General features: G+C 48.3%; 48 protein-coding genes, 1 tRNA gene and 1 pseudogene (2 of these 50 only partly in view). 27 read left to right on the top strand and 23 right to left on the bottom strand.

Annotation, left to right across the window (positions count from 1 at the left end; translation table 11 throughout):
- Positions 1 to 11, top strand: partial view of a sensor histidine kinase gene (locus tag OZ401_RS22525; protein ID WP_341470778.1) — the 3' end only. Its footprint begins 1,684 nt before the window's first position; the window shows 11 of its 1,695 coding nt (coding positions 1,685-1,695); its start codon lies off the left edge, out of view; it ends in the stop codon at positions 9 to 11.
- Positions 12 to 315: 304 nt separating this feature from the next.
- Here OZ401_RS22525 and OZ401_RS22520 read toward each other — a convergent pair.
- Positions 316 to 391 (bottom strand) — tRNA-Ala (locus tag OZ401_RS22520).
- Positions 392 to 627: 236 nt separating this feature from the next.
- On the opposite strand from OZ401_RS22520, the gene OZ401_RS22515 reads away from it, so the two are divergent.
- From OZ401_RS22515 to OZ401_RS22475, 9 genes are all read left to right on the top strand, one after another.
- The gene (locus OZ401_RS22515; RefSeq protein ID WP_341470777.1) at positions 628 to 1,380 is read left to right on the top strand and encodes a c-type cytochrome; all 753 of its coding nucleotides are present in this window, start codon (positions 628 to 630) and stop codon (positions 1,378 to 1,380) included.
- A gap of 347 nt (positions 1,381 to 1,727) precedes the next feature.
- Positions 1,728 to 3,260 (top strand): ribonuclease Y, encoded by a 1,533-nt coding sequence (gene rny, locus OZ401_RS22510; RefSeq protein WP_341470776.1) that lies wholly within the window; start codon positions 1,728 to 1,730, stop codon positions 3,258 to 3,260.
- Positions 3,261 to 3,930: 670 nt separating this feature from the next.
- Positions 3,931 to 4,356, top strand: coding sequence for a stage V sporulation protein S (locus tag OZ401_RS22505; RefSeq protein WP_341470775.1), 426 nt, complete (start codon positions 3,931 to 3,933; stop codon positions 4,354 to 4,356).
- 113 nt (positions 4,357 to 4,469) lie between these two features.
- The gene (locus OZ401_RS22500; protein ID WP_341470774.1) at positions 4,470 to 5,294 is read left to right on the top strand and encodes a PHP domain-containing protein; all 825 of its coding nucleotides are present in this window, start codon (positions 4,470 to 4,472) and stop codon (positions 5,292 to 5,294) included.
- Between the two features lie 14 nt (positions 5,295 to 5,308).
- Positions 5,309 to 7,153 (top strand): DUF2851 family protein, encoded by a 1,845-nt coding sequence (locus OZ401_RS22495; protein ID WP_341470773.1) that lies wholly within the window; start codon positions 5,309 to 5,311, stop codon positions 7,151 to 7,153.
- Between the two features lie 10 nt (positions 7,154 to 7,163).
- On the top strand, positions 7,164 to 7,628 hold the full coding sequence (locus OZ401_RS22490) for a hypothetical protein (protein WP_341470772.1): 465 nt from the start codon (positions 7,164 to 7,166) through the stop codon (positions 7,626 to 7,628).
- Positions 7,629 to 7,644: 16 nt separating this feature from the next.
- On the top strand, positions 7,645 to 8,322 hold the full coding sequence (rpe, locus tag OZ401_RS22485) for a ribulose-phosphate 3-epimerase (RefSeq protein WP_341470771.1): 678 nt from the start codon (positions 7,645 to 7,647) through the stop codon (positions 8,320 to 8,322).
- 94 nt (positions 8,323 to 8,416) lie between these two features.
- On the top strand, positions 8,417 to 8,539 hold the full coding sequence (locus OZ401_RS22480) for a hypothetical protein (protein ID WP_341470770.1): 123 nt from the start codon (positions 8,417 to 8,419) through the stop codon (positions 8,537 to 8,539).
- 13 nt (positions 8,540 to 8,552) lie between these two features.
- A complete protein-coding gene (locus OZ401_RS22475; RefSeq protein ID WP_341470769.1) occupies positions 8,553 to 9,962 on the top strand; it encodes a phosphoglucomutase/phosphomannomutase family protein in 1,410 nt (469 codons plus the stop codon).
- Positions 9,963 to 10,028: 66 nt separating this feature from the next.
- Here OZ401_RS22475 and OZ401_RS22470 read toward each other — a convergent pair whose 3' ends face one another.
- The 14 genes from OZ401_RS22470 to OZ401_RS22405 form a co-directional block, all read right to left on the bottom strand.
- Complete coding sequence (locus tag OZ401_RS22470; RefSeq protein ID WP_341470768.1) at positions 10,029 to 10,682, bottom strand: hypothetical protein; 654 nt, start codon at positions 10,680 to 10,682, stop codon at positions 10,029 to 10,031.
- A gap of 157 nt (positions 10,683 to 10,839) precedes the next feature.
- A complete protein-coding gene (locus tag OZ401_RS22465) occupies positions 10,840 to 11,298 on the bottom strand; it encodes an SRPBCC family protein (protein ID WP_341470767.1) in 459 nt (152 codons plus the stop codon).
- Positions 11,288 to 11,617, bottom strand: coding sequence for an ArsR/SmtB family transcription factor (locus OZ401_RS22460; RefSeq protein ID WP_341470766.1), 330 nt, complete (start codon positions 11,615 to 11,617; stop codon positions 11,288 to 11,290). The genes OZ401_RS22465 and OZ401_RS22460 overlap by 11 nt, the downstream gene beginning before the upstream one ends.
- 129 nt (positions 11,618 to 11,746) lie before the next feature.
- Positions 11,747 to 12,064, bottom strand: a complete 318-nt coding sequence (locus OZ401_RS22455) for a metal-sulfur cluster assembly factor (RefSeq protein WP_341470765.1) — start codon at positions 12,062 to 12,064, stop codon at positions 11,747 to 11,749.
- Between the two features lie 5 nt (positions 12,065 to 12,069).
- Positions 12,070 to 12,624 carry a DUF2378 family protein gene (locus OZ401_RS22450; protein ID WP_341470764.1) on the bottom strand — a complete coding sequence of 185 codons (555 nt, stop codon included), beginning with the start codon at positions 12,622 to 12,624 and terminating at the stop codon, positions 12,070 to 12,072.
- Positions 12,625 to 12,945: a metal-sulfur cluster assembly factor gene (locus OZ401_RS22445; RefSeq protein WP_341470763.1), complete on the bottom strand. Its 321-nt coding sequence runs from the start codon at positions 12,943 to 12,945 to the stop codon at positions 12,625 to 12,627.
- Between the two features lie 139 nt (positions 12,946 to 13,084).
- A complete protein-coding gene (sufB, locus tag OZ401_RS22440; protein WP_341470762.1) occupies positions 13,085 to 14,485 on the bottom strand; it encodes a Fe-S cluster assembly protein SufB in 1,401 nt (466 codons plus the stop codon).
- Between the two features lie 156 nt (positions 14,486 to 14,641).
- A complete protein-coding gene (locus OZ401_RS22435) occupies positions 14,642 to 14,797 on the bottom strand; it encodes a hypothetical protein (protein ID WP_341470761.1) in 156 nt (51 codons plus the stop codon).
- A complete protein-coding gene (locus OZ401_RS22430) occupies positions 14,787 to 15,218 on the bottom strand; it encodes an iron-sulfur cluster assembly scaffold protein (RefSeq protein WP_341470760.1) in 432 nt (143 codons plus the stop codon). Before OZ401_RS22430 ends, OZ401_RS22435 begins: the two co-directional genes overlap by 11 nt.
- 77 nt (positions 15,219 to 15,295) lie before the next feature.
- Complete coding sequence (locus tag OZ401_RS22425; protein WP_341470759.1) at positions 15,296 to 16,567, bottom strand: cysteine desulfurase; 1,272 nt, start codon at positions 16,565 to 16,567, stop codon at positions 15,296 to 15,298.
- Positions 16,568 to 16,798: 231 nt separating this feature from the next.
- Entirely contained in the window at positions 16,799 to 18,154 is a 1,356-nt protein-coding gene (gene sufD, locus OZ401_RS22420) for a Fe-S cluster assembly protein SufD (RefSeq protein WP_341470758.1), read from the bottom strand.
- Positions 18,154 to 19,044: an ABC transporter ATP-binding protein gene (locus tag OZ401_RS22415; protein WP_341470757.1), complete on the bottom strand. Its 891-nt coding sequence runs from the start codon at positions 19,042 to 19,044 to the stop codon at positions 18,154 to 18,156. The genes sufD and OZ401_RS22415 overlap by 1 nt, the downstream gene beginning before the upstream one ends.
- Positions 19,045 to 19,069: 25 nt before the next feature.
- A complete protein-coding gene (locus OZ401_RS22410; protein WP_341470756.1) occupies positions 19,070 to 19,579 on the bottom strand; it encodes an RrF2 family transcriptional regulator in 510 nt (169 codons plus the stop codon).
- Positions 19,580 to 19,750: 171 nt separating this feature from the next.
- The gene (locus OZ401_RS22405) at positions 19,751 to 20,233 is read right to left on the bottom strand and encodes a YbaK/EbsC family protein (RefSeq protein WP_341470755.1); all 483 of its coding nucleotides are present in this window, start codon (positions 20,231 to 20,233) and stop codon (positions 19,751 to 19,753) included.
- A 202-nt stretch (positions 20,234 to 20,435) separates the two neighbouring features.
- Here OZ401_RS22405 and acsF point away from each other — a divergent pair, with 202 nt between their 5' ends.
- From acsF to OZ401_RS22380, 5 genes are all read left to right on the top strand, one after another.
- Entirely contained in the window at positions 20,436 to 21,542 is a 1,107-nt protein-coding gene (gene acsF, locus OZ401_RS22400; protein ID WP_341470754.1) for a magnesium-protoporphyrin IX monomethyl ester (oxidative) cyclase, read from the top strand.
- A gap of 521 nt (positions 21,543 to 22,063) precedes the next feature.
- The gene (locus tag OZ401_RS22395; protein ID WP_341470753.1) at positions 22,064 to 22,414 is read left to right on the top strand and encodes a response regulator; all 351 of its coding nucleotides are present in this window, start codon (positions 22,064 to 22,066) and stop codon (positions 22,412 to 22,414) included.
- A gap of 650 nt (positions 22,415 to 23,064) precedes the next feature.
- Entirely contained in the window at positions 23,065 to 23,415 is a 351-nt protein-coding gene (locus tag OZ401_RS22390; RefSeq protein WP_341470752.1) for a response regulator, read from the top strand.
- Positions 23,416 to 23,658: 243 nt separating this feature from the next.
- Positions 23,659 to 26,502, top strand: coding sequence for an FtsK/SpoIIIE family DNA translocase (locus OZ401_RS22385; RefSeq protein WP_341470751.1), 2,844 nt, complete (start codon positions 23,659 to 23,661; stop codon positions 26,500 to 26,502).
- A 1-nt stretch (position 26,503) separates the two neighbouring features.
- On the top strand, positions 26,504 to 27,370 hold the full coding sequence (locus OZ401_RS22380; protein WP_341470750.1) for a PhzF family phenazine biosynthesis protein: 867 nt from the start codon (positions 26,504 to 26,506) through the stop codon (positions 27,368 to 27,370).
- A 33-nt stretch (positions 27,371 to 27,403) separates the two neighbouring features.
- On the opposite strand, the gene OZ401_RS22375 is transcribed toward OZ401_RS22380, so the two are convergent.
- Positions 27,404 to 28,120, bottom strand: coding sequence for a response regulator transcription factor (locus OZ401_RS22375; RefSeq protein ID WP_341470749.1), 717 nt, complete (start codon positions 28,118 to 28,120; stop codon positions 27,404 to 27,406).
- Positions 28,121 to 28,535: 415 nt separating this feature from the next.
- Between OZ401_RS22375 and OZ401_RS22370 the strand changes: the two genes are divergently transcribed.
- The gene (locus OZ401_RS22370) at positions 28,536 to 29,831 is read left to right on the top strand and encodes an MFS transporter (RefSeq protein WP_341470748.1); all 1,296 of its coding nucleotides are present in this window, start codon (positions 28,536 to 28,538) and stop codon (positions 29,829 to 29,831) included.
- A 42-nt stretch (positions 29,832 to 29,873) separates the two neighbouring features.
- Here the strand turns inward: OZ401_RS22370 and OZ401_RS22365 are convergent, their stop codons facing one another.
- The 5 genes from OZ401_RS22365 to OZ401_RS22345 all read right to left on the bottom strand — a co-directional run bounded on the left by OZ401_RS22365 (position 29,874) and on the right by OZ401_RS22345 (position 31,792).
- Positions 29,874 to 30,056 (bottom strand): hypothetical protein, encoded by a 183-nt coding sequence (locus OZ401_RS22365; protein WP_341470747.1) that lies wholly within the window; start codon positions 30,054 to 30,056, stop codon positions 29,874 to 29,876.
- Positions 30,057 to 30,073: 17 nt separating this feature from the next.
- Positions 30,074 to 30,271, bottom strand: coding sequence for a hypothetical protein (locus tag OZ401_RS22360; RefSeq protein WP_341470746.1), 198 nt, complete (start codon positions 30,269 to 30,271; stop codon positions 30,074 to 30,076).
- A 25-nt stretch (positions 30,272 to 30,296) separates the two neighbouring features.
- Positions 30,297 to 30,485 (bottom strand): hypothetical protein, encoded by a 189-nt coding sequence (locus tag OZ401_RS22355; protein ID WP_341470745.1) that lies wholly within the window; start codon positions 30,483 to 30,485, stop codon positions 30,297 to 30,299.
- Positions 30,486 to 30,643: 158 nt separating this feature from the next.
- Complete coding sequence (locus OZ401_RS22350; protein WP_341470744.1) at positions 30,644 to 30,808, bottom strand: hypothetical protein; 165 nt, start codon at positions 30,806 to 30,808, stop codon at positions 30,644 to 30,646.
- 189 nt (positions 30,809 to 30,997) lie between these two features.
- Entirely contained in the window at positions 30,998 to 31,792 is a 795-nt protein-coding gene (locus OZ401_RS22345; RefSeq protein WP_341469196.1) for an IS5 family transposase, read from the bottom strand.
- A gap of 1,133 nt (positions 31,793 to 32,925) precedes the next feature.
- On the opposite strand from OZ401_RS22345, the gene OZ401_RS22340 reads away from it, so the two are divergent.
- The 8 genes and pseudogenes from OZ401_RS22340 to OZ401_RS22300 all read left to right on the top strand — a co-directional run bounded on the left by OZ401_RS22340 (position 32,926) and on the right by OZ401_RS22300 (position 52,001).
- Complete coding sequence (locus OZ401_RS22340; RefSeq protein WP_341470743.1) at positions 32,926 to 35,121, top strand: Agd3-related carbohydrate deacetylase; 2,196 nt, start codon at positions 32,926 to 32,928, stop codon at positions 35,119 to 35,121.
- 133 nt (positions 35,122 to 35,254) lie between these two features.
- On the top strand, positions 35,255 to 36,736 hold the full coding sequence (locus tag OZ401_RS22335) for a nucleotide sugar dehydrogenase (protein ID WP_341470742.1): 1,482 nt from the start codon (positions 35,255 to 35,257) through the stop codon (positions 36,734 to 36,736).
- A 40-nt stretch (positions 36,737 to 36,776) separates the two neighbouring features.
- A complete protein-coding gene (locus OZ401_RS22330; RefSeq protein ID WP_341470741.1) occupies positions 36,777 to 37,814 on the top strand; it encodes a GDP-mannose 4,6-dehydratase in 1,038 nt (345 codons plus the stop codon).
- Between the two features lie 693 nt (positions 37,815 to 38,507).
- A complete protein-coding gene (gene pelF, locus OZ401_RS22325) occupies positions 38,508 to 42,008 on the top strand; it encodes a GT4 family glycosyltransferase PelF (RefSeq protein WP_341470740.1) in 3,501 nt (1,166 codons plus the stop codon).
- Positions 42,009 to 42,225: 217 nt separating this feature from the next.
- Complete coding sequence (locus OZ401_RS22320; protein WP_341470739.1) at positions 42,226 to 44,403, top strand: Agd3-related carbohydrate deacetylase; 2,178 nt, start codon at positions 42,226 to 42,228, stop codon at positions 44,401 to 44,403.
- Between the two features lie 74 nt (positions 44,404 to 44,477).
- Positions 44,478 to 46,555 (top strand): annotated as a pseudogene (locus tag OZ401_RS25965) (N,N-dimethylformamidase beta subunit family domain-containing protein).
- 380 nt (positions 46,556 to 46,935) lie between these two features.
- A complete protein-coding gene (locus OZ401_RS22305; protein WP_341470736.1) occupies positions 46,936 to 50,268 on the top strand; it encodes an eIF2A-related protein in 3,333 nt (1,110 codons plus the stop codon).
- A 35-nt stretch (positions 50,269 to 50,303) separates the two neighbouring features.
- Positions 50,304 to 52,001 (top strand): endo alpha-1,4 polygalactosaminidase, encoded by a 1,698-nt coding sequence (locus OZ401_RS22300; RefSeq protein ID WP_341470735.1) that lies wholly within the window; start codon positions 50,304 to 50,306, stop codon positions 51,999 to 52,001.
- A 6-nt stretch (positions 52,002 to 52,007) separates the two neighbouring features.
- Here the strand turns inward: OZ401_RS22300 and OZ401_RS22295 are convergent, their stop codons facing one another.
- Positions 52,008 to 52,754, bottom strand: a complete 747-nt coding sequence (locus OZ401_RS22295) for a spherulation-specific family 4 protein (protein ID WP_341470734.1) — start codon at positions 52,752 to 52,754, stop codon at positions 52,008 to 52,010.
- 528 nt (positions 52,755 to 53,282) lie between these two features.
- Here OZ401_RS22295 and OZ401_RS22290 point away from each other — a divergent pair.
- From OZ401_RS22290 to OZ401_RS22280, 3 genes are all read left to right on the top strand, one after another.
- Positions 53,283 to 55,016 carry an endo alpha-1,4 polygalactosaminidase gene (locus OZ401_RS22290; RefSeq protein WP_341470733.1) on the top strand — a complete coding sequence of 578 codons (1,734 nt, stop codon included), beginning with the start codon at positions 53,283 to 53,285 and terminating at the stop codon, positions 55,014 to 55,016.
- 323 nt (positions 55,017 to 55,339) lie between these two features.
- Positions 55,340 to 56,407 (top strand): rhomboid family intramembrane serine protease, encoded by a 1,068-nt coding sequence (locus tag OZ401_RS22285; protein WP_341470732.1) that lies wholly within the window; start codon positions 55,340 to 55,342, stop codon positions 56,405 to 56,407.
- A 79-nt stretch (positions 56,408 to 56,486) separates the two neighbouring features.
- Complete coding sequence (locus OZ401_RS22280; protein ID WP_341470731.1) at positions 56,487 to 57,467, top strand: HEAT repeat domain-containing protein; 981 nt, start codon at positions 56,487 to 56,489, stop codon at positions 57,465 to 57,467.
- Between the two features lie 99 nt (positions 57,468 to 57,566).
- Here OZ401_RS22280 and OZ401_RS22275 read toward each other — a convergent pair whose 3' ends face one another.
- Positions 57,567 to 57,671, bottom strand: partial view of a copper resistance protein CopC gene (locus OZ401_RS22275; protein WP_341470730.1) — the 3' portion only. 1,797 nt of this gene lie beyond the right edge of the window; 105 of the gene's 1,902 nt are visible here — the last part of the coding sequence; its start codon lies beyond the right edge, outside the window — the gene reads right to left on this strand; it ends in the stop codon at positions 57,567 to 57,569.

Here is a 57,671-nt window from a genome sequence, read left to right as displayed (position 1 = left end):
TGCTGAAATAACAAGTAACTCTTTTTGAGAAGCAGAACGCCTGCCGGGGTCGCAAGGGTGTCTCCTTGGATTCCTCTCTCCTATTTTCCCCTTGAGGGGACTAAAGGAATCCGAGCGGGGTTCTCAGGGGTGCAACCCATGTGCGGGGTCGCAAGGGGTGTCCCCTTGGACTCCTCTTTCCTCTTTCCCCCTTGAGAGTTACAACTCTATTTGAGAATCTATGCCGTAGCTGTATTTGCGCATCGAAAAATTAGGCAAGGCGGCGAAAATTAAGAAGGGTTAGTGGAAAAAGACAACAAAGTCGTGATTAGTTGATGGTGGAGGTGAGGGGGCTCGAACCCCTGACCTCTACAGTGCGATTGTAGCGCTCTCCCAACTGAGCTACACCCCCATCAATAGCGAACTGAATTATATCGCTTTGCATTAATACTGTCAACCGTTACAAAATCTACAATTAATGGTAGTCTGAATAATTGAAGTTTCCATACAATAGCGTTATACTGTACAGAAGTAAAACCACTCAAAATTTCACTTGCTCATCTCACTGATAATCGATCGTACGCACCAAACCCCGGCATAGCTGCTTCAGGGGGTAATTACTCGCTAGTTTAGAAGGAGAGAGAAACAATGAGCCAGCTAACCTCATCTAAAGCTGGGAAGTTTTTAGCGGCAACCGGCGGATTGACGGCGCTGCTGATTCTGACCCTGTTATTAGCCGCTTGTCAGACCGACATTGATGCGAACTCGACCATAGCATCCGGCACTCTACGACCCGCTGCTGTCGTTCAAACGGCGCAAGGAAATAATAACCCCCAAGGCGGTGTCCCAATTGATCCTTCCAAGAGCGCAGCGCTTGTAGCCGGCGCCACCAGCACACCTGCTACACGTCCCACTGTTACTATAGCCAACCTCCCTGCTGGACCAACCATAGCAGGCGCGACTACAGCGGCGGCAGCAGCACCAGCAGCGGGTGCAACTACCGCGGCAGCAGCAGCAGCGGGTGCAACTACCGCGGCAGCAGCAGCAGCGGGTGCAACTACCGCGGCAGCAGCAGGCGCAGGACCTAGCGACCCGGTTGCAGCAGCAAGGGTAAAGGAATTTGCAACAGCAAGGGCAGCGGAAAAAGGAGATGCAACTAAGGGCGCTTCAATGTTCAAAATCACTTGCCAAGGCTGTCATACCAACATGGGAACAACAGTAGGCCCAACCGGATGCCCTAACCTGTCCACCAGCACAAACGCGCTAGACCCGGCTTACATTCGCGGCAACGTTCGCAATGGTAGAAATCTGATGCCTGTCTTTGATACAGATACCATTGACGAACCTACTCTCAACAATCTGGTTGCTTTCGTTCTCTCTATCAATGTAAATTTGAAGTAAGCCAGCTTCAGATCAAAGTATTATGAATACAAGCTCCCCCTTCCACTTGAGGGGGGGTCTTATTATTTGATAGACAAGGCAGGGGCGCATCCCGATGCGCCCTCGACCAACCTAATTTAATAGGTGCTAAACTTGACAGTAAATACTCGTCTGATATAGGATACATAACAATAAGTTATTGTGCTATCCTAGCAAAATTCCCATCTCCGGTCACCGGCATTTCACCTATTGTGACAGTAAGCATTGTCCAAAATAAATGTAGCGGAACGTAGGGGTAAGACTCTAATTTTGGTTTGTTACTATGATTAATATAAATTCTGAAACATATATAGATTTGGAGCTTAGCAATGGAGACGCTTCTTACCATTTTGTTCGGTATTCTAGCAGGGCTTGCCTGCGGTCTAGGGTTTGTATTTTACAAACAAGGTAAAGCAAACATCCAGTTAGCCCTTGAAAAAGAAAATATTAACCGTCTTATAGAAGAAGCAAAATCCAAACAGCGCGAGATTGTTTTACAAGCAAAAGATGAGGCTTTGAGTTTTAAACAAGAAGCCGAAAATGAGTTGAAAGAAAGGCGCGTTGAACTCCAACAGCGCGAAAGTCGCCTCCAGCAAAAAGAAGAAAACCTTGAGCATAAGCTGGAAAATCAAGAAAGACGTGAGCGTAATCTGAATGATCGCGAACGTGATATTGAGAAGGTGCGCAAGCAGGCGGACGAGCTAAAACAACGCCAAGCTCTTGAATTGGAAAGAGTTGCAGGACTTACCACCGAGCAAGCCAAAGAATTGGTAATTGCAAAAATAGAGGATGATGCGCGCCAATACGCCAGCGTGCGAGTCAGAAAAATTGAAGAAGAAGCACGCGAAAGATCAGAAGAAAAAGCCCGTAAAGTTTTATCGGTTGCGGTTAGCCGAATTGCCAGCGATTATATAAGTGATGCCGTTGTAAGCACCGTGCCCCTGCCTAGCGATGAAATGAAGGGTCGCATCATTGGACGAGAAGGGCGCAATATTCGGGCATTCGAGCAAGCTACCGGAGTAGATTTGATAGTGGATGACACTCCCGAAGCAGTAACCCTCAGTTGCTTTGACCCAATTCGCCGCGAAATAGCGCGCCGCGCATTAACCAAGTTGGTGACAGACGGGCGCATCCATCAGGCGCGTATCGAAGAAGCAGTCAACAAAGCCAAACAAGAAGTAGAACAACAATTACGCGAAGATGGCGAAAAAGCCGCCTATGAAGTAGGCGTGCAAGGCATCCATCCTGAAATTCTTTACTTGCTAGGAAAGTTGCGCTATCGCACCAGCTATGGACAAAATCAACTAGAGCATGTCATTGAAGCCAGTAAACTTGCCGGAGTAATCGCCTCTGAATTGGGCGCAAAAGTGCAAGTGGCTAAAACCGCTGCTTTACTCCATGATATTGGCAAAGTAATTGATCAGGATTCGATGGAAGGTCCACACGCGCTTATCGGCGCAGACCGCATAAAACGCTTTATGAACACGCCAGAGGTAATTCACGCCGTAGCGGCACACCACAGCGAGGAAGACCCGCAATCGGTGGAAGCGTGGATTGTAATGGCAGCAGATGCCTTGAGCGGCGGCAGACCGGGCGCAAGGCGCGAACAAGTCGAAACCTACGTCAAGCGGCTAACCGCTTTGGAAGAGTTGGCACACTCTATGGAGGGTGTGGAACGTTGTTTTGCAATCCAAGCCGGACGTGAGCTTCGTATCCTAGTGCGCCCTGAAGTAATAGATGATGTCTCAGCGATGCGTATGGCGCATGAACTTAGCCGCCGAATTGAAGAAAATATACAATATCCGGGACAAATAAAAGTAACTATTATTCGTGAAACCCGTGCGGTAGATTACGCCAAATAATCATATTTAATGCTTCTAAGTGTTACTATATGTAATTTCTATGGCGCTTCATTTTACTTGGAGTGCCTTATTTTGTGCTGAGACAATTTCGATAATTCTCCTAAATGTAGTAAGCAAAACTCGACTCTTTTTCCCAATGTCTGCTATAATGATTTAAACAGTTGTTAAATTAGTTGAACTACTAAAGAGGGATAGGTAAGAGAACTTATTTCTCTGGAAATCTTAACCCGATTTTAAGTAGGCAGTGGCGGCAAAACTTGAATACAGCTTTTCTTAAAGAGCGGATAGCAGTATAAAGTTCTTTGTTTGCTTTGCCGTTTCTATAGAGAGCGCGAAGGCTATACTTAATAGGTTGACCCGGTTAGGGGACAATCTCGTTTTAGTTTAATCAATCGAATAACGGCTTATTTGGGTATTTTGTTTGTTGGGTTATCCAAATTAGCTAGATTATTGCTTTTTGCATAATTAATTTGTTACTGATTCATTTGGTTAATCATTTGTGATCGCCGGAACAGTACCTTAAAAGGCAAACTTGAGCTCAAGAATGCAGAATATTATGCATTTTAAGTCAACGGTTGATTAAAATAAAACAGGAGAGCCATTTTGATATCCGGAGAAGGTTTCACCACCTACTCACACGCGCTGAAACAACACAACAAGGAGAACAATTATGGAATCCAAGTTTACCTTCAACCGCACGACCGAACCGGGAACAGAACAAGGAGACCGTCCAGTAAGCTATGTAACACCCATACGACCTGTTAACGAACAACAACATGAGGCACATGTGAGCGAAGTTGAAGTTTTGAAAGTTTCCGGTAAATCTCGACCGAGCAGTGTCGCTGGCGCGATTGCAGGAGTTATCAGGCAAACAGGACGTGTCGAGATTCAAGCTATAGGCGCAGGCGCTACCAATCAAGCTATTAAAGCTGTAGCGATAGCTCGTGGCTATCTAATAAGTAGCGGGATTGATATTGTCTGTATCCCCGCTTTTATTGACGTTCTAATAGATGATGAAGAACGAACTGCAATTAAATTGCTAGTTGAAAGACGACCCGGTTTTAGCGGCTCTAGTACTTCACCCGTAATGCAATAGCTCTTTCTAGGCTATAATCTAGAATATTGATGTGGTAAAATAGATAAAAAAGGCTTCATTTATTATGGAGCCTTTTTTGTTTGTAAATATTTCCTAGGAGGTTAGACTTTAATATGCCCGGCACTGTAGATCTTCATATGCACAGCACCGCTTCAGATGGAACTCTTAACGTGGAAGAATTAGTCCGGTTGGCGGCTAGTTTGGGCTTGAAAACCATCGCCCTAACCGATCACGATACTACCGCCGGGCTTGATGCTGCAATCTTGTTTGGGAATAAACTGGGCTTGGAAGTAATCCCCAGTATTGAGCTTAGCGCGGAAGACAACGGCGAAGTGCATATCTTGGGCTACTTTCTAAATTATGATAACCAAGAGTTTCAAGCAAAGCTCAAGCATTTTCGGGATACCCGCTTTAATCGAGGCGAGCTAATTGTCCAAAAATTGGCGGAACTGGGTATGCCGATTGAATGGGCGCGGGTGCAGGAAATTGCAAACGGCGCATCAATTGGGCGACCTCACTTCGCCGAAGCCATGAAGGAAAAGGGCTATGTACAAACCATCGCCGAAGCTTTCGAAAAGTATCTTTATAACGGTGGTCCCGCATTTGTAGATCGCGAGAAAATCACTCCGGTTGAAGCGGTGCAACTGATTCGCGAAGTGGGCGGTTTGGCAGTTTTGGCGCACCCCACTTGGGTTAATGACCTTGACCGAATTCTGGAAGAAACCGTCCAAACCGGGTTAGCGGGTATCGAAACCTACTACGGACACTATGATGAGGAGACGGTGGCACGTTTTCTGGAACTCGCCCAAAAGTATAATATCGTGCCAACCGGAGGCAGCGACTTTCACGGGCGAGACGATGGCGGTCAGGTATATCTTGGTGAACGTTTGGTGCCAGACGAGGTAATTGGTCAACTGAAAGCCCGTTTACAGCCCTAAAAGAGCAATAGCCCATGCCATACGATGAAGAAGGACGTTTTCTTTATCCGCTACCCAAGAAAAAGAGCCGACCTGAGAAAAAACCCGCAGGAAAGCCTACTGCGTCTCCAACTTTGCCACGCCCTGAAGCTGTACCCGAAGTTGTAAAACCTACCCTTCCAAATCCCCCAAACTCTCACTTTGGGGATATGTCCTTTCCCCACGATTCATTAAAACCAAGCGCGAAGGATGATTCTATCATTTTCGCCAAGCCGGACAAAGCGTCGGCGCAATCTGATAACATCGCCGATATGGCAAGGCTGGCGCGTCTTTTCAACGAGCGCGAATTGGCAGAGTTGTGGAACGCGCAAGGCTGGGAGAAGGGGCGTAAATTAACAGCAAGCGATGGGCGCACTTTGAAAATCGTATATCGGGGTAGGTGGAGTGGTGGGCTTGGTCCCGATTTTCGAGGGGCAATAATTGACCTTGGGGGCGAGCTATTGCGGGGCGATGTGGAATTGCACCTATCCACACAGGATTGGCAAGCGCATGGGCATGCTGCCGATTCCCGCTATAACGAGGTAATCTTGCATGTGGCGCTTCTCGGCGGCGCAGTAACTACCCTGAACGGCAAAAACCCTGCTACCCTCGCTTTGCTGGAAAGCTTCGGCAATGAAAATGAACTGCTGGAAGCTATCAGATTAGCGCAAGCAAGTGGAACTCGGCTTGGCTCTCTTTCCGAAAGCGAGGGTCCCTGTTGTGAACTGGTGGCGCAACATCACCCCAATTTGGCGGAAGTGCTGGCGCGAATTGATGAACTGGGCGAGAGCAGATTTAAGGAAAAAGGGCAGAAATATGAAGCAGCCTGTGCGCAGGAAGATAGCCTTGTGCAACCCTTCTGGAGCGGTTTGCTGGAAGCGTTGGGCTATGCGCAGAATAAAGCCCAATTCAAACGCCTATCGCAAATTGTGCCCTTGAGCAGCTTGCTCGATTTGCTGAATGATTCTGCCACAGACGAAGCAGAAGAACGCATTATCACCCTAGAAGCGGCGATTTTAGGCGCAGCCGGGCTATTGCCTTCCCAACGCAAACCGCGTCCGAAACCGCTTTTTGACCCCTCTAAAGATGATATTGACCCGGAAGATTGGGCTGCCGCCGAATACGCCGAAGAACTAGACAGGCGTTGGGCATGGCTAGAGCGTTACCTACGGGAAAGCGCCTATCAATTCCAACCTATGCACGAGCAAGACTGGAATTTTGCGCGAGTGCGCCCGGTAAATCACCCGGCGCGGCGCATAGCAGGCTTGGCGCGTTGGGCGGTTTCGCTCAAACTGGTGGAAGAAACCGAGCTTCTTGAAAGGCTCGAAGCGAAAATCACCGGGCTTGAACCCGCGCAAGCTGCCAAAGTTCTGGCTACCTTCTTTGTGGTAGAGCTACCGAAAACGGAAAGCGCCAGCCGCCAATTCTGGGCGCAACGCTACGACCTAACGCTTGAAAAGCTCCCCGGCAGCGATAACGCCCGCACCGCACCCGCCCTAATCGGCGCGGACAGAGCGACAGAGATAACTATAAACGCCACTTTGCCCTTTCTTTGGGCGTATGCTCGCCACACTCGAAACTCTCCGCTTGAGCAAAATGCCCTTGCCGTGTACCATAGCTATCCTAGCAAGGGCAGCAATGAACTGGTGGAGAACGTAGCGCGACAGGTGTTTCGCTTTTGGCTGGAGGGGAACGGCGAATTGCCGGAAGAATACCGCGATAAGAACCAGAAGGTTAAGCTAAACCGTTTGTTAGGCGGTGCAATGCGCCAGCAAGGATTAATCCAATTACATCATAGCTTTTGCAACGAACAGAATTGGGGGACTTGCCCGCTTGGATAGGATATTTGCAATGAAATTTAAGCATGTCATACTCTTATGCCTCGCTCTGATAGTTTTGTCCGCTTGCGGTGACACGACAACCGCTCCCGCGAATACTGCCGCGCCTGTTACTACCATTCCAGCCGCTACTACCGCCGCCCTCGCTACTACCGCTGCGGCGAATACTGCCGCGCCTGTTACTACCGCCGCCCTCGCTACTACCGCCCCAAGCGACCCGGCAATTGAATTGGCGCAAAACGCTATAGCTAAAGACTTGAAAGCTACGCTGAATATTGCCCAAAACGACCTTGAATATGTTACGATATTGCCGCGCACCTTCCCTGATAGCTCGATGGGTTGCCCCCAACCCGATTACTCGTACCAACAGGTGCTTACGCCCGGTTATCAGATTACGGTGCTGATTAAATCTCAAAATGTACGTTATGATTATCGCGCCGATACTCGCGGTAACGTGCTACAGTGTAAAAAGTTATAATTACGAGGATATTAATATGACAAATAAGATAAAAATTTCCCCCTCTATTCTTTCAGCCGACTTTGCGCGGTTGGGCGAACACGCCACCGAAGCGGTCAAAGCGGGGGCGGATTACCTGCATGTGGATGTTATGGATGGTCATTTCGTGCCGAATATCACCATCGGACCTATAATATTGGAAAAGTTGCGCGCCGTAACCGACATTCCCTTCGATACGCACTTGATGATTGAAAAGCCCGAACGCTACATCGAGGACTTTGTAAAAGCGGGGGCAAGCATTGTCACGGTGCATTACGAAACCTGCCCTCATATACACCGCACCGTCCAGCAAATCAAAAATACGGGCGCGAAAGCGGGAGTAGTTATCAACCCTGCCACCCCGATTAACGTGCTGGAAGAAATCTTGCCCTATGTGGATTTAGTTTTGCTCATGAGCGTGAACCCCGGCTTTGGCGGGCAATCCTACATCGAAACCACCACGGATAAAATCCGCCGAATGCGTGATATGATTGAGCGGGTCAATCCGGCGATTGAGCTTGAAGTAGATGGCGGTGTGGGCGCACAAAACGTCGGTACGGTAGTGCAAGCAGGCGCAAACGTAATTGTCGCCGGGTCTGCCGTATTCAACAAACGCCAAAGCGTGGCACAGAATATCACGGACATACGAGTGGCTATCCGGCAAGCGATTTCGTAGGCGTGCCGCCTTCGTTCGGTAGGACAACGGACGAAGGGCGTATTCAAATACGCCCCTACGGGTTAATTCTCTTGATATTGGTGAGAAGTTTTAATTGGTAGGGGCGCATTCTGATGCGCCCTCGTTCGGTGGCACAAATCTCATGGGGTTGGGGGCAATCGTTCTGTGGGAAAGGGCTATTGCCCCCGATACGCCCACGTTAGGTTACATAATGTAAAGCAGAGGATGACATGGCACAAATCAAATTTGGAACCGACGGCTGGCGAGCAGTTATCGCCGAAGATTATACCTTCGACAATGTACGTAAAGTAGCGCAAGCCACCTGCGAATATTTCAAAAAAGAAGGTTACGCTAAAGACGGTCTGGTAATAGGCTACGACACCCGTTTCAACTCGGAACATTTCGCTGCTGCTACCGCCGAAGTCTTTGCCGCTAACGGTGTAAAAGTTTATCTGAGTAACAATTTTGCCCCGACTCCGGTTTTCAGCTACTCCATTATCGAGAAGAAAGCGGGCGGCGGCGTGGTCATTACTGCCAGCCACAACCCTGCCACCGACAACGGTTTCAAGGTTAAGCCTCATTATGGCGGCAGCGCCTCACCCGAAATTGTGACCGCCATTGAAGGTTATCTCGACACTCCGATACAGCGCATGAAGTTTCAGGATGCGGTGAAAGCCGGATTGGTGGAATATTTCGATGCAACCGAAGGCTATATCGAGCAATTGGGGCGAATGGTGGACATCGAGGGTATCCGCAAGAGCAATCTTAAAATCTTGGTGGATTCGATGTATGGCGCAGGGCAAGGCTATTTCCCGCGCATCCTGAGCGGTGGGACTGCCACCGTCACCAATATGCACAACGAGCGCAATCCGATTTTCCCCGGCATGCACAACCCCGAACCGATTGCCCGCAACCTGACCGAGCATATGGAACTGATGAAAACCGGCAAGTATGACATCGGTATCTCGAACGATGGCGATGCTGACCGGGTGGGCTTAGTGGATGAGAAGGGCGAGTTTGTAGATCAATTGCGGGTGTACGCCCTACTCGCACTCTACATGCTGGAAGTGCGAGGCGAGCGTGGCATGATTGTAAGGTCGCTTTCCACCACCTCAATGCTTGACCAACTTGGCAAGCTTTACAATGTCCCGGTGTTTGAAACTCCGGTGGGCTTCAAGCATATCGGACCGAAAATGATGGCGGAAAATGCTTTGATGGGTGGCGAAGAGTCGGGCGGGTTCGGCTTCCGAGGGCATATTCCCGAACGTGACGGTATCATCTGCGGTCTATTTCTGGCGGATATGTTGGTCAAAACCGGGAAAACTGTTTCCGGCTTGATTGATTGGCTCTTTGAGAAAGTCGGGCCCCACTATTACAACCGCATCGACTTTACCTTTGAGCAGGAAAAACGGGGCGAGATTATGCAACGCATCCGCGATAATACGCCAAAGGATTTGGCTGGCTCAAAACTCGTCAACACCCGTTTTGATGATGGTTTCAAATATTACAGCGAGGACGGCAGTTGGTTGCTGATTCGCTTCAGCGGCACCGAACCGATTATGCGCGCCTACACCGAAACCACTTCTCCTGAAAAGGTCGAAGCCATCCTAGCGCAAGGCAAAGCTATCACCGGAGTCTAACGAATTTTTGCAATAGGCATGAAGAAAGCCCGGCGTTGAACCGGGCTTTTTTGTTTCGCGCTTATTCTACCATTCAGACCATGTTCCTTCTGGGCGTTGCAAAATCCATGAGGCTGGTTCTGCCGTGTACATCCCATGAAATTGTTCCCCAAAAGCCGGGTCACCGTAATAGGCAAACGCCCCCTCAAGGCTATACCATACCTCTACCCCCAGAAATTCGAGCGATTCCCCACCCATGCGGAAAAAGTTCTGGTGGGAGATTGCGCCGAGCTTACGCGCCTTGCTGAGACCGTTGCTGGTGGCAGCATCCATAGTTTTGCGGGCTTGCTCTTTGGAAGAAACAGTCCCGCGCACAACCCCAAGAAACCGCTCATTTTTTCCGGCTGGCGCAAGCAGGCTGTAGTGGAAAATATCGTTGGCAGGAGTCCACACCACCGGGTCGCGAGTGGCGAAAATTTGCCCGGCTTGTTCCTGAACATGAGGATTGGAAAAAAACTGGTTGAGTCCTTCCATATCATTCCAAACATCCATAATAAAGAACTCACCCTTTTCGTCCTGAACCGGCACAAAAACCGAATGACTGAGGTCTCCCAGAGATTGTGCTGTAGCGATATTTGCAGGCGCTCCGGCAGTAGCATTGTGAATAGCGCGGGTTTGCTCAAGGCTAGCTTGACCTTGAGTACCATTTATAGTTAACAGGAATAATTGAGTTGAGGACATGAATTTATCTCCTTCATGAATTGAAATCAAAAAAGGCACATCTAATAAAACCTGTTGTGGCAAGCTTACCGAAAGAGCAGATTAAAACTGCGACTCTCAAGCAGTGGCTTCAAGTAACGGTTGCGTTATTTAGCTAGAACGTAAAATGGGATGATTATTATTGGTTGTTACCGGATGCCCATGGATCCGGTCCCGGGTCGTTGCCCAGAGAGGCTTCTACCAAGCGTGGCAGGAAATGTTCCCAACCCTCGGTATGTGATTTAAGCATCTCCGGCGTGGGCAGATTGGAATGTTTCAGGTGCAAGCGAGTGCCTTGCCCATCCGGTACAAGATTTATTTCAACGGTGGATGTGCCGGGCGGGAGCGGGCTACCTTCGCCTTCCCAACCCCATGTGAACACCACCCGATTATAGGGCGATACTTCCACATATTTTCCACTTACAATGTCGCGCCCTGTGATATTGGTACGGTAAATGCCACCCGGTTGTGGGTCGAGGGTAGCTTTTACACCTTTCCACTTGGTCAATTTAACCGGGTCTGTGAAAAAAGGAAAGATGGTTTCAGGGCGAGCGTCAATCCAGATTTCACGTTCCACCGTAAATGCTTCAAGATTCAACCTTAATAACTCCTTTTTGCTTTTCTTCTGCCTCTGCTACCTCTTTCAGCATAAAAAGCTGCTCATCCCAGAATTGCTCTAGGAAGCTCTTTAGCTCGGAAAGACCGTCAGGGCGGAAGCGATACAAACGGCGAGTGCCTTCCGCGCGAACCAAAACCAGCCCCGCCTCTTCCAGCACCTTCAAGTGCTGCGAGATAGCCGGACGACTTACCGAAAACTGCGCTGATATTTCTCCAGCCGACAACTCCTTCCAGTGCAGCAGTTGTAAAATCTGGCGGCGATTTGGCTCGGCTATGGCGTGTAATACTGAATCTAGCATGATGTTATTTTAGCATACGCTTACGTAAGTGTCAACTTACATTTGAGGTTGTTTGAAAATTGGTATTCGCAATTTTATGAGGAAAGGCGGCTCAAAGCACAAGCTCACTTCTTGCCGCTCGAAACAGGCTTAGTATGTCCCGTCAATACCCAATTCTTCTTTGGCATCTTCGGTCATCATAGTAGGATTCCAAGAGGGCGACCACACCAGATTGAGTTTTACATCGTTGACACCGGGCATACCGTCCAACGCCTCGCGCACTTGCGCCCCTATTACATGACCAAGCGGACAACCGGGCGAGGTAAGCGTCATAGTTATGTCAACTAGACCTTCATCATCTATATCCACCCCATAAATCAGCCCTAAATCAACAATGTTTATCCCGATTTCAGGGTCATAGACCGTTTTAAGGGCTTCTTTTAATTCTTCTTCAGTCGGCAAGCTCATGTGTTTTACTCCCAATTTAACTCAAAGCGGTAATTATCCCGCTTGCTTTCATCTTCAATTTTTTCTATATCCAACCGTATATTTTGCGCCCCGCTAGCGGCTACTACTGCTTCGGTGATACCAGCCATAAACTCGATATAGCCGGGTTCATCAAAATGCAAAAGCTCCCAGCGATTAGGCTCTAGCTCTTTCGCGCTGCGCTCGCCATAGCGGAAAATACCCTGATATACCAGCGGCGAGTTCTTGACCAACCGCACAGTACCCCACGCTTTTATTACAGCCAGCAGTATTTTGCCCGCTGCACTATTGCCATAACCCTCAAAACTAAGCCTGCCAAGCTTACGCATGGATTCTTGCAAGTCCTCACCCGGCAAGACCCGCGCTGCTATCAATTCCAATATCCGGCGCGCTTGCCACACCTCAACTTCAGGGGTAGGATTCTGTGGGTCATAGCCGGTGTGCTGTACAATAGCGGAAACCAGTTCGGTATCATCTTTCATGCCAGTTCCCGCCAGCAGCGCCACCATTGCGTATTTTTTTATCAGATACGGGTTATCCATCTAAAACTCGCCATCCATCCAGCCTAACTCTTCTTTACCCTGCTCGCTTATCATATGCGCGCCCCACGGTGGTGACCACACAAAGTTGATTTTAACACCGTTCACGCCCGGTAGTTCGCTTAATACATTCTTTACATCATTCCGGATTTCCGGTCCGGCAGGGCAGGCAGGCGTGGTAAGCGTCATAAAAATCTCAATCTCGCCGGTATCATCTATATCCAAGCGATAAACCAGACCCAAATCAATTATGTTTACGCCCAATTCAGGGTCGGTCACGGTTTTTAGAGCTTTGATAATCTCTTCATCGGATGCGACCGCCATCAGCCTTCGCTTCCTTTCTAATTACTAAATTGAAAAGGATGGGCGGTTTGATGCTCCAGCCCACCCTTATTATCACGAGTTTATGCGCCATTTGCAAATGCGTTTGTAGGGGCGTATTTGAATACGCCCTTCCCGAATCTTAACCGATAGAGCCTTCCATCTCCAGTTGCACCAAACGGTTCAACTCAAGGGCGTATTCCATCGGTAGTTCTTTTGTAACCGGCTCAATGAAACCGTTTACAATCATTGCCATTGCTTCGGACTCACTCAAACCGCGAGTCATTAGGTAGAATACCTGCTCTTCGGAAATGCGCCCTACCGTTGCTTCATGCTCGATAGTTACATTATTCTGATGTACCTGCATATCTGGGTAAGTATCGTTGCGGCTGAACTCATCCATCAGCAGACCGTCACAGCGAATCTTGGCGCGTGAACCGTATGCGCCCTTCGCAATTCGCAAAAGCCCTCTGAATCCGGCATGCCCACCATCTTTAGCGATTGACTTGGACAAAACATTGCTGGTGGTGTAGGGCGCAGCGTGGATAACTTTCGCGCCGCCGTCCTTATGTTGCCCCTTGTTGGCGAAAGCGATATTCAAATGGTCAGCCCGCGCCCCTTTGCCAATTAGATACGAGCAAGGATAAAGCATGGTGATTTTGCTACCCATCGAACCGCCCACCCATTCCATGTGGGCTTCTTCTTCAACCAACGAACGCTTGGTGTTGAGATTGTAAATATCGCTAGACCAGTTTTGAACGGTGGTATAGCGGGCGCGCGCGCCTGGTCGCACAAAGATTTCCACCACCGCGCTATGCAACGAGTTGGTGCTGTACTGCTGAGCGGTACAGCCCTCGATATATTGCGCTTCCGAACCTTCTTCCACAATCAACATGGTATGCTCGAAAGTGCCTTCTTCCTTGCCTTCCATACGGAAGTAGGCTTGCAAGGGCAAATCAACTTTGGTGTTGGGTGGAACCCACATAAAAGAACCGCCACTCCACACCGCACCATGCAATGCCGCAAACTTATTATCGGTAGGCGGCACGCACTTGGTCATGAAGTGCTTCTTTACAATGTCGGGATAATCCTTGACGGCGGTATCCATCGAAGTGAAAAGAATACCCAGTTTTGTATATTCTTCCTTCAAGCCCTCATAAATCGGTTCGCTATCATATACCGCGACCACACCCGCCAGATATTTGCGTTCAGCTTCGGGGATACCCAACTTTTCGTAGGTGTTCTTGATTTCGTCAGGCACTTCATCCCATGTACGGGTTTTTTTCGAACCGGAGGGAGTGTAAAAAGTAAGGTCATCAAACTTCAAACCGCTCAAATCCGGTCCCCACGTCGGCATCGGCTTCGACTCGAATATATCGTAGCTCTTGAGGCGGAATTCGCGCATCCATTGTGGCTCATCCTTCTGCCAACTAATATCTTCGATTAGTTCGCGGGATAGCCCTTTCTTCGCCTTCCACACTTTCAAAAGCGGCGTACCGAATTCAACTTTCTTTTCGGTAGCTTTATTTATTTCTATAGTCATTTTTCTATACTCCTCCGGTCAGACTGCCTTTTGCCAATTCTGCCGTAAAATACGAGTTGACTTTGTATATCTATGGTTATGCCTCACCCGCCAAGCGGATGAAGCTATTACGCTTGAGAATCAATCACAGGACTTTCGCTTAGAGTAGTAAATCCATCAAATTTTACCAGCAAACGCGGGCGCATCGCGATGCGCCCCTACGAACCAACTCTCATGAGAACCGATTTGTATCCCCCATCCGGGGGACAGGTGGGCGGTTCGCCTGCGCCCCGTAGAGGGTGTGAACCGCCCTTCGGTAATCTTATTCTTCATCCTCATCTTCATCTTCTTCGGCAATACGCCCCGCCAGTACCAGCCCTTTGCGGGTAGTGCGCAACGCCAGTGAAGCGCATTTTAGTCGCACCGCACTGTTTATCTCGATACCTAGTTCTTCAATAATCTGGTCGCGGGTAATATCTTTTACTTCGTCCACCTTATGCCCTTTGATTAAATCGGAAAGGACATAGGCGGAAGCGCGACTGATAGCGCAACCTCGCCCGGTGAAGCCCACATCTTCCACGACCCCTTCACTATTGACCCTCAATTGGAGTTTGAAGCGGTCGCCACACAAGGGATTGCTATCTTCAAGTTCTATAGTGGGGTCTTCCACCCGATGGTTTTTTAGTTCGACATCAAAGTTATGCGCCAATTCCAGCACATACTCCATATCTAAGTCGTCTCTTGCTTCAGTCACCTTTAAATACCTCTCTGATTACCAAGTTTAATCCCTACCATATTACTAGGAATTAAATCAAATTGCAAGTTAAGATACTATGCAAGTTTGAAGACTTTACGCACCCGATAGAGCGAATCCACCAGTTTATCAACCTCTTCCAGCGTATTATAGATGTAGAAACTGGCGCGAGTGGTCGCGGGAAGATCAAGGAAATCATGCAGCGGTTGGGCGCAGTGATGCCCGGCGCGTACCGCGATGCCATCCCGATCCAGCATTGTGGCGAGGTCGTGCGGATGCACCTCACCCAGATTAAACGCCACTACCCCGCCGCGTTCTTCGGCTTTGCGCGGTCCGTAGATATGCAAATCGGGTACTTCGCGCAATTGTCCAAGCGCGTAGCGGGTAATTTCGATTTCGTGGGCGCGAATCTTGTCCATCCCGAAAGATGCCAGATAATCAACCGCTGCGCCCAAACCGATTCCTTCGGCGATAGCGGGCGTTCCGGCTTCAAATTTCCACGGGAGGTCATTCCAAGTGCTGCCTTCCAGCGTTACGCTCCGAATCATGTCACCCCCGGTCAAGAAAGGCGGCATTGCTTCCAACAGATTACGGCGCGCCCAAAGCACGCCGATTCCGGTTGGTCCGCACATTTTATGCCCGCTAAACGCCAGAAAATCTATATCCAACGCCTGTACATCCACCGGAAGATGCGGCACGCTTTGGGCGGCATCTACGAGGATAAGTGCGCCAACCGCATGGGCTTTCTTTGCCAGTTCCGCCACCGGGTTGATAGTACCCAATACGTTCGACATATGGGTAACTGCCACCAGTTTGGTTTTTTTGGTGATAATTTCGTCAATATTGGAAAGGTCGAGCTTGCCTTCCTCGTTCACCTTGATATAGCGCACTTTCGCGCCCTTTTCCTGCGCCAGCATTTGCCACGGCACGATATTGGAATGATGCTCCATAACCGTACTGACAATCTCATCGCCTTCTTTGATATTGGCGCGACCCCATGTGTGCGCCACCAGATTTATAGATTCGGTGGTGTTGCGGGTAAATATAATTTCCTTGTGCGAACGGGCGTTGAGAAACCATTTGACTTTGCCATGGGCGCGTTCATATTTGAAGGTCGCTTCCTCACTCCAACGATATACGCCACGATGGATATTGGCATTACATTTATGGTAATAATCCAGCATAGCTCCCACCACCTGTTCGGGGCGCAAACTGCTGGCGGTGCTATCCAAGTAAACCGAAGGCTTGCCGTTGGTTAATTCTTGCAAAATAGGAAAATCGCGCCTGATTTCGGGAATATCAAATGCTCGCTTCTCTCGTTCTTGATCCAGAGATTCAATTTCTGTCATATAAGATTCGACCTTCTCTAAAAGTTTAGACCAACGAAGGGCGTATTCAAATACGCCCCTACGAATTAAAACCGCCTCGTTCGGATGTGGTTCGGGGTAGGGGCGCATTCCGATGCGCCCGGTATTAGATTAAATCCCTTGTTACCGAAGGTCTTACCCCAATCCTCGTTTTACGGATTTAATTGTTAATCCTCATAAGCCCCTTGCCTAAAAGAGCAAGCCCTTTGCAAATTAATATATTTTCCTAGAGATTATTTCCTTCATGCGCTGTCGCACACTGGCAAGCGGGATGCGATTGGTCACTTGCTCGAAAAAGCCCTGTACGATTAATCCGACCGCTTCTTCACGGGACAAACCGCGCGATTGCAGGTAGAAAATCGCTTGCTCATCCACCATGCCGATGGTTTGCCCATGAGCGCAGCGCACATCGTTGGCATCCACATCAAGGCTTGGCAGGGCATCCGCCTTGCTATCCTCGCTCAAGAACAAAACATGGTCTGCTAGAAAGCTATCGGTATTTCTTCCGAGCTTATCCACTCGAATTTTCCCCTGAAAACCGTATTGCCCTTTATCCAGCAACGCCGCTTTAAACAAAGCATCTCCGGTGGTATTTGGTACGGAATGGCGCATTACCACTTTCAGGTCAAGGTGCTGCTCGTGATTGGGGAAAATCGCGCCAACCGCCTCGGCATGCGCCCCTTCGCCCAAAGTCACGCTTTCCACATCAAGGCGCGTTTCTTCGCTACCCATAACCGCCAATATCCAGCGGTTGATGCTGTCTTTCTTGAGCAAGGCGCGTTTGGTGGAATAGTTAAAGAAGCTTTCGCCCCAATCTTGAGGATTATAAAACTCCACTTTTGCGCCCGTAGCTACAAAGGTTTCTACAATATTGGCATCTAAAGCTTGCTCTTTGAGGTTCGATGCGCTTAATTGTTCCTCAATAATTTTAACTTGGCTGTGAGGTTCTGCCACTACCAGCACATGGCTGAAAATTGCGCTATTGGCAGTGTCGGCGTAGAACACCACCCGGAAAGGCGCTTCTATAACGACATTTTTAGGAACGTACAGAAATGCGCCACCACTCCACAAAGCCGCATGCAAAGCCGCAAATTTATTATCGTCTGGCTTTACATTGGAAGTCATAAAATATTCATGCACCAACGCGGGATGTTTCTGCACCGCCTCGTCAAGGCTACAGAAAATTACCCCTTGCGCGAGGGCTTCTTCGGAAAGCTCTACCTGCACCACTTCGCTGTTATACTGCACGAGAGTTCCGGCGGTTTGCTCCACAATTTCGCGGGTTTCGCCCTCTTCCTCATCCTCGATAATCACCTTGCCATCCAAATTAAGGTGGGGTAGGCTTGACCCGGCAGGCGTGAAGGGCTGCAAACTCTCCAGCTTTAGCTCTTTCAAGCTGCTAGTCCACCAACCACGAATACCGCGCGTCCAATCCGGCAACGGCAAGGCTTCGTAGAGCTTCAAGGCTTCGCGCCGTTTCTCCAGCATCCAATGCGGCTCTTGCTTTAAAGCGGATAGTTTTTCTACCGCTTCCAGCGTTAAAAGGCTCTCTACCACAGGGCTGGTCATTAAGCATCCTCCTCCGCCCCGGCAGCAAGCCCGGCTTCTTCGCGAATCCAGCCATAGCCGCGCTCTTCAATTTCCTTGACCAATTCCTTGCCGCCGCTCTTGACCAGATAGCCTTGCATCATCACATGTACAAAATCTACATCAAGGTAGTTCAAGATGCGCTGCTGATGGGTGATAACCACGATGCCCATATCAGGACCTTTTAGCTTGCTCACGCCTTCGCCTACGATGCGGATAGCGTCAATATCCAGACCGCTATCAGGCTCATCCAAGAAGGCGATTTTTGGCGACAACACCGCCATCTGCAAAACTTCCATGCGCTTCTTCTCACCACCGCTAAAACCATCGTTCAGGTAGCGTTTGGTGAATTTTTCGTCCATCTGCAAAAGACTTAATTTGCTTTTCAAGATAGTGCGGAATTCTTTGGGCGGAATAAGCGTTTGACGCTTAGAGCGGTCAATATTTGCGCCATCGCCCCCTACTTTGGCTTGGTTACCACCGCTACCATCTCCAATTTCGCCCAAATTATCGGGCGTAATGGTGGGAGCTTGGTCGCCTTTGCGAATATTGGTCAGAGCAGTACGCAAGAAATTACTGGCTGAAACGCCCGGTACTTCCATCGGATACTGGAAAGCGAGGAACAAGCCCCGACGCGCCCGGCGATCGGCTGGCAAATCCAAAATGCTCTCTCCCTGCCAAATAATATCCCCGGCAGTTACGGTATAACGGGGATGCCCCATAATAGTATTGCTCAAGGTGCTTTTACCGCTACCGTTGGGACCCATTATTACGTGGGTTTCGCCTCGCCGGATAGTCAGGCTTAGCCCTTTGATAATCTCTTTGTCCTCTACATTTACATGCAAATCTTTAATGATAAGCTCGTCAGCCATTTAATTTCCCACTCCTCAGAATCGGTTAGTTTTCAGTGGTAACCGCAAGTATTACTTTATTTTCTTGGTCGCCGGGTATTGCTTTTATCCCCAAACTTACCGGCAAGCTACGGCGGGTTTCAGGCACAAGGTCTGCCAGCGTAGTAGAATCGAGCGCCTGCGAAATCGCATCACGCACCCGCACCCACAGAATTGGAGCGGTGCAAATTTCTTCATGGTTGCACACTTCCGCATCACCGCTCAAAGTAGCGCACCGCATCACTCGAAAGCCGCCTTCGCGCTCTTCCAATGCCCGCACTACCGCGCCCATCCGAATTTTGTTAGGCGGCATGCTAAGGATGTAACCACCTTTAGCCCCCCTTATGCTTTCAATCAGTTGAACTTTACGCAAATTTGGTACAATTTGCTCTAGATACGCCACCGAAAGGTCAAGATGCGCCCCGATTTCCGAAAGAGAAAGAGGGCCTTTTCCGTAATGCCGCGCCAAATCGGTCAGCATCATCACACCGTACTCTATTCGTGTGGAGAAAATCATATGCCACCTACCACTTCGTCAGATAGCTTTTTAACTATTCTGTTTTAGGCTATATTTGCCAGTAATCTATATATTAAGTGAGTTGTAAATCCTAGTACCGTTGTCGGATTTATTTTACTCCCCACCAATGAGCCTGTCAAGTATATTCCTACAAATTTTGTCGGAATTTCACTAATTATCCACTCTACAATCTATTACCGCACCGCCCGTTACTTTCACCAAGTCGGCAGGGTTGAGCGGAAAGATAGCGTTAGGAGTGCCACCCGCCGCGTACACCACCTCGAAAGCGAGTAAATCCTGATCTATGAAAATGGTCAGCGGTTGCGCATGAGCGAAGGGCGGCACTCCCCCGATGGCATACCCAGTTTTCTCTCGCACAAATTCGGGCGTAGCCTTATGCAATTTCTGCCCGATATGCGTCTGCACCTTGTGGGTATCAATTCGGTTTGCGCCACTGGCAATGACCATCACCGGAATAGCGTTCTCCTTGTCGCCTGCCGCAAACAGGATGCTCTTGCAGATTTGCGCCACACTTGTACCGATTGCAGCGGCGGCTTCTGCCGAGGTGCGCGTACTCTCGCTGAACTCTACTATCTGACTATTCAGACCTAGCTCATCTATGATTTGCTGAACTTTCTGGGCAGCAGGTTTCACAATATCCTCCCCTATTTACAGTTTTCTTATCTCAAATAAAGCAGCTAATTTTAGCACAATCAGCTTTTTAGGGTAGTTTCCACTACATACCCGCTCTCCGGCTAGGTGGTAGTATAGAGTCTGTCGTAGCCACAAACTTTTATACCCTTTTATCCATTTTGCCTAATAATCTTAAGCTCTTGCCTTACAAGGAGAGTAATATATGAGTTTTAAAGTAACTAAACCAGCCGTTAGCCCTGCCGCCGATAGCGGTAGCCTGTCGGTGGATGGTTACGAGAAAGCCGTAGTAAATGCCCCAAACAAAACCACTGCTGAAGGTCTCAAGAAAGATATTTTAGCGCCCCGTTTCTACACCACCAATTTTGAGCAGATAAACAAATGGGATTTGAGCAGCCATAAGGCTGAACTTGAGAAGATTTTGTCTGAGTTTCGCGCCGACCTTAACAAGGGTCATTTCGTGCGTACCCCTGAGTTCAAAGGTCCTTTTGAAAAGTTACCCCGCCAAGAATTTGAAGAATTTGCCCGCCGCAGCAGCATGGGTGAGTTCTCCGGCTGTCTACTTTATCGCGAAATAGCCGAGCATTGCACCGAGCCAAACCTTCGGGATGCCTTCAAGTACATGACCCGTGATGAGGGACGGCATGCCAGTTTCCTGACCCACACCATGCAAGACCTCGACATTGAGTTCGATTTGGGCTTTCTGGCACAAGCCAAAGAGCGCACCAAAATTCCTCCCAAGATTATGTGCTACACCGTGTATCTCTCCGAGATAATCGGCTACTATCGCTACATCACTATATTTGACCATCTGGAAGCTAATCCAGAGTTGCGCTTCCATCCCATCTTCAAATCCTTTGGGCGTTGGTGCAATGATGAGCATCGACACGGGCATTTCTTCGCTTTGGTCATGAAATCTCAGTCTAAAAGCATGCTCAAGGGTTTCCTTAACCACGCAATGATTAAATTCTTCACCCTCTCGGTCTATATCACAATGTATCTGCGCGACATCAAGCCTCAAGCGCAGACTTTCTACAAAGCGATGGGGCTTGAACCGCGCGAATATGATATGCATGTGATTAAACGCTGCGATGAAGAAGCCAGTACCGTTTGGGGCTTTAGAATCGACACGGAAAATCCAGCCTTTGGGCGGTTGCTGGAAAAAATGGCAGCCAACAATGAGCGTTTGGACGAACTGGAAGGTAAAGCGGGCGTAAGCGCAACCGCCCGGCGGGGTTTGCTCAAAGCAAGCAACGTTGCCGCAATTGGGCAACTCTTTCTGATGCGCACCAAAAAGGTTAGAACTATATAACTACTCAGCCTATTTTAGAATGAGCCTGTTCGCAAATACGCGGACGGGCTTTTTAGTGCGGGATTCATAGCTAAGTGTAGTAATAGCAGTGCTTTAACACTATTTTTAACTATTTATTTACCTTATTCGACCTGAATTTAATCTTTACAGATATAAACCGTTATTATAGAATAATGATTACCAATAAGTTTTATCTTTTGGTTTCTTCTGGGTAGTTTAACCATGCGGGGGACAGAGGTAAGGGAATAGGAGACAGTAAAACCCAAGACTAGGTTCAATCAAGAAGATTTTCTGCCATAGAAAAGCATAATAGTTACAGTACGCCCTACTTTAGTTTATACACCTAAATTCTAATTGGATATACCTTTTCAGCCTACTGCACCGTTGCAGCAGGTTGCGTTATGCTCCCTATCGCAACGGCGCGGTAGGTGAGTTTACCGCCACAGTATTCAGTCAGGGGTGGCGCTAACCCGTCACCTGCTATTTTCTTATACCCATTTTATCATAAAGGAATAAATAGTTTGGTAGTCCTTGTTATAAATGAAACTGCCGTCTTTAGAGAAATCGTGCGTAGGTTCTTTGAAATGCGTGGATACGCTGTGCTTGAAGCCGCTACCTCCAGCGAGAGCTATTTGCAAGCAATGGAATACAAACCGCAAGTTGTATTAGTAGATAACCTTATGGAATCACTCTCTTGTCTTACTATTTGTAAGAATATACAGTCAATTCCCGGTATGGAAACCGCTAAGTTTGTAATTTTTACTGACTTTGAGGGTGAGGTAGAAGATGCTTCTGGTATCAATCTAAAAGAAACTATTACCAAGCCCAATATAGTTCCTAAGTTGAAGAAAGCATTTCCAGCCTTGAAATAAATATCCCTCCTAACTCCCCTTACTTTAAGCAGCGCAAACAAAGAGCCGGGCACACCCACCCGGCTCTTGCATCTTTTGAATTGTTGCAGTGAAAGAAACTTAACCCTTTTCGGAAAATGTTTAGCAGTGGTAGATGAGCCTTTCCTTTTTGCTGGAACAGCGCATCATCAATATCCTACTAGATATGTTGAATAAAAGCAGATATTTCTAACTTTACTCTCACTTTACTTTACTTGCATTTATTTTTCAATTGTATTAAAATATCTTTACAGATAGCGATTATATCTGTGCTTAGGAGCTAAACTCTTTAGATATTTTTTAGGTGTTCTTTAGATTGTTTAGCAATCATTAGAGTAGAAACACGATGCTTGTGTGCAGCAAACCCCAATACTAGGTTCATTTAGCCGGGTTTTCTGGCATAGGATATGCATTATAGTTATAGTACATCCTACTTTAGTTTATATACCTAAATTCTAATTGGATATGCCTTTTCAGCCTACTGCACCGTTGCAGCAGGTTGCGCTATGCTTCCTATCACAACGGCGTGGTAGGAGAGTTTACCGCCACATCATTCAGTCAGGGGTGGCGCTAACCCGTCACCCCACCATTTTTTGTGCCAAATTTTAGTATGAAAAGAATAATTGTTATAAATGGTAGTTCTTGTTGTAAATGAAACTGATGTTTTTCGAAAATTCGTGGGTGCATTCTTTGAAATGCATGGATACGAAGTGCTTGAAGCCGCAACCTCTTGGGAGGGCTACGCACAAGCAATGGAATACAAACCGCAGGCTGTGTTAGTAGATAACTTTATGGAATCAAACTACTATCCCAATTATTGTAAGACTCTTCAGTCAATTCCCGGCATGGAAACCGCCGAGTTTGTGATTTTTACTGACTATGAACATGAGTCAGTAGATGCCGCTGGCATCAATCTAAAAGTAGTTATTACCAAGCCCAACCTAATCCCTGAGTTGAAGAAATTATTCCCAGCCTTGAAATAGAATTCACACCTCCTAACAATTCCCCCTATCACTAAGCAGTACAAAACAAAGAGCCGGGCTACCCACCCGGTTCTTATATATTGTTGCCAAAATTTAGATTCAGCAATTATGACACCTCTTTCCGAACTGCCAACAGCCCGTAAACTCGATTCTTAATCTTGACGGCAACGAACTAAAGTGCTAACATCATTATGACAACTAACTAGTTATCGGACTTTACCCGACAAAGTCAGGATACGCCATATGGCTAAGAAAGAATCTGCCGGGACAACCGGAGCAGCTACCTCGCGTTCACCACGCAAGAGTAAACTTGAAAACGTCGATCCGGTTATAAATGTACAGCCCATCGACCCTTCTGCACCTGTGGTCACGGCTGATGCGCCTAAAGAGAATAAACGTAGCAAGCGCATGGCAGGAAATGCCTCTACTGCCCAACTTACGCTTGCCCCAACCCGCAATGCGCCTGAACAATTGCAGGCACAGGGCAATTCTTCTGCCCCTGCCCCGCGCAAGCGCACCCCCAAAACGCAACCGAGTAATTTTCATCGCGATGACAAATTGCCCGCGATTGCGCCCGGAGCGCGTCAGGAAATCTACGGCATCCTACTAATAGTCTTTGCTCTAATCTTCTTCTTCGGGCTATTCGCGCAAAAAGGCTTGATTGCAGATGCGGGCATGGCGGTCAGGCGCATTTTCGGGCTTGCCTCCTACCTAATTCCGGTATGGCTGGCATTTATAGGCTTAACCTTCTTCTGGGAAGGCTTAAGGCGGCGAGAATTTATCAACCAGACGCGCTTGTTGGGAGGAATCCTCTCGATTATCGCCTTTGTACTACTAATCCACCTATTAGATGCCAACCCCAAAGATTTGGCAGAAAAGGGCGGCGGCGGCGGTTACATCGGTTACTATACCAGCGGCTTTCTCGCCGGGATGTTGCAGAACATCGGCGCATTTTTATTGTTGGTAGCGCTATTCATAGTGGGCTTGATTATTGCTTTTAACGTATCCATCCGCCAACTTTGGCAGGTTCTAAAAGGTACGCCAGCCCCTCGCCAAATCGAAGAACCGGATGACCTTGATATTGAGATGGATCCAACCATAATTAACCCCCATCTGGCAAGCCGTAGCTACGTAGTAAACCGCGAAGAGGGTAAACTGGAAGAAGAGGCTTTGCTGGATAGTCTTTTGCTACCGCCTAGCGCCACCAAAATCGGCAATCGCAATAATGTGCCAACTGAAATTACCCCTTCGATATTCGGAGCGCACCTTGTACCAAGTAGCCATGCTCAACCTCCCATTCCTGCCGACAAAAAACCGATAGAGGGACAGAATTGGAAGCGCGAAGATTCGCCCGCGCCTGCCGAATTGCCCCGCCGCGAGTGGCGTTTGCCTCAGCTTGAGATGCTGGCAAATTTCTCCGGCGTAGAAGTAAACGAGAAAGACCTGCTTAAGAAAGCCAAGAAAATCGAGGAAACGCTTGCTAGTTTTGGAGTTGAGGCGTATGTGCGCGAGGTCAACACCGGACCTACCGTCACCCAGTTTGCGCTTGAACCCGGTTTTGGGGTTAAAGTCGCTCGCATTACTGCCCTTTCCAACGACCTTGCGTTGTCTTTAGCCGCGCCCGCCATTCGCATCGAAGCGCCCGTACCCGGTCAGCAGCGCGTGGGCGTGGAAGTACCCAACCTGAAGATTGCTACCGTAGGCATGAAAGAAATAATGGAGTCGGAAGACTTCAATAAGAGAAGCGGCAAGCTTAAAATAGCGTTAGGGCGGGATGTGGCAGGGCAACCGATGATTGCCGACCTTGCCAGAATGCCGCATCTTTTGATTGCAGGGGCAACCGGAAGCGGTAAATCGGTGTGTATCAACTCGATTATTGCCGCTATGCTGTTCCAATATCGCCCGGATGAACTCAAGTTTATAATGGTTGACCCTAAAATGGTGGAACTCAGCACCTACAACGGCATCCCGCATTTGGCTTTCCCGGTGGTGGTTCAAATCGAGGCTGACCCGGAGAAAGAGCGAGATCGCGCCCGCAACGGCGAACCGCGCACCCCAACCGTAATGAGCGTTTTGAAGTGGACTATCCGCGAAATGGAAAAACGCTACAAACGCCTTTCGCTGTCAGGACATCGCAACATCGACAGCTATAATAAAGCTGCCGGAGTGGGCAACGATTGGGAGAAATTGCCTTACCTCGTGCTGATTATAGATGAACTGGCAGATTTGATGATGGTTGCGCCCGAAGAAGCCGAATCGAGTATCTGTCGCCTCGCCCAAAAAGCCCGCGCGGTGGGCATTCACCTCATTCTCGCTACGCAGCGTCCTTCGGTGGATGTGGTAACCGGCTTGATAAAGGCGAACTTCCCCACCCGCATCACCTTTGCCGTTACCTCGCAAACCGATAGCCGGGTAATTCTGGACGTAGCCGGAGCAGAAAAATTGCTCGGTCGCGGCGATATGCTCTATCTGCCAAGCGATGCGCCCAAGCCTATCCGAGTGCAAGGGGTGTTTGTCAGCGATGAAGAAATTGATACGCTGGTAAGATTCTGGGATCAGCAAGCCACTTTCCTCGAAGGCGAAGCCAAAAACTTTGTACAAGAACAATTGTGGCCCGGTGAGCTAAACACCATCGAAGCAGACCGCGAGGACAGCAGCGACGATACGGACGAGTTGTTTGAGCAAGCTTTGCAATTGGTGCGCGAATCTCGAAGCGCTTCAATCTCACTCTTGCAACGCCGCTTACGAGTGGGCTATAACCGCGCCGCTCGTTTGATTGAACAGCTTGAACAAGCGGGGGTAATCGGGCATGCCGAAGGCAGCAAACCGCGCCCGGTGTTACTCGAAGAAGAAGATTTGCTTGGCACGACCTCGCTAACCGCTGCCGCCAGCCTCTTTACGCCAGAACCTTTTGACGCGCCAAACGATAAAAGCCGTTTTGTCTCAAATGCTACAGTCTATAAAGATGTTTCTCCGGCATTGAACGCGCAAGCCAGAGTCAATGAAGTGCGGCTGGAAAGACGCGCCAAACCGCCCGAACCGCAAGCTCACAACGGCGAGGATGACGACGAGGATTTACCGTTATAGGATGGCTGCCCTCTACGAGATAGATGTATTCACCCGCATTCCCGGTAACGGCAACCCTGCCTGTGTTATTTTGGAAGCGGCAACCTTGAGCGAAAAGCGCATGCGGCAAATCGCGGTAGAAACCGCCACCGAATGCGCTTTTGTTTTGCCTCCCACCCGCAACGATGCAACCTTGCGTCTCCGCTATTTCTCTCCGAGCGGGGAAATGAACCTGTGCGGACATGCTACCATCGGCGCGTTGTGGATTCTGGCAGAGGAAGGCAAGCTCAAAGGCGAATGCTTTGTGGAAACCCAAGCGGGGGTGCTATACGCCCGCGCCGAAATTCGAGCTGACCAACCCTCCCGCATTACGCTGCAACAACCTAACCCTACCTTTGAAGATGCATTTTTCTCACCGGATGCGGTAGCAGTCGCTATCGGGCTAGAAGCGCGACAGATTGTAGGGCGCATTGTGTCCGCTTCGGCAGGTCGCCCGAAATTGCTAATCCCACTACCGGATTATAAAACGTTGGATTCATGCGAGCGCAACGATAAGGCGCTTGAAGAATTATGTAAAGCTAACGGACTGACCGGGCTTTACCCTTACACCTGTCAAGCGCGCAATCCCGGTGTTGACCTTGAAGCGCGTCAGTTTCCCTACGGGGTTGGCTTCGTAGAAGACCCGGTTACAGGCGTAGCAATGGCAGCTTTGGGCGGGTATCTGGTAAGCAGCGGATTAATCCGGCAGCGCACCCATTTGGTAATCGAGCAAGGGCATGCCTTGGGCTGTCCCGGTCGGGCAGAAGTAGATATAGGCATAGAGCAAGGAAAAATCAGCCGCGTATTAATTACAGGCGAGGCAGTAAGAGTAGGCAAAAGCGAAATTTAAAAAAGCCCCCAATTAAGGGGGCTAAAAACGAGCTTACTCAACCACCATTACCGGCAACTCTTTTGAAAAAAAATATCCTTTCATGCCGAGTTTTTCCGCCGGACATAAATAGCGAGGATTATTGGGATCATCTTCGAGTTTACGTCGAAGACGATATATATATTCGTCAACCGAATCGACTTCACCGGTCAAATCGTAGGCATGCAAGGCAAAATCCAGTTCTTCGGTAGTTACAACCGCCCCCGCGTTAGACATCACACATTCCAACAGCTTTGATTCAGACTTAGAAAGTTGAATGGTAGGCTTATTGGAAATATACAAACGCCGCTCAACAGGCGCTAATTCAATTTCTCCAACGGTCAGACGCGATTGAGCAGGTGGGGCAGCGTGACAAGCGACATCAGCCCTTATCATTCGTTTAACGCTATCCACTAGGTCTTTCAAAACAAAAGGTTTACGGATAGTATCTCCGGGGTAGCGCATATAATCGCGTTGCCGTTGCTGGCTTTCACAGGTGAGCAATATTACAGGCAAACCGGGGTGTTTTTCAGCAAGTAGCTCACAATAATCTGCACCATTACCATCGGGTAGAAACTTGTCAACAATTGCCAGCCAAGGTTGGCTTAGACTCAAGATTTCATCAGCTTCTTTTATGTTAGTTGCTTTTGTTACTTGATAACCACTTCCACTTAATACATATTCGACGACTTTTAAAGTTAATGGCTCGTCTTCTACAACTAGAATATTCATACCATCTCCACACATGGATTCAAACTTAGTCAATAAGAGCATGTTTCATGTGAAGAGGCTTGTTTGCTATCTATACCCTATGTCATAACCTAAACCCAAACAATAATATGCATGAAATATAGCACAAAATATATCAATAAAGATGAACAAAATAGCCTCAAAAATTACAAAGCAACTTATTGGCGTTATAATTTTTTAATGCTTTCAAGCGGCTTTTGGGAGGCTTTTCCGGGAGAAATAGATTTCAGAGTGGCGGGTCGAACCACACCCACGAGGGGATGTTGGTTAGGGGTTCAGGCAAGGGGCTTAGAGTAAATTGTTACAATTTGGGTTCGGGTGGTGGCGTTCCAATGTGCCATCCAAGAATCTGATAAAATAGCCGAAGTTGCGTTTTAAAAGCTCGTTGGAGGATAGGTTGAATCTCTCGGTATCTAAACCCACTAATAGTAAGCGGAAAAGACCCCCAAGCCTTTGGAGCAATTGGCAAATCGCCAGTTTGTTGATTGCGATAGCCGTTTCGTTTTTGGCGCAGGGCTTTGTATCGCCGATACGCACTCTCTATGCGCGGGATGAAGGCGCAAGCGGCGTGGCAGTCGGTTTTATGGCAGCTGCTTTCTTGTTTTCAGGCTTTGTGTTTCTTTTCCCGTTCGGTTGGTTGAGTGACAGGGTACATCGCCCTAACCTGATTATCGCCGGATTGATCGGGCATTCGCTGATTACGCTGGGCTTTATGTTCACCACTTCCGCCGAAATGTTCATTCTGCTGCGTTTTGTGGAAGGGATAACGGCGGCGGCGGTTTCCTCACCTGCTCGCGCTTTGCTGGCAGACCTTACGCCTCCGGGCAGGAACGGCGAGGCTTTCGGGCTGTTCAGCGCGGTTATTACCTTTGGTATGTTTGCAGGTCCTCCCATTGGGACGTTGCTGGCAGAGATAACCGGATTTCAGGCGGTTTATCTGCTTTCTTTCATTATATTTATTCCCTCAATTTTGCTGGTGCTGTTTTCCTATCGCGGTTATCGCCAGAGAAGCACAAGTGAACTGGACACTCCGGTAGTCAGTATTCCGGCAGAGGTGACAGGCACAGAAAAACTCTTGACCTTCCCGATAGTTATCGGCTGTCTGGTAAAGGGCGCGATTGGGCTTGGTCCCGGGGTTGCGATTGCCATCTGGAGTTTGTTTACTGCCGATTTGGGCTTCTCGCTTACCGCTATCGGCTGGACTTATTCGGTCTATTCGGTTCCGATTATTTTGGTAGCGCCTTGGGCGGGGCGTTTTTCGGATAGAGTGGGGCGTTTGCTGCTGATGTTCAGCGCGTCAATTCTACTCTCATTCGTATGGGTGAGCTACGGAATAATTACCTCTTTCCTTATTATAATGGTAGTGGGCGTGTTGGAGGGTTCGATTGATGCGGTGGCGCGCGCCGCGAATGATGGCTACTTGGCAGACCACAGCCCACATCACGCCCGCGGTAAGGCTCAAGGGCTTTATAATGCGGTGCAGCAATTCGGGACTCTCGCCGGGTCGCTCATCGGCGGGTTTCTCTACGAAAATACGGCGCGGGGGATGCCCTTTGTTATTATTGGGCTTTTGCAGTTTGGCTTGCTGACGCTGGCGTTTTTGCTTTATCTTCTTTTTCGCCCGAATAAAAAAACCGGAGTGGTGAGGTCACCTACTCCGGCTGTGGGTAGTGTAGATACTTTAGAGGTTTAATGAGGATTTCTGAGGTAATAAGTTCAATTATCAAGCCGTCCATTAGAATGTGCCAGTCTCAGGCATGATTTTTCTCGACCATTTGCGCAAGAAATCAAACTTGAGTCTGTTATTTTTCTTCTGGTTTGCGGGCAAACGCGCCGCTTTTTCAGCTTCTTCACGGTACTTCTGGATTCGCTCTCTGGCGAAACCTAGCGCATAAAGATGGGTCATATGTTCCGGCATTTGGTTTGCTCCTCTATTTACTGAGCTTGGCGAACTTCGTTTGAGTAAGACTCCTGTGCCAATGCTTCACCCATGTTGATCAGTTTTTCGCCAAATTTCTGTTTCAGCGTTTTGCTCTGACGAGACTTTAACGCTTCCTTCGCTTGCTTCTGTTGCTGCGCTTCATTCAGGAAGTTTGCGGTGCGATGCCGCACTTGCTGTTCGTAATTAAACATGCTTTTCACTCTTTCTACCGAATTGTTAAGCCTCTTTGGCTAACTTTCTGTATTTGCTAGAGCGGAAGGGTTTTACCATTCTATCCGCTAGTTTGGCAAGAAGGGAGTGTGGCTTGCTTTTACGCGCTTCACTGACAAGCCTATTGTGTTCCACTTCTCGTAAAAGCTCTCGTTGCCGATAGAGTGCTTGCTTCTCGTACTGATAAGGATACATCGCTTTATTTCTCCTAATATGTGCATCAAATTTAAGTAAAATAACAATCTATAATTTCTTCTAAAAGTGCTTAATTAACAAAAAACGCGATGGGCTATTTTTAGTTTAGTCATCGCGCTTCAAGAGGTTTATATTTCTGGCTTTTTAACTGCCCGGTTCTAGCAAGCTTTGTTCTCCTTGCTAAAATCGGTATCGTTTAAGCCATCAGGTTTTACCCTATCCCTCAAGAACCGCTCTGACCGTCCAAACCCAAATTCAGGGCGAAGACACGCGCTGCCGCAATAAGCACTGGTCATAATGACTGCAATATTCGGGTTTTTCATATGCCTTCTCCTTTCCTTCAGAGTTTGGGAGTCGCTTTTAACGACTATAATTATCACTATTTATCTATTTTATATTTCATGGCAAGCTCTGCTTACCTGTCTGTATTATACATTGCTATTTACATTTGTCAATAGCGTTACTTTAGCTTTTGTACTTAACCTCTCCTAAGAGCCATTCTTAAAACTAGATCAAGGCGAAAGTTTAGAAAGCCTTTTGAGAGCCAAACGGATCATAGAAATGTAAATATTGGCTTCCGAATGCTGTGGTAAACGCTCATACTCTTTCGCCATTCGTCGGTTCCGCCCGATCCAGGCATGCGTCCGTTCTACTACCCAACGACGCGGTTGTACCTTAAAACCTTTAATATCGTCGGTGCGTTTGACTATTTCCAGTTCAAAATCGAACATTCCAGCCACCCACTCTACCAACTTTCCGCTGTAACCTCCATCCGCCCATACCAACTTCAGGGTACGGCATTTATTCTCAGCAGTGGCCAGCACTTCTATTGCCCCATCTCGATCTTGTATATTCGCAGCTTGTACTTTGACCACGATCGGAAAGCCCAAGGTGTCCACCAGCAGGTGCCGCTTGCGCCCATTCACCTTTTTTCCTGCATCGTAACCCCGTATTCCTCCAACTTCGGTGGTTTTTACTGACTGGCTATCGATGATACCAGCGCTGGGTTGGGGATTTCGTCCTGCCTTAACTCGCACTTTTTGGTGTAGTGCCTCGTAAATACGTTGCCAAAGACCGTTCCAGCGCCACAGACGGTAGTAGTGATAGACTGTTTTCCAATGAGGAAACTCTTGTGGAAGCATTTCCCATTGGCAACCAGTTTTGAGTAAGTAGAAGATGGCGCAGACTATTTCACGATAGGGATGTACTCTGGGACGACCTTCTCGACTGTTAGGGGGGAAATATGGCATAATGATTTCCCACTCGGCATCGCTCGGGTCGGTAGGGTAAGCTTTTCTTGTACTCATAATACGAGCTTACCCATTATTCTTTTTTATTTCAACTTTCTTCTTTACTCAGTTTTAAGAAACGCTCTAAGCCTTTAGACCTAGGTTTGTGTCGAGAAAGCGCAACCCTACAGGGGTTTTAATCGGTAGGTGGCTGTCTGGACGCGCTCTCGTTTGATTAAGGAATGATAAATTCCCCATGCATCGGGAAAATGCCATTTTCATAGAATCGGGAAGCTCTAAGAAAGAGCTACTGTCGGAAGACACCTAATCCTCGGAAGGGGTTTGAAACTAGCATGAAAAAAGCACAGTACGCGCTGTGCTTTTTGCTTTTATATAGGTTAAATATTAGAGGAAGTTGGGTAAACTATTCTTCGGGGATGAATCGGGCAAAACTCTGTAAAGATTAGACGCTAAATGCTGTCCACCTCCAAACCAAACTCCCCTTGTACGCTTGTAATGGGTTTGAATTACTCAGTTGGGCAGCTTAATTACCTTGCAGCTAAGGAGGAGTCTATTATAAATCGCCTGTATCTTTAGGAAATATTTACCTTGCTCTAAAAACTGTCATTTCATTCCGAAACAGCTTTGCCTCAAAGCGATCACAGATGAATATCAAAGTTACAATTTATTAACTTAACATTAAAATAAATATATGGTACAATTGCCCATCAGGTAAAAATATGTTAACTTAATTACATGCTTATATTTAAGCAGCTTGAACCGTTGTAATAAGTTAACTCTAAAAAGTATAAGTTAAGAGCTTGGATGTACATCTACCTATATATGCTACGCACCATCTTTACATCGCTATTAATTTTTACTTCGAACCAATTTTGCACTCCCTTATTTGGGGTTGCTAAATAAAAGGTATGCTATCGGGGTCGTAATCACCCAGTAACCATTTATAAAATAAAGCGGGAATAAAGCTCTGCAAAGCCTTATCCCCTTGTCTTAAACTCGTTCACTCGTAGTTCTTGGCTTACGAGGTTTAGTTGCGCCTAAGACACTTCTATTTTACACCATGCAAAGCAATTCTTGCAATGCCTCCGAAAGTGTCTGACATCAGTACCCGCTAAACCTCACTTGGAACTGGTTAAAAGCCAGCTATCAAAATCGACAAGGTATATCACTTCTCTTTGCTAGGACGTCGTTTGGCACAGGCAAGCTCTTTGATGCACCTTGCCATCGTTATTGATACCAATTTGGAGGTAATAGTGCGTAAAAAGAAACCTTTTCAAAATCCCAGATTGTCTGTAGTTATGCGTTTTGGCTTATTGTTTGCCTTATTAGCAATCGCCACCACGTTTTTAACCTCGACAGTCGATGTTGACGCTGCAAATAATAAACTCAAAGCAGGGCATCTGGATGTCGTTCCCGGTGTAGTAGAACCAACTAAAATACCTTCCAAACCCCAACAACCTGTTAGCACTTCCAAGAAAAAAAATAAACCTAGAGGGAACTCGGCAATTGATGGCTTAACTGTGGGCGTGGATGCGCTGACTACTGCCCCCGCCGCACCAACTTTGTTGGCTGCCGCCGCTGTAGCTAATCATACTCTTGACCCACGCGATATGAAAATTCTGGTAGTTGCCGCAGATGGCACTGAGCCGAATTTCCCGGCGATTAAATCTACATTGGATCAACTCGGTCTCCCTTACAATGTGCTGCTTGCTTCGCAAACTACGCTAACCGATAGCCTCCTGTGGGATGGCGTTTCACACGGCTATTATCAGGGCATCATTTTAACTACCGGAAGTCTATTGTATTATGATGCGACTACCAATAGTTGGCCTAGCGCCTTCACCACCGCTGAGTGGAATACTCTTTGGAACTACGAAGCGATGTTTGGTATTCGGCAAGTGACCGCTTACACGCTTCCCGGTTGGCCCGATACTTATGGCTTAGCCGACCCAACCTATGCTTATCAAGATACACTTACTACCCCGCTTCAAACCAAGTTAACCACTGCCGGGAATGCGGTTTTCTCAGACCTAAAGCCCAATGCCACCATTACTATCAGTGGCGCGTGGACTTACTTGGCGACAGTTGCGCCCGGTGAGAACGTCACTCCCTTGCTGACCACTACCAATGGAGTTTACACCATTGCTGCCGTTAAAACTTATGCCGATGGTCGCCAGAATTTGGCAATAACCGCCGATGGTAACCCCTATCTGGTGCATACTTTGCTACTTTCCTACGGCACTATCAATTGGCTTACCAAGGGTGTTTTCTTGGGTGAGCGGCATGCCTCGATGGGTATTCAGCCTGATGACATCTTGATTGATGATGACATTTGGGATACCAAAGCCATGACCGACACTACGGGCATCACCTTCCGTATGTCCGGCACCGACTTAACCCGGTTTATAACTTGGCAGAATAATATCAGGACAAAGTTCCCACTCGCTGCCAGTTTGAAAATAGAATTTCCTTTCAACGGTGAAGGCTCAACCGGAATCTATAGTCCGGATACTCTTTCATCCGCAGTAGTAGCCAATAAAGCACAGTTTAACTGGATTACCCATACCTTCACCCACGCTAACCTTGATGCTATTACGGCGGCGGATACGGTCGCTGAATTGCAGCAAAACCTTGATTACGCTACTCAGAGCGGCTTTACCAATTTCTACAAAGATGCGATGGTGCAGCCCGATATATCAGGTTTGTATAATCCAACCTTCCAGCAAGCCGCCTACAATTGGGGTATCCGTTATCTAATATCCGACACTTCCCGCGCAGGTTGGAATAACCCAAGCCCAAACACAGGCTTTACTACTCCTTCAGGTTTGCTGGTTGTTCCGCGACATACCACCAATCTTTTCTATAACCTCAGAACTCAAGCTCAATGGGTGTCGGAGTACAACTGTTACTACGGGCCTACCGGAACTTGCGCCGGAGGAGCTTGGCGCTATTGGACAACAAATCTTACCTATAACCAGATTCTGGATACCGAATCGAATCTGTGGTTGCAGTGGTTACTCAAATGGGACATTGACCCCGTAATGTTCCACCAGCCTAACGTTGGCGCATACAACACTACTAACTCTTTGTTAGGCGATTTGATTAACGCTACTTTGACCAAGTACAGCGCGGTTTCCAATCTGCCGATCAAGAACATGACACAGCACGAAATAGGGGTTGCCATGACCAATCGGATGGCTTACAACGCCTCCGGTGTGACTGCCACTTGGAATCCGGGTTCAAAAACCATCACAGTAAAAGTTGCAAATGCCGCGACTGTTCCGGTTACAGGTGTCAAGTACGGTACGCCCGAAACTTATGGCGGTCAGTCCATCTCACATATAAACATGACTGCCAATCAGACCATCTCGTTCCCAGCCCCTTAACCTTAGGGTTTGTCTCGCAAGACCAGTTCATTAGGGCTGGTCTTGCAAAAGCTGATACTGGCTAGTTGTTGGGTTTAGTTCAGCTTGCTGTTTCGAAGAAATATAGTTCTTATATATGGACTTTAAGGAGTTAATGATGACCGTTACCGAAATAAATGAGCAAGTAATTATAGATAACAAACGCACCGTTACAGTTTCTAGCGCAGGCGCAGCTCTTTTGAATCGGCTTGAGACTCGTCAAGCCATCGTAGCAATTATCGGTTTGGGTTATGTAGGATTGCCGCTGGCAGTAGCTTATGCCGAAGCGGGTTTCAGAGTAGTAGGTTTGGACATTGATAAAAGAAGGGTCGCCACCCTTAACGCCGGAAAGAGTCATATTGAGGATATTTCCTCCGAGCGTGTGGCAGCTATAATCACGCCTCTGACCGGGCTAAATAATCGCCAACCCCGCGTTGGGAAACAGGACGGCGAGAAAGCAACCGGCAGCTTGAGCGTAACTACCGATTACAACATTTTGCAGGATGTGGATGCCGTTATTATCTGTGTGCCGACTCCCTTGAGCAAAACCAAAGACCCGGACATGTCCTACATCATTTCAGCGGCAGATGAAATTGCGCTGCGCATCCACACCGGAATGCTGATTGTGCTGGAAAGTACCACTTATCCCGGCACTACCGAAGAATTAATCCTGCCTTTGCTGGAGCAGGCTCAGAATAAGAACAACACGCACGGTTTTAACTCGGATAGTCGCTCGGCGCTGGTGGTTGGGCGGGATTTCTTCCTCGCTTTCTCCCCTGAAAGAATTGATCCGGGTCGTAAGGACTGGACTGTTCGCACTACTCCTAAAGTAATCGGCGGCGTGACCCCTACCTGTTTACAGGTCGCCTTGAAGCTTTACGGCAGCGCGATTGAAACGGTAGTACCGGTATCATCCCCCCGTGCGGCGGAAATGGTCAAGCTACTGGAAAACACCTTCCGCGCGGTGAATATCGGCTTGATTAACGAAGTCGCCATTATGTGCGAGCATTTGGGCGTGAGCGTTTGGGAAGTTATTGACGCAGCGAAAACCAAGCCCTTCGGCTTTATGACCTTCTATCCCGGTCCCGGTTTGGGCGGACATTGCATCCCGGTTGACCCGCATTATCTCGCTTGGAAGCTCAAAACTTTGAACTACAATGCGCGTTTTATCCAGCTTGCCGAAGAAATCAATTTCGGGATGCCCCATTACGTGCTGACGAAAATCTCCGATGCCCTGAACCTAAACGCTAAGCCCATTCGAGGCTCGCGGGTGGTGGTGCTAGGCGTTTCTTACAAAGAAGATGTGGGCGACCTTCGAGAGTCTCCTGCGCTTGACCTGATTCACTTGCTTCAGGAAAAAGGCGCGAATGTAGCTTATCACGACCCTTATGTCCCGGCATTAGCTGTTGCCGACTTGTCCTTAAACTCGATAGAGCTAGATGAAAATGCTTTGAACCAAGCAGATTGTGTGGTTATCACTACCGCCCATCGCTGTTTTGACTGGAATTGGATTGTGGAGAACAGTCATTTAGTAGTTGATACCAGAAACGCTACCCGTCACGTTGAGGGGCATTCAGACCGAATTGTGTTGCTCTAAGTGTGGATTATTACAAAAACTGATGCAGGAGAATTTATAAATGCTTAATTTTCATTTACCTCGCAAATCTTCACGGATTCTAATTACCGGCGGAATGGGCTTTATCGGCAGCCATCTAACGGAAGCGTTATTGAACAAAGATTGCCATGTAACGATTCTCGATAACCTTTCTACCGGGAGTTTTGAGAATGTCCAGCACTTGATGGGGCATCCCAACCTTCGCTTCGTAGTGGATAACCTGACCAGTGAGGTGGTACTCGACCGTTTAGCCAGCGAATGTGACACCATTATTCACTTGGCGGCGGCAGTGGGCGTGAAATTGGTAGTGGAAGACCCCGCGCGTACCATTGAAACCAACGTTATGGGTACGGACGCGATTTTGCAAGCTGCCCTGCGCTATCGGGTTAAGGTAATGATTGCCTCTACCTCTGAAGTTTACGGTAAGGGTATCCGCTTCCCCTTCAGCGAAGATGATGACGTGGTGCTAGGTTCTACTGCTAACAGTCGTTGGGGTTATGCCGCCTCAAAGATGGTTGATGAATTCCTCGGCTTGGCTTATTACCGCCAGAAGGGACTTCCGGTAGTAATTTTCCGGCTGTTTAACACGGTCGGTCCGCGCCAAACCGGACATTACGGCATGGTTGTGCCGCGCTTAGTACAGCAAGCTATAAGCGGAGAGCAATTGACCGTTTACGGCGATGGTCAGCAATCCCGCTGCTTCTGCCACGTAGAAGATGCCGTTAGAGCAATCATCGGGTTGTCGGAATGCCCGGAAGCGGTTGGTCAGGTGTTCAACATCGGCTCAACCGAAGAAGTATCCATCCTGCAATTGGCGCAGCGTGTGTTAAAAACGGTGAACCAGTTAGATGGCGATGGGCTAGGCAGCACCGATGACATCAAATTTATCCCCTATGCTCAGGCGTATGCGGAAGGTTTTGAGGATATGCGGCGGCGCGTCCCCAATATCTCCAAAATAAACCAATACATCGGCTGGCAACCTCGCGCCACTTTGGACGATATTTTGCGAGATGTGGTACTCAGCATGTTGCCCGATAAGCTCAATGTAAACGCGGCTTAGTAAGGGCGTAAGGTGATTTGTGGGGCGTGTCCAATCACGCCCTCTCGTGGAATTGGTTTGGGTAGGGGCGCATCGGGATGCGCCTGCGTTGGATAGGTTCAATTTGAGGGATTCAGGCAGGGCGGTTCACGAACCGCCCCTACAAAACCGATTTTCTTAACATTTGGGGCGAACTGAAGATGTCAATGCCGAACTTGCAATAGCCCTTCTCGTGGAGTTGGTTTGGGTATCCCCTATCCCGGGTCACAGGCAGGTGCAACCCCTGTGCGGGGTGGCAAGGGGTGTCCCCTTGAATTCTTCCCTCTCTCCTTCCCCCCTTGAGGGGAGCTAACGGAATCCGAGCGGGGTTCTCAGGGGTGGCAACCCCTGTGCGGGGTGGCAAGGGGTGTCCCCTTGAACTCCTCCCTCTCTCCTTCCCCCCTTGAGGGGAGCTAACGGAATCCGAGCGGGGTTCTCAGGGGTGGCAACCCCTGTGCGGGGTGGCAAGGGGTGTCCCCTTGAACTCCTCCCTCTCTCCTTCCTCCTTGAGGGGAGCTAAGGGAATCCGAGCGGGGTTCTCAGGGGTGGCAACCCCTGTGCGGGGTGGCAAGGGGTGTCCCCTTGAACTCTCCTTCCCTCCTTGATGGGAAGGGGATGAATAATTACAAATAATCAAAGATTTAAATAAAGCAGCGTATTAATAAGGGTATCAAAGTGAATCAATTAATTCCAGCAGAAGAAGAAATTGTACCAGCAGTTAGTGAGACTTCTGAAGCTCTAAAAGTAATGCTGGTAACTGAGGGAACCTACCCATTTCATTGGGGTGGGGTCAGTACTTGGTGTCATCTATTGATACGGGATTTGCCTGAAGTGAATTTTACAGTATTCAGCATTGCCGCTGACCCGCATCTTACACCCCAAATAACCCTGCTCGACAATGTTGTCGATTTTCGCCCTATTCCGCTGTGGGGTATCCGCGAAGCTACCGAGCTTAACCAAAACCTAGGCATGCTCGAACTGCTCAAGAAAAAGCAGCACACCTCTGAGGAAATCATAGCCGAAAAATTCGTGCCGATATTTAGCAGCTTTATCAGGGATTTATTTCTAAGCGATTCAGAGCCTGAGCGACTCGGTGAATACCTTCATAAAATGTATCGCTTTTATCTTGAGCATAACTTTGATACGGTGATGCGCTCCAAAGCGGTTTGGGATAGTTTTGTCGATACCGTCCAACAGAGTTTCCCACAGTCGGCAGCTAATTACGGTTATCCCAATGCGGAGTTCGCTTTAGAGGATATTACTACCGCATTACAGTGGCTTTACCATTGGTTCTTCCCACTGGCTAACCCACTTCCGAAGGTAGATGTTACCCATACCTCAATGGCGGGTATCAGCACAATGATTGGGATAGTAGCCAAACTGGAATACGGCACCGCTTTTCTACTATCCGAGCATGGCATTTATCTGCGTGAACGTTATCTGGAAGAAGCCCAATCTTCCGGCAGCTTATTTCTGAAACTTTTCAAGTTGCGTTTTGCGCGGCGCATGACCGACCTCAGCTACGCTGCCAGCGATCAGGTATCCCCTTGCTGCGATTACAACCAACGCTGGGAATTGCAGAGCGGCGCGGTCAAAGACCGTTTAAGAACTATTTATTATGGCGCGGACGACCAGAAATTTTACGCGGCGGGCAAACCAATTGGCGAACCTCCCGTAGTAGTGTGGGTTGGACGCATTAATCCGCTCAAGGATGTAATGACCTTGTTGAAGGCGGCAGCCCTAGTACATGAATCGCGCCCTGATATTAAATTCCAGCTTTATGGTTCGCCACCGCTGGAAGATATCCCTTATTACGAAGAATGCAAAGCTTTACAGTCCAGCCTTGGACTGGAAGAGGCTGTTATTTTTAAGGGCTACGCTTCCAATACCGCCGAAGCTTACAATGAAGGCGATGTTGTAGTGCTTTCCAGCATTTCCGAGGGCTTTCCCTTTGCTACTCTGGAAGCGATGCTTTGCGGAAAACCGATTGTAGCAACCTCTGTGGGGGGTATTCCAGAGCAAATCGCGGGCTGCGGTTTCGTGGTAGAGCCACGCAATCCAAAGGAAATGGCAGACGCAATCCTTAAATTGATGAACGACAAAGAGCTTTGCGCTCAACTCGGCGTGGCTGCTCGCGAAAAGGCTTTGCAAGAGTTCAGCGTTCGCCAATCGCGCGAAGCCTATATGACCAGCTACTACCGAATTACCAACCGCACCATGCCGGAAGCTTTATTTGCCGCCGGAGTGGAAACCAAAGTATTAAACTCAGCCTTGCCCATCGATGTAGCGCTGACAGATGCCTTCATGTTTATGCCTTCCGGTGGAGAGTCGGGCTTGCTGGTAAACCTAAACGATGGTTCAAGGCAGCCCTCCTATGCCTTCCACGAATACGAGCAGGAAGAATTCGCTGCCCCCTCCGCTTTTAACGGGCATAGCGGTGTCTCTCAATTAATAATTACCGGAAGCAGTTACCTGTCACAAGCAAACAATAGCTATTCGGAAGCGGATATTATCGCTCAGGCTGACGAAGAAATACTGTTTGAGAATGTGGCTATTATCAGCGACACTACCCAAGAAATCGTAGCAGAACCTGAGCGAGTGGAAGTGACCGTTGAAATGGTTCGAGTTATGGCGGATGAAGTGATGCGCCATTGCCCTCAGCCGCTGGATTTTCTTGAAGTAACGGCTATTATCGAATCGTTCGGCACAACCGATGATATTGCGCGGCATCAATACGGTGCGCCTGATACTTTTGCTTTAGCTAAAGCAGTGCTGGCAATTATCCGAGAAGAGCATCCCCCAATGGTCGGGGTTACGCGCAAAGACCGTCCCGCGCCGCTCAGTAGTTTGCGCTTAAAAATAATGCAGTACAGCAGCGGACCGATTGCGCTCTTGCCGGGCTTGCTGATAATTGGCATTATTCAGTTTTATGCAATTTCCGGGCAGTTTGCCTCTGACCAGATAATGGCGTTAAGTTTGGGTATTAGCGCGGGGCTGTTATTAACAAACGGCTTCCTACAAGCAATAATGCGCCGAACCTCTATCTGTTTGAGCCTGAACAACTCCCGCTCTGCCGGTAAATATCTGGCGCGTAGCCTGCGCTTGGCAGCTTTCTCAGTAATCGGGCTGGCAATTACGGCTATGCTACTTGCAAGCTGGTTCAATATTTATACCTTTGAAGACCGTTTGTTGTTCTGTCTCGCCTATACCGCCTTTTCTATTATCTGGCTGGCGGGTGGCTCTTTGAGTCTGTTGAAAGCGCAAGTGTGGCTCGGTATTGCGTTGGCGAGCGGGTTAGGGTTGGCAATTGCAAGCAACCTTTTAACGGGACTCTTTTTAAGAGAACACCTTATTGTGAGTACGGTAGTCGGTTTTGTTGCCACATTAGGGATAATTTTCTATACGGTTAGAGGAAGGTTTGCCAAAATTCGTAAAAACGTTAAACGCGAAAGAGCCGCGCTACCCTCCAATTCTTATATGCTATACGAAGCCGCCCCTTATTTCACCTATGGTATGTTCTATGTGGCGTTTATCACCGCCCCCCACTTTTTGGGTTGGTTAGGAAAAGTAAGCGGGGATCAATCGCGTTCTTGGGCTATTGCCAGTCTGGAACTAGGCTTAACCTTGGCGTTGCCCCCGCTGGTATTGGTGGGCGGTTTTGCCGAACGCGCCGTACGCCTGTTTTGGGAAGAAGCAAAAGTAGCCCAAGCAAACACCTCTGGGTTAGCGGTTGATCAGTTCGGGCGGCGGTTATTGGTTTTCTACCGACATGAGCGGCGGCGTTATAGTATCGCCCTTTTCTTGGTCAGTGTAGTTTTTGCTATCCCCATCTGGCTATTAATCCACTTCGATATATTTTCAGCGTGGATTGGGGTAAATACCGATGCGGTGGTTATCTTCTTTATCGCCGGGTTGGTCGCTTATTACTGGTTAGGGCAAGGGCTGTTTAACTGCATGTTCGGGCTAACCTTGGCGCGTCCTACCGTAGCGGTACGGGCAGTGGTAGTAGGCATGATAGTTATGCTGGTGCTAGGAATCCCGCTAGCCTTGAACGTGGATTTCAAATACTGCTTGGCAGCTTTTATTGCCGGTTCGTTGGCTTTTGTAATTGCTTCTTCTCGGCTAACCCAAAAGGTACTTGCTTCGGCGGATTATTATTATTTTGCAGCCGCCTAGCGCTACTGTGCGAGAACACCAACATCGGGCATGGATTTGCCCGATTTTGTGTGTAACAGCGTAAGTGGAGGGGAGAGAGGAGTTCAAGGGGACACCCATTGCCACCCCGCACAGGGGTTGCACCCCTGAGAACCCCGCCCGGATTCCGTCTGGCTGAATTGTTACGGTATTTTTAGCTAAATCTTTCAGGAATAAAGCCGGAAAGGTCTTTTAATAAATGTCCAAGTTTTTAAGCCAGAATCTCTGGCGCAGGCTTTTTGAAATTGTCACTCTGCTGGTTACTGGTCTGGTCATTGCGCTAGTTATTTTCAATCCGTTTACCTCAACGCCTGTTCAAACCAATACCCCGAAATCGACTCCCATCAGCGGGTTAACTGCTACCCAACAGCTACTGGGGGACAATGATTTGTTGCCCGGTCCGGTGGGGATTCCTCGCCAAGAAATAAGAACAGTACCGCTAATCTCTGAAGTAACCCCCCCGGTGGTAGGCTCACCTTCTAATAAAACCCAACTCGATATGAAAGTGTTAGTGCTGGCGGCAGACGGTAAAGAAGAGGATTTACCCGCTATTCAGCAAGCGTTGGATTATATCGGCGTACCCTATCTGGCGGTTAAAACTGCCCCTCTGCCCCAAGACCCGGCAACCGATCGCTTATCCGCGATACTATCAGATGGGGGCAATCATGCCTATTTTCAAGGAGTCATTCTTACCACCAGTAATCTGATTTATAACGATGGTACAAACTATGCCAGCGCGTTGACTCAAACAGAATGGCAAGTTTTGCATAAATTTGAAGCCAGCTTTAATATCCGGCAAATCAACTGGTATTCAAGCCCCACTCCTGCAACCGGATTTCAAGAGGTCGGCACCACCCTTGATACGGGCAAGAATCCCCTTTCGGTGCAATTTACCACCGATAAAACGGTATCAGGCAAATCTTTATTTTCAGCTTACCTAAATGTTGCCAGCCCTCTGATAATTGAAAAGGCGTATGCCTACCTTGCCAAACCGCTAGACGATGCGAATACTTTCCCGCTACTGACCGATAATAACGGTAATGCTTTGGCATTAGTGCATAATGACTCTGATGGGGTGCAAACCCTAACCCTGACCTTTGATAGTAACCCCAATTTGATACACACCATCGTGTTATCGTATGGCTTGATTAATTGGGTCACTAAGGGGCTATATTTGGGGGATTTCCACACTTACCTGACAGTACAGCCGGATGATGTTTTGATCGGCAATTACATCTGGAAAGTCGGGGCGGCGTGTAGTTCTTCTTATGCCGACCCCTCTTTTAATTTCTACCGTATGAGCGGCAACGACCTGAAGGCTTTTGCTAATTGGCAAAAAACCCAGCAAGCCCGCCCCACTACTCCCGACTTAAAAATAGAACTTCCTTTTGTGGGGATAGGTACTACCGGGTTGTACAATCCCGATACGCTTACCCCGATGGCGCTTCAGCTCAAGGATGAGTTTTTCTGGGTCACGCATACCTACCAACACCCCGACCTAGATGCCGTTACCTATAATTTCATGAAGTATCAAATTGAACAGAACAATAGCGCTGCCTATAAAGTGGGGTTTGTTAATCCTACTAACTATAGCAGCCACAGCCTAATTACCCCGAATGTTTCAGGTCTAAAAAATTCAGCCGCGCTAAAGGGGATTTATGACATGAACATTCGGTATTTAGTCAGCAATACCTCCCTGCCCAATTACAACAATCCCTCTCCCAATGTGGGCATATATCTGAATCAAGATAGCGAATTCAATCTTTTTCTAATCCCGCGCCACCCTACCGACCAATATTTCAATGTTACCACTCCCGATGAGTGGCTGGCGGAAGATAATTGTTTTTACCCCAATGGGGATTTCTGGCATGTTGATAATTACCAGCAGATAATAGAGCGGGAAAGCAGTATATTGCTAACCTATCTGCTTAAAGGCGATATGGATCCGCTGATGTTCCACCAACCCAATTTACGGGCTTATGATGGAACTCACTCTCTGTTGAGCGATTTGTTGGATGCCACTCTAGCCAAGTACAACCGCTATTATACCCTTCCTATAATAAGCGATGGCGGGCAGCCCATTCCCAAAAACGACCCACTTTGTGCCAATGACCCAAACTGTACGCAGGGGGCAATGGATCGGTTGGGCTATAACATGTCCAAAAGAACCGATTACATCGCCGCCGATGTTACTGCAACCCTCCTCCCGGATAGCTCTATCACCTTGACCGCTAATAAAGACGTGAGGATTCCGGTAACAGGCTTATCCTTAGCTACCACCTGTCCGGCTTGTAGCGCTGTGGAAAGTTATGGCGGTCAAAAAATTGTGTATGTCTCCCTAAAGGCGGGACAATCGGTTACTCTACCGATAAAGTAATAAGGAGGGTAAGAAAGGTGGCAAAACACCGCGCTATCAGCCGCCGCCGCTTTTTAAAATACGGCATAGTTGGCATGGCGGGGCTTGCAGGACTGAACAGCCTAACGAATATTACGAGGGTTCTGGCGCAAAACCCCATTCCTATAGAGAATCTACAACCGGGGACTACTAACTGGCAAATTACCAAGTATTCTACCGATGCTAATCTTGAGATTACGGGTTATGCCGCTGCCACCAGTGTCAACATCGGGAGTTCGCTAAACTTTTACGTCTCGGTCAATGTTGCGCAAACCTATACTATTGAAATATATCGCATGGGTTGGTATGGCGGTACGGGGGGGCGCTTGCTGCAAAGTATCGGGTCGCTTAGTGGCATAAATCAAACCGTTCCAACGCCCGACACGCTTGGTACGGTGGCTTGCAACTGGTCGCTTTCCTACACTCTGAACGTTCCCGCTACCGGTTGGACTACCGGCGCATATTTGGCTAAATTGACCAACGCGAACGGCTTCCAGAATTACATCTATTTTGTGGTGCGCGATGATTCCAGCAATGCCGATTTGCTGTTCAAATGCAGCGTCAATACCTATCAAGCTTACAACTATTTCGGCGGCAAGAGCCTCTATCCTGATGATAGCGTCAATAAAGTAGGGGCGCGGAAAGTCTCCTTCGACCGCCCGCTCAATAATTATGCCAGCACCTTCTTTACAAGTTGGGAAATGCCCCTCTTGCGTTTTATTGAGAAAAACGGCTACAACGTTTCGTACTGTACCGATATTGATCTTCATAGCAATGCTACGCTGCTGGCTTCTCACAAGGCGTTACTTTCCACCGGGCATGACGAATATTGGAGCGGGGCGATGTACGACAATGCGCTGGCTTCTCGCAACGCCGGAAAGCACTTGCTTTCTTTGGGGCTAACGCCGTATATTGGCAAATTCGGCTGGAGAACAACAACCGGGTGATTGTGTGTTATAAAGATTATTGGAGAGAAGACCCGGTTTATATCAGCAACCCCAACAGCCCGGACACCACCTACCTGTGGCGTGAGCTTCCGCCGGGCAATGCCAATCCGGCAATCAGTCGCCCGGAAAATCAGTTGATCGGGGTAATGTATGATAGCTATAATAATAACGATATTGGGGCAGATTTTGTGGTGGAGAATAGCAATCATTGGATCTATGCCAACTCCGGTTTGCAAAATGGCAGCCATGTGCCCGGTATCGTAGGCTATGAGTGGGACAAACGTTATAGCAATGGGCTAGAACCCGCCCGCTTGGTAGAGTTATCCAGTTCATCGCCCATAAATTTTAACAAAGTAACTTCCACTTCCAATGCTACTATTTACCAACTCAGTAATGGGGCTTGGGTTTTTTCCACAGGTTCGATATACTGGTCTTACGCTCTAGATTACATATCGGGATACGGCCCTAATCGCAGCCTTACTAACGGCGGTATTCAGCAAGTCACCAAAAATGTGCTAGATCGTATTAGCGTTACCGCTACGCCCTTGCCCATCATAAGCGCGTTATCGCCCAATACCAGCGTACAAATGGAAGCCCCTTTTACGCTTAGCCTCAACGGTAGCAATTTTGTAAATGGGGCAACGGTGAATTGGCAGGGTGCGCCCCGCCCTACCGCTTATATTAATGCAAGCCAGCTAACCGCTCAAATTGGCGCTGCCGATATTTTAACCGCCGGTAACTGGCAAGTGACCGTTACCAATCCGAACGGCAATACTTCTGACCCGGTTACTTTCGTGGTGACGGTGCCGATAGTTACTAACCCTACGGATGCCGGAGAAGTGTTGAGTAGTAATACCTCTGGCACACTCTCCTATGCTTTAAAGCATGTGCATGCGGGGGATGCGATTACCTTCAGCGGGTTAGGCTCGAATAATACGGTCACAGTAACGGGCAAATTACCGTTTATTCCAACGGGCGTATTTTTGGATGGCGGAAACTGTAGCGGTGGTAGTATCATCATAAATGGTAGTGGCGTGAGCCAAAACGGGCTGGTTTTAATGGGCAATGTTCATCTAAAGCACATAACCGTTCAGGGGTTTGGCGGCAAGCAGGTGATAAACGGGATGTCAGGAAATAACCTCCCGTTGGGTGGAAATCGCTTGGAGTGTTCTTCTTTTAATAAGTGATAGCCCGCGCTAGGAAGTCCGGCAGGGTTGTAATAGTAAAAATGAGCCTAGATTACAGACAAGGGGCTTATGAACTTTAAGAAATTAATCCGTAAATATGTTAGATTTCCGAAGGGCGTATTCAAATACGCCCCTACAGGAACGGGTTCGGCGGTTCGGAGTAGGGGCGCATTCCGATGCGCCCGCGTTTGATGGTAAAATCTGGCGGATTTACCCCAATCCTCGTTTTACGGATTTAATTGTTAATCTTCATAAGCCCCTTGCCTAAAAGCCAAAGTCCTAAATAAGAAAGGGGTTTTGTTCAAATTTATAACCTCGTAACAAATAATAATAAAGATAACTTTGCAGGCGATGAGGCTGGCGTTTCCCAATATTTTTATGTGCCTTATTGGCGCAATCCGCACTACCAACCCCGCCCCGGCGAAATTGAAAAGCTCGCCGCCTATCTCAGTACCCAACCCGAAAGTATTAATTCAGGCAATGGAAAGTTGGTGGTAATTTCAGGGTCAGGCGGTATCGGGAAAACCGGGTTAGCGGTTGAACTGGCTTATTGGCTGAGAGGAAAAAGCTATTTTCCCGCTGGTATTTTCTGGGTTACCGGTTTGGGAACTTCCCTAGCCGAATGGCAAGCGGCTTTGGCAAAATTTGATGAGGTTGCTGCTTTCCCACTTGCCGAAGCAAATCTTCAAGCCCAAAAGCTTGCTCAAGAGCCAGCGCAAGCGTCACGCTTTTGCCAACTCAGCCGCTATTTGCAGGCACACCCCGGCGCATTGCTTATTTTGGATAACGTGGAGAATCAGGCTTTATTATTGCAATTCCTACCCCAACTTTTGGGCGAAGAATTCAAAGCAACTATTCTGGTAACCACCCGCGATAGCCGAAAACAGCCTGAGTTCATCCGGCACGAAGTGGAGAAACTATCCGAAGACTTGGCTCTGCGCGTATTGCTCAACTCTAGCCGCGCCGCATTGCTGCAACAGGCGTTGGCGGGTTCAAAAGAGAAGGAAGCCGAGATAGCCCGGATTTTGTGCAAAGCTGCCCGCTATTTGCCGCTTATTCTGGTGCAGTTGCGCGCGCGGCTAGAGTGCGAACCGCAACTGAAGTTATTAGATTTAGCGGCACAGGTGCAAAAACTCTTTATAAAATTGCTGCCCCTCTTTCAGCCAAGCGCAAATGCCCGACTGTTTGCCTTTATGAATAGCGCAATTTGGTTGAACTGGGAACAGCTTACCAGTGTAAAAGCACAGGAATTGCTGGTATTAGCCTCCTATTGCCCCGAATCCTACCCTATTCCGGCGGGGTTGTTGGGGCTTGCCGGGGGGTTAGGCGAGAGTCTTGAGGAGGGTAGCCCCCTCTCCAAAGCTTGCCACGAGCTAAGTAAACTCGGTTTGATAGAGTTGCTGGCAGATAACCAATTGCTAATCCACCCCTTTATCAAGAAAGTGGGGCAAAAGCTGGAGAGAGTCGAAACGCATAACCCCCCTGAAGGGGCAACGGGCAATCGGCTGATAAGAGAGCGGGCAGGCGAGCGGCTTTTGGCAGAAATTGAAAGCCTGAAGCATTTAGAGGAACGCGCCTTGCGCTATGGCTACCAGACCTGTTTGGCGCAGGTAATTAGGGCGATTGATTTTGCGGGCTACTTGGAGGCTAAGGAAGTAAAGCAAAGGCTAAATCAGGTAAGGCATTGGCTGGCGGAGGAACAAACGCTTTTAGCCGATAGCGGCTTATGGCCCGAACGCTTGCCCGCTTTGTTTTATCAGCAATTGTATAATCGTGGGGTGGAGAGCGGCGCACCCTTCGCGTTGGTGGCAAGCGCCCATCCGGTGCAACGCTTGTGGCTCAAGCAATTGCGAATGATCGGCGCGGAAGAAACAGCCCCCCCCGAAATAATACCAGACCATAAGAATTGGGTCAGAAACTTGGCTTTTTCCCCGGATGGCTCAAGAATCCTTTCCGGCTCTTTCGACAATACCGCCTGTCTGTGGGATTTCGGCAGCGGTAAACTTTTGGCGATTTATAAAGGGCACACCAGCAAAGTAACCGGACTGGCTTTTTCCCCGGATAGCAGCCGCGTACTTACTGGCTCTTTTGATGGTACTGCCCGTTTGTGGGAAACCGCTTCCGGTCAATTGCTGGCTACCTTCAAAGGGCATAGCAGTGGGGTAAGCGCGGTCGCCTTTTCCCCAGATGGACAGAAAATACTAACGGGGTCGTATGATAACACCGCTTGCCTTTGGGAAGTGGCTTCCTCACAACTGCTTGCCACTTTTAAGGGTCACAGCAATTGGGTAAGCGCGGTCGCCTTTTCCCCAGATGGGCAGAAAATACTAACGGGGTCGTATGATAACACCGCTTGTCTTTGGGAAGTGGCTTCGGGGGCGTTGCTAACTTTCTACAGCGGACATAATAGCGGCGTTAGCGCAGTCGCCTTTTCCCCTGACGGACAGAAAATACTAACGGGGTCGTATGACCACACGGTGCGTTTGTGGGAAACCGCCACCGGAAATATTCTGTTTACCTTCAGCGAGCATAGCAGTTGGATTAGAAGCGTGGCATTTTCGCCGGATGGCGCTAGCTTTCTCACCGGCTCTGCCGATAAAAGCGTTCGTCAGTGGGAGACCAGTTCGGGGCGACTTCTAGCCCTCTTTGAAGGCTATAACTCGGTGGTAGCTTGCGTGGCTTTTTCTGCGGACGGTCTGAGAATACTTACCGGATTCGATGATAACACTGCGCGACAGCGGGAAAGCGGCACAGGACGCTTGCTGCTTACTTTCAAGGGGCAACGGAAATGGGTTAACGGCGTGGCTTTCTCCACCGATGGCAGGCATATTTTGACAGGTTCTAGCGATATGGTAGCGCGGATGTGGGAAGCTTCTTCCGGAAAATTCCTCGCTTCTTATGAGGGGCACAGCGATAATGTAACCTGCGTGGCTATTTCTGCCGATAGCAAATACATCTTATCCGGCTCAAATGATAGCGCCGCGCGTTTGTGGGAGGTAGGTTCGCACCGTTATCTCGCTACTTTAAGAGAGCATAGCGGCGAGATAACCAGCCTAGCTTTTTCGCCGGATAGTCGCCTTGGACTCACCGGCTCTAGCGATAATACCGCCTGTTTGTGGGAATTGGAGAGCGGCAGACTCCTGACCGTTTTCAAAGGACATAGCGGAAGCGTGAACGCGGTCGCTTTTTCACCCGATAGTACCAGAGTTCTCACCGGCTCTAGCGATAACACCGCCCGACTCTGGGATACCGCTTCCGGTAAACTGCTGGTGACTTTTGAGACACATGACACGGAGGTGAATTGTGTCGCCTTCTCGCCGGATGGGGCTTATATCCTAACGGGTTCAAGCGATGCAGAGGTGTGCCTGTGGGATGTGCCGGGCAAATTATCTCAATTCATGTTATCCCAACACATCGGCGCAAAAGCCAAGCCAAGCCTAGAATTCACAGGTCACAGATTCGGGATAACGCTGGTAGCCTTTTCACCGGATCGGCAATTTGCCGTTAGCGCGGATAGTAGCGGCGAGTTGCGTTTCTGGTATTTAGGCACTTCCAACAAGGGGGAATTGGCGGCGCTCTATCAAGCCAATTACCCGATTGAGGCAATACAATGGCTGAACCAAACGCAATTGGCGCTTGCTGATAATGGCGGAACGCGCTTACGTCCCTATCTCTATTATTTGGAAGTAATACCGGATACTCACTGGAAATAGCCAACGCCCTAAGTTTGGGCAAAAGTGAGGTTACTATGCACGTTGTTACCACCCGAAATATGCGCTTTTTATTGGTGCTTTTTTTACTGATTGCCCTTGTCATTTCTATATTCATTATCGCCTATGCGCCCCATCCCGCCGAATCCGCCCCCGCTGTTGCCAATCCCAAGTTCAATGCTATGTGGGAATACAGCGATAAGTATGTGAATGACGTGCCGGGCGCGGGACGGGGCTTCACTTGGGGTCCAAACTCGCTGGCGGTTTTGCAGGAAGATTATCAGGAAGCGCCCGGCGGCAAACGGCTGGTGCAATATTTTGACAAAAGCCGCATGGAGTTATCCCCTGACGGCAAGTATGTGACCAATGGCTTACTCACCAAAGAACTGGTAACGGGGCAACGCCAAGACGGTGATAATATATTCACGCCACTTTCGCCTAGCGATATTCCGGTAGCGGGTGACTCCAATGCCAACGGCGGCAACGCGCTTGCGCCCACCTATGCCAGTTTTCAAAATGTTATAAGCTTTAATCCGGGCGAAAACACCGCCCAAGCTCAGCTAAATCAGCCGATTACGCTTTCGATTGATAAAGCGGGCAAAACCCTTAACCTGAATAATCCCCCTGCCAAGGTGTTGATCGGCTATTATGAACCCACGCTAGGACACAATGTACCGACAGTTTTTCAGGATTATCAGAATCTGATGGGGCAGGTTTGGAATGGCTCATCCTATCAGAAAGGGGCGGTTTATACCGATAACCCCACCGCTAATGTGTTTGGCTATCCCGTTACCGAGGCTTACTGGATTAAGGCAAACGTGGCGGGGACAGAGAAGGATGTATTGGTTCAGCTTTTTGAACGCAGAGTTATGACCTATACCCCCACCAACCCGGAAGCCTTTAGGGTTGAAATGGGCAATATCGGACAACATTACTTGCAGTGGCGCTATTCGGGCGGAGTGCCTCTTGCGGTGTGGAAGCCCACGCCCGACCAACCAATTCACTGGCACTGGCAACTCTCCGATGAATTTGTGTATCCGCGCGATGTGCTACCCAATGTAACCGTGTATGACATTGACGGCGAGAAAACCAGCGCAGAAACGGTCGCCAAACTTCACGCGCTTAGTCCTGATATTAAGGTAATCTGTTACTTTGATGCGGGGGTTTATGAATCTTACCGCTCGGATGCGGGGCGTTTTCCCGCCTCGGTTATCGGTAACGCGGATGTAGGCTGGGATAATTCTTACTGGCTGGATATAAGACAAACCGATATTCTGTTGCCGATTATGCAAGACCGCATCCAGCATTGGTGCAAGGATAAAGGCTTTGATGCCATCGAACCGGATGAAACCGAAGTGTGGAGTAATGACTCGGGCTTTGCCATAACTAAAGAGCAGAACAATTTCTATAATATGAAGATTGCCGAAATGGCACATGCGGCGGGGCTTTCGGTGGGCTTGAAGGGCAATACCAGTGAAACGGGCGAACTGTGGCAATATTTCGACTGGACTTTGAACGAGCAGTGTTGGGAATATGACGAGTGCGATAACCTAAAAAGCAGCTTCATTGATCACGGCAAGGCGGTCTTTAATATCGAGTATAACGTGAACCCGCTTTGTTCCACCGCCAATAGCTGGCACATGAACTCAGCCCGCCGAGATTTGAACTTGGTAAATCCTACCAGTTCAAAATATCGTTACTCGCCCTGTGTGCCTGATACAAAAAATAGCTGGTGAGCAAGCCTACTTGGGTTGCCCCTCTCTCAAGTTGGCGGCATATTCCGAGAACCAAGTCGGCAAAGATACATAGCGGTCGGTGCTGAAGTGCCAGCCCACCCCGTTAGCCCATGCCTCCAAAGTATCTCGCACCGCTATCTCGGCATTGATCGGTTGGTCGAAATACAAGCCGGGGTGTTCGTTGCTGGAATTTCCCATAAACCGCTCAGGGGGATATTTGGCAAACCACGAATTAGCCTGATATAGCTTGCGCCAATCGTGTTCTACCATCATGATATCGGTTACATTCATTATTTCTTCGCCCGGTTGGGCAATTCCGGTATTGAAAATAAAGGCTTTTGTATGGCTTCGCACCATCGAGCTTATTTCCTGATAGTAGCTTAACCTAGAATCATCCAAGAAATTATAAACCTGATCGAAAAAGATTCCGGCTACGTCCTGCGCCAGATATTCATTTACCTCTGCTCGTACCGCTTCAAGGTCGCGCCGCCCATAATCGGTATCCACATACGCGAAAAGGCGCACTCCGGCATCAGCCATAAGCTTACGCACTTGCTCACTCAGATTAGTGTACTTTGGCTCAAAGGTATAGAAAAAGGCAATCAGCAACTCAGGGCGGGCGGCAGCAATAGCGCGGGCTTCCTGATTAGGCGTACCTTCAGGGTCGGCGATAAGCCAGCCATAATAAATTGTATAGAGATTCCGGGCGGTAATGGGACGATAGTTTGCGGTATCCCACGGGAGTTTTAGCATGATTATTCGCTCCTTTAAAACAGCCATTAAATGGGTTTATAAACTCCTTAACCAGTATATGTAAATATTTTAATAGACGCAACATTATAATATTTACATTATATGCAAATGATATTGTTACGAAATATCACACTATTCTAACTAATTTGAGTTCAAAAATATACGTATATAGGACTTTAATACCCACTTTGTATAGTACTATATCGTGCCCCCATGTAGGACTATTTAACTCTTGTTAATTTCTCAATAAAAATCAAGAATTATAGTATCAAAAAATAAAATAAATTGCACCAGCTATTCAATGATAATGGCTGGGTCAGTTCTGTCTCATCAACTGCTTTAAGACCTGCATCTCCATCATGTGCCACCTCATGTATTTTGCGAGGTTCCCCCTTCATTAAAAACACATCTGTAGTGTAGGTCAGTGATTAGCCCTATTCCAATATGGAATCGGCAAGTGAGATTTCTAAGCCCAAACTGCTTGATTACTAGGAAAGCAGTTACGGGAAGAATATCAGGAGAGTTTGTATGTTGAAACGTAGTAAGCTGTTAAGAATTCTTGTGCCATTAGGACTTACTGCTTTTGTTCTTATCAGTGTTATTGTCCTTAGTCTGGGTTCAACCGGAGCGGTGGAAGCGCATGCGCCTTACACCACACCCGCCCAACCTAAGCCGCAAAACCTCGCCACCACCGCCGCTAACCCCCCGAACGCGGCAGCGGTAAGCGCCTCGCCCGGAACGCAGGTCATTTATAATGGCGCGTTGGCTTCCGGTTGGTTAGAATGGTCAAATGCGGATGTCGATCCTCATGAGACAGCCCAAAAATATTCCAGCAAGTACTCGATTGCTTTGATTACCCACACTTCCAACCAGCAATTGTATTTGCGTAAAGTAAGCCCGTTAACTATAACCCCTAATTCTTTTCTGCATTTAGCGGCATTTGCCAGTCAGCAAGGGCAAAAATACGGGGTTGCTTTTGTGGATAAGAACGACAAACCGCTCACCGCTTATGTACCGTTGGAAAAATACGGCGGCAGCCTTGTACCCAACAAATGGGTTATCTATAACATTCCGGTTACTGCGTTGGTGAATCCGCTGTTTTCAACCCCAATCTATGGGTTTAAAATGATAGGGCTTACCAATACCGCCCAATCGGTGGTGTATCTAGATGAGATTACCCTAACCGATTCTACCATTGTACCGGGTGTACCGCCAACCGCCACGCCTGTGCCACCTACCGCGACCCCTACTAAGGTGGCAACGGCAACGCCTACCAACGCCGCGACCGCAACGCCTACCAATGCGGCAACTGTGACACCTACCAATGTACCTACCAACACGCCCACGGTAGCGCCTACCAGCACACCAAAGGCAACCCCTACTAACACGCCAACGGCAGCGCCTACCAACACGCCCGTTCCGCCTACGTCAACGCCTGTGCCACCCACCGCAACACCGTTGCCTACTGCTACTGTGCCAGCCCCGGTTGGTTCAATCTGGAAGCCCACCACCGACCAGCCCATTCATTGGCACTGGCAGTTATCGGATAATTTCGTATATCCCAGAGATGTTTTGCCCAATGTGACAGTTTACGACATTGACGGTGAAACCAATACCGCCGATACGGTTGCCAAACTGCACGCGCTTGGACCAAACGTTAAGGTAATTTGCTATATTGATGCCGGAGTTTACGAGAATTACCGCTCGGATGCCAGCCGTTTCCCCGCCTCGGTTATCGGCAAGGCTGATACGGGCTGGAATGGTTCTTATTGGCTAGATATTAGGCAGACCGATATAATTCTGCCCATTATGAAAGACCGCATGCAAAATTGGTGCAAAAACAAAGGCTTTGATGCGGTTGAGCCGGATGAAACCGAAGTTTGGAGTAATAACTCTGGTTTCCCTATCACCAAAGCTCAGAACAATGACTACAATATGAAGATTGCGGCGTTAGCGCACTCGCTTGGACTTTCAGTGGGACTTAAGGGTAATACCACTGAAGCGCCTGAGCTATGGCAATACTTCGATTGGAGTTTGAACGAGCAATGCTGGCAATACAGCGAATGCAATTATCTTAAGAGCAGTTTTATTGATAACGGTAAAGCGGTTTTTAACATTGAGTACGATGTAAACCCGAATTGCTCAACCTCGAACCTATGGCATATGAATTCGGCTAGACGAGACCTCGACTTGGTAGGTCCTACCAACTCGCAGTATAGTTATAGCCCCTGTGTGCCTAATTCAAGGAATTCTTGGCAATAAAGCCAGTACAACAACTACGCTAGAATAAGTAACAAAATGTGGGTGAGTCCTTCTCATCCACATTTTGATTAATCGCCCCTCTCAACTCCCCTCGAATTGCACCTACCCAACGCGGGCGTGTCGAGCCACGCCCCTACCAATCGATTCTCATGAGATTTGGTTCGTAGGGGCGGTTCGCGAACCGCCCTTCGGAAATCTCACATATTTACGGATTTATTTCTTAAAGCTCATCGGAAATCTCGCTACTCCGGTCAGGTGTAACAATTGAGTAGCGCTGGCGTATAATGATTGTAGTAATTTTTGCCTATTAAATGAGGAATACCATGAGCGAATATAAACCTGAAGATAACGACAATACGCCACCTTCCGTACCAGATGAATATCGGCGCGAAAGCCCCTACCCTCCGAAAAGTTGGGATACTCTCCCAAGCGCGGAAAGCCCGGCAAAAAAGTTTAATCCCTATCGAATAGAGCCTGAACCGGAGAAAACCGCGCCAGCCTATAATCCCTATAAACCGCCTGTGACCTTTTATAATCCGGCTAATCCCCAAAACCCTTACGGGCAGAATAACAACCCGCCCACTAATGGCGGTTACCCACCTGACCAATCAATGTACGGTGGTTATCGCAGCGGTGGGGTGCAGCAGCAACAACCCCCCACGCCCACTGTCCCCGTTAGGAATGTGCAGAGTAGCCCTATTGTGACCTACACGATATTGGGCGCAATCGGTTTTGTATTTCTGGTTGAATTTGCGTTTCAAGCGGGTAGAGGCAGCATTGGCGCGCTCGGTAGCTTTAATCTCGATACCCTGATAAATCTTGGCGCACTTCAGAAAGACATGGTGCGACAGGGCGAAATCTGGCGGCTTTTCACTGCCATGTTCTTACATGCCAGCCTTTTGCATATCGTGTTCAATGGGTTGGCGTTGTGGAGCTTGGGCATGCACCTTGAACAGCAAATGGGACGCACCCGTTTTTTGCTGATTTATTTTCTCGGTGGGCTATCAGGCAGCCTTTTGAGTTTTGGGTTGGGCAATCCAAGCGCAGTTTCGGTGGGCGCGAGCGGCGCAATCTTCGCGCTTTTGGGCGGACTAATCGGCTTTTACCTCAATCACCGCTTTATTTTCGGGCAAATGGGGCGTTCTCAACTGAACAGCCTAGTTTTTACCGCTGTGATAAACTTCGTGATTTTGCTTTCCATCCCGCAGGTGGACAATCTGGCGCATCTAGGGGGCTTGTTGTCAGGGCTTTTCTTGGGCTACTTCCTACCCTCTGATTATCGGCAACGCAGCGCCGGCAAAGCCCTAGAATATTGGGCGGTGTTTGCGCTCTTGATAGTGATGGGCGCATTGCTGTATTTATTTATGAACCAGCATGTAACAAATCTTTAACTTATTTGTCGTATGGTCGAAATAATAATTTTTTGGTGCTGCTAAATGAAGTTCTACTAATTTTTAATGGTAATATTTTATGCAAGATGTTTTGTTGGATGAACTTTTAAATAAGCTGAGCACTGGATACGGTAAAGAACGGGCAAGCGCTGCGATAAAACTAGGTTCCAAATGGGATAGCCGAGTCTTACATGCTTTAATAGTGGCTTTAAATGAAGAGCAAGATTTAGAGGTGCGAGCTTCTATCATTCACGCTCTGGCAAATCAGCATAACCAGGAAGCGCTAGAACCTTTAATAAGCCTTTTGGGGCATACTCAAGAATATTCACTGATTGCCGTTATAATTTCAGCTCTTGGAAGGCTTCGGGATAATAGAGCCTTAAATTATATATTACCCTACCTTTCTCATACAGATGATAGAATACGTCGGAATGCTACTGCTGCATTGGGTAATCTAGCCGATAAAAGAGCCATTTATCCTTTGATCAATTTGTTACTAAGAGATAAAGATAGTGATGTTAGAATGTTTGCAGCCTCCGCTCTTGGAAACCTGAAGACCAACGATGCCGTTCAACCTTTGTTACAAGCACTTGAATATAATGAGGATACGGCTGAGGAAGAGATGGGAGAAGTCCGAGCAGAAATTCTATTTGCCTTGGGTAAAATCGGTAATTATGCTGCGTTACAACCAATTCTCTATCGGTTGAAAGATTCAGACAGTATAGTGCGTGAGGCTGCCGCAGATGCGTTGGGTTACCTAAAAGATAGATCAGCTGTAACTCCTCTAACCGAAATTGTAGCGGATCAAGAAGAGGCTTATAACGTGAGGATTAGAGCGGCTGAAACTCTGGGATACCTTGGAGATGACTCACAAGCAGTGATAAAGACATTAGTTTCTGTGTTGCACGAGCAGCAAATGTACAACGGCTGGAAACTAGGCACAAATGCGGCAGAATCCTTAAGTAAGCTCGGTGAAAAGGGCAAGCAAGCGCTAATTGAAGCTAGTCATTCCGAGAATGAAGCGGTAAGGAAACTAGCTCTAAATATACTGAACAGATAAAAATACAGTCCGGTGTTAACGAACGAAGGACGTATTCGTATTCAAATACGCCCCTTCGAATTAATTCTGGTTCGGGCGATGCGCCCAATGTTCGGGCGTTTATGAAGTCAGCTTGAGTTTGAGTGGCACTGTCACATCATCGGCGTTGGGACGGCGCACCAGCAAAGTAACGTTCCAGTTACCCGTCATGCTCAAGGCGTTTCC

This window comes from Candidatus Chlorohelix allophototropha, assembly GCF_030389965.1.
In the GTDB taxonomy this organism is placed as follows: domain Bacteria; phylum Chloroflexota; class Chloroflexia; order Chloroheliales; family Chloroheliaceae; genus Chlorohelix; species Chlorohelix allophototropha.
The sequence above is the reverse complement of the archived record's forward strand: the minus strand, read 5'-3'. Positions and strand labels throughout refer to the sequence as shown.

Coding starts and splice junctions, on each gene's coding strand:
- OZ401_RS22515 (WP_341470777.1), top strand. CDS start 628: ATGAGCCAGCTAACCTCATCTAAAGCTGGGAAGTTTTTAGCGGCAACC.
- rny (WP_341470776.1), top strand. CDS start 1,728: ATGGAGACGCTTCTTACCATTTTGTTCGGTATTCTAGCAGGGCTTGCC.
- OZ401_RS22505 (WP_341470775.1), top strand. CDS start 3,931: ATGGAATCCAAGTTTACCTTCAACCGCACGACCGAACCGGGAACAGAA.
- OZ401_RS22500 (WP_341470774.1), top strand. CDS start 4,470: ATGCCCGGCACTGTAGATCTTCATATGCACAGCACCGCTTCAGATGGA.
- OZ401_RS22495 (WP_341470773.1), top strand. CDS start 5,309: ATGCCATACGATGAAGAAGGACGTTTTCTTTATCCGCTACCCAAGAAA.
- OZ401_RS22490 (WP_341470772.1), top strand. CDS start 7,164: ATGAAATTTAAGCATGTCATACTCTTATGCCTCGCTCTGATAGTTTTG.
- rpe (WP_341470771.1), top strand. CDS start 7,645: ATGACAAATAAGATAAAAATTTCCCCCTCTATTCTTTCAGCCGACTTT.
- OZ401_RS22475 (WP_341470769.1), top strand. CDS start 8,553: ATGGCACAAATCAAATTTGGAACCGACGGCTGGCGAGCAGTTATCGCC.
- OZ401_RS22470 (WP_341470768.1), bottom strand. CDS start 10,682: ATGTCCTCAACTCAATTATTCCTGTTAACTATAAATGGTACTCAAGGT.
- OZ401_RS22460 (WP_341470766.1), bottom strand. CDS start 11,617: ATGCTAGATTCAGTATTACACGCCATAGCCGAGCCAAATCGCCGCCAG.
- OZ401_RS22455 (WP_341470765.1), bottom strand. CDS start 12,064: ATGAGCTTGCCGACTGAAGAAGAATTAAAAGAAGCCCTTAAAACGGTC.
- OZ401_RS22450 (WP_341470764.1), bottom strand. CDS start 12,624: ATGGATAACCCGTATCTGATAAAAAAATACGCAATGGTGGCGCTGCTG.
- OZ401_RS22445 (WP_341470763.1), bottom strand. CDS start 12,945: ATGGCGGTCGCATCCGATGAAGAGATTATCAAAGCTCTAAAAACCGTG.
- sufB (WP_341470762.1), bottom strand. CDS start 14,485: ATGACTATAGAAATAAATAAAGCTACCGAAAAGAAAGTTGAATTCGGT.
- OZ401_RS22435 (WP_341470761.1), bottom strand. CDS start 14,797: ATGAAGAATAAGATTACCGAAGGGCGGTTCACACCCTCTACGGGGCGC.
- OZ401_RS22425 (WP_341470759.1), bottom strand. CDS start 16,567: ATGACAGAAATTGAATCTCTGGATCAAGAACGAGAGAAGCGAGCATTT.
- sufD (WP_341470758.1), bottom strand. CDS start 18,154: ATGACCAGCCCTGTGGTAGAGAGCCTTTTAACGCTGGAAGCGGTAGAA.
- OZ401_RS22415 (WP_341470757.1), bottom strand. CDS start 19,044: ATGGCTGACGAGCTTATCATTAAAGATTTGCATGTAAATGTAGAGGAC.
- OZ401_RS22410 (WP_341470756.1), bottom strand. CDS start 19,579: ATGATTTTCTCCACACGAATAGAGTACGGTGTGATGATGCTGACCGAT.
- acsF (WP_341470754.1), top strand. CDS start 20,436: ATGAGTTTTAAAGTAACTAAACCAGCCGTTAGCCCTGCCGCCGATAGC.
- OZ401_RS22390 (WP_341470752.1), top strand. CDS start 23,065: ATGGTAGTTCTTGTTGTAAATGAAACTGATGTTTTTCGAAAATTCGTG.
- OZ401_RS22385 (WP_341470751.1), top strand. CDS start 23,659: ATGGCTAAGAAAGAATCTGCCGGGACAACCGGAGCAGCTACCTCGCGT.
- OZ401_RS22380 (WP_341470750.1), top strand. CDS start 26,504: ATGGCTGCCCTCTACGAGATAGATGTATTCACCCGCATTCCCGGTAAC.
- OZ401_RS22375 (WP_341470749.1), bottom strand. CDS start 28,120: ATGAATATTCTAGTTGTAGAAGACGAGCCATTAACTTTAAAAGTCGTC.
- OZ401_RS22365 (WP_341470747.1), bottom strand. CDS start 30,056: ATGCCGGAACATATGACCCATCTTTATGCGCTAGGTTTCGCCAGAGAG.
- OZ401_RS22360 (WP_341470746.1), bottom strand. CDS start 30,271: ATGTTTAATTACGAACAGCAAGTGCGGCATCGCACCGCAAACTTCCTG.
- OZ401_RS22355 (WP_341470745.1), bottom strand. CDS start 30,485: ATGTATCCTTATCAGTACGAGAAGCAAGCACTCTATCGGCAACGAGAG.
- OZ401_RS22350 (WP_341470744.1), bottom strand. CDS start 30,808: ATGAAAAACCCGAATATTGCAGTCATTATGACCAGTGCTTATTGCGGC.
- OZ401_RS22345 (WP_341469196.1), bottom strand. CDS start 31,792: ATGAGTACAAGAAAAGCTTACCCTACCGACCCGAGCGATGCCGAGTGG.
- OZ401_RS22335 (WP_341470742.1), top strand. CDS start 35,255: ATGATGACCGTTACCGAAATAAATGAGCAAGTAATTATAGATAACAAA.
- OZ401_RS22330 (WP_341470741.1), top strand. CDS start 36,777: ATGCTTAATTTTCATTTACCTCGCAAATCTTCACGGATTCTAATTACC.
- OZ401_RS22320 (WP_341470739.1), top strand. CDS start 42,226: ATGTCCAAGTTTTTAAGCCAGAATCTCTGGCGCAGGCTTTTTGAAATT.
- OZ401_RS22300 (WP_341470735.1), top strand. CDS start 50,304: ATGCACGTTGTTACCACCCGAAATATGCGCTTTTTATTGGTGCTTTTT.
- OZ401_RS22295 (WP_341470734.1), bottom strand. CDS start 52,754: ATGCTAAAACTCCCGTGGGATACCGCAAACTATCGTCCCATTACCGCC.
- OZ401_RS22290 (WP_341470733.1), top strand. CDS start 53,283: ATGTTGAAACGTAGTAAGCTGTTAAGAATTCTTGTGCCATTAGGACTT.
- OZ401_RS22285 (WP_341470732.1), top strand. CDS start 55,340: ATGAGCGAATATAAACCTGAAGATAACGACAATACGCCACCTTCCGTA.
- OZ401_RS22280 (WP_341470731.1), top strand. CDS start 56,487: ATGCAAGATGTTTTGTTGGATGAACTTTTAAATAAGCTGAGCACTGGA.